The organism is Pseudomonas sp. PDM10 (assembly GCF_014852295.1).
In the GTDB taxonomy this organism is placed as follows: Bacteria; Pseudomonadota; Gammaproteobacteria; order Pseudomonadales; family Pseudomonadaceae; genus Aquipseudomonas.
This window is the reverse complement of the sequence record NZ_JACVBJ010000007.1, coordinates 224,867-282,537: the sequence shown is the minus strand read 5'-3', so window position 1 is coordinate 282,537 and position 57,671 is coordinate 224,867. Positions and strand designations below refer to the sequence as shown.

Annotated in this window: 55 protein-coding genes and 1 pseudogene (2 of these 56 running past the window's edge); 34 read left to right on the top strand and 22 right to left on the bottom strand. The window is 59.3% G+C overall.

Features of this window, described 5'->3' with window-relative positions; genetic code table 11:
* Positions 1-1,042, bottom strand: the 5' portion of a protein-coding gene (locus tag IB252_RS24495) for an ABC transporter ATP-binding protein (RefSeq protein ID WP_192410536.1). Its footprint begins 53 nt before the window's first position; the window shows 1,042 of its 1,095 coding nt (coding positions 1-1,042); its start codon is at positions 1,040-1,042; the stop codon falls past the left edge of the window.
* A 383-nt stretch (positions 1,043-1,425) separates the two neighbouring features.
* On the opposite strand from IB252_RS24495, the gene IB252_RS24490 reads away from it, so the two are divergent.
* The gene (locus IB252_RS24490) at positions 1,426-3,291 is read left to right on the top strand and encodes a sigma-54-dependent Fis family transcriptional regulator (RefSeq protein WP_192410535.1); all 1,866 of its coding nucleotides are present in this window, start codon (positions 1,426-1,428) and stop codon (positions 3,289-3,291) included.
* A 164-nt stretch (positions 3,292-3,455) separates the two neighbouring features.
* Here IB252_RS24490 and cysS read toward each other — a convergent pair whose 3' ends face one another.
* Positions 3,456-4,838, bottom strand: coding sequence for a cysteine--tRNA ligase (cysS, locus tag IB252_RS24485; RefSeq protein ID WP_192410534.1), 1,383 nt, complete (start codon positions 4,836-4,838; stop codon positions 3,456-3,458).
* A 17-nt stretch (positions 4,839-4,855) separates the two neighbouring features.
* Positions 4,856-6,553, bottom strand: a complete 1,698-nt coding sequence (locus IB252_RS24480; RefSeq protein ID WP_134099155.1) for a glutamine--tRNA ligase/YqeY domain fusion protein — start codon at positions 6,551-6,553, stop codon at positions 4,856-4,858.
* Positions 6,554-6,813: 260 nt separating this feature from the next.
* On the opposite strand from IB252_RS24480, the gene IB252_RS24475 reads away from it, so the two are divergent.
* Together IB252_RS24475 and lpxH are read left to right on the top strand one after the other, a co-directional pair.
* The gene (locus tag IB252_RS24475; RefSeq protein ID WP_111448978.1) at positions 6,814-7,317 is read left to right on the top strand and encodes a peptidylprolyl isomerase; all 504 of its coding nucleotides are present in this window, start codon (positions 6,814-6,816) and stop codon (positions 7,315-7,317) included.
* Entirely contained in the window at positions 7,314-8,066 is a 753-nt protein-coding gene (gene lpxH / locus IB252_RS24470) for a UDP-2,3-diacylglucosamine diphosphatase (RefSeq protein WP_192410533.1), read from the top strand. The genes IB252_RS24475 and lpxH overlap by 4 nt, the downstream gene beginning before the upstream one ends.
* 179 nt (positions 8,067-8,245) lie before the next feature.
* Here the strand turns inward: lpxH and IB252_RS24465 are convergent, their stop codons facing one another.
* From IB252_RS24465 to IB252_RS24435, 7 genes are all read right to left on the bottom strand, one after another.
* Positions 8,246-9,775, bottom strand: coding sequence for a DHA2 family efflux MFS transporter permease subunit (locus tag IB252_RS24465; RefSeq protein ID WP_192410532.1), 1,530 nt, complete (start codon positions 9,773-9,775; stop codon positions 8,246-8,248).
* Positions 9,776-10,078: 303 nt separating this feature from the next.
* Complete coding sequence (locus IB252_RS24460; RefSeq protein WP_192410531.1) at positions 10,079-11,281, bottom strand: efflux RND transporter periplasmic adaptor subunit; 1,203 nt, start codon at positions 11,279-11,281, stop codon at positions 10,079-10,081.
* Between the two features lie 15 nt (positions 11,282-11,296).
* Positions 11,297-12,766, bottom strand: a complete 1,470-nt coding sequence (locus tag IB252_RS24455; protein WP_192410530.1) for an efflux transporter outer membrane subunit — start codon at positions 12,764-12,766, stop codon at positions 11,297-11,299.
* Positions 12,763-13,236, bottom strand: coding sequence for a MarR family winged helix-turn-helix transcriptional regulator (locus IB252_RS24450; protein WP_008146086.1), 474 nt, complete (start codon positions 13,234-13,236; stop codon positions 12,763-12,765). Before IB252_RS24450 ends, IB252_RS24455 begins: the two co-directional genes overlap by 4 nt.
* 220 nt (positions 13,237-13,456) lie before the next feature.
* Positions 13,457-17,131 (bottom strand): translocation/assembly module TamB domain-containing protein, encoded by a 3,675-nt coding sequence (locus IB252_RS24445; RefSeq protein ID WP_192410529.1) that lies wholly within the window; start codon positions 17,129-17,131, stop codon positions 13,457-13,459.
* Positions 17,128-18,855: an autotransporter assembly complex protein TamA gene (locus IB252_RS24440; protein WP_192410528.1), complete on the bottom strand. Its 1,728-nt coding sequence runs from the start codon at positions 18,853-18,855 to the stop codon at positions 17,128-17,130. Before IB252_RS24440 ends, IB252_RS24445 begins: the two co-directional genes overlap by 4 nt.
* Positions 18,856-18,920: 65 nt before the next feature.
* On the bottom strand, positions 18,921-19,571 hold the full coding sequence (locus IB252_RS24435) for a GNAT family N-acetyltransferase (protein ID WP_046047485.1): 651 nt from the start codon (positions 19,569-19,571) through the stop codon (positions 18,921-18,923).
* Between the two features lie 296 nt (positions 19,572-19,867).
* On the opposite strand from IB252_RS24435, the gene xthA reads away from it, so the two are divergent.
* Together xthA and IB252_RS24425 are read left to right on the top strand one after the other, a co-directional pair.
* Complete coding sequence (xthA, locus tag IB252_RS24430) at positions 19,868-20,680, top strand: exodeoxyribonuclease III (RefSeq protein WP_192410527.1); 813 nt, start codon at positions 19,868-19,870, stop codon at positions 20,678-20,680.
* A gap of 200 nt (positions 20,681-20,880) precedes the next feature.
* A complete protein-coding gene (locus IB252_RS24425) occupies positions 20,881-22,221 on the top strand; it encodes a substrate-binding domain-containing protein (RefSeq protein WP_192410526.1) in 1,341 nt (446 codons plus the stop codon).
* A gap of 259 nt (positions 22,222-22,480) precedes the next feature.
* On the opposite strand, the gene IB252_RS24420 is transcribed toward IB252_RS24425, so the two are convergent.
* Complete coding sequence (locus IB252_RS24420; protein WP_056740408.1) at positions 22,481-22,999, bottom strand: ankyrin repeat domain-containing protein; 519 nt, start codon at positions 22,997-22,999, stop codon at positions 22,481-22,483.
* Positions 23,000-23,125: 126 nt separating this feature from the next.
* Complete coding sequence (locus IB252_RS24415) at positions 23,126-24,964, bottom strand: long-chain-acyl-CoA synthetase (protein WP_192410525.1); 1,839 nt, start codon at positions 24,962-24,964, stop codon at positions 23,126-23,128.
* A gap of 344 nt (positions 24,965-25,308) precedes the next feature.
* Here IB252_RS24415 and IB252_RS24410 point away from each other — a divergent pair, with 344 nt between their 5' ends.
* The gene (locus IB252_RS24410) at positions 25,309-25,587 is read left to right on the top strand and encodes a DUF3509 domain-containing protein (RefSeq protein WP_008146103.1); all 279 of its coding nucleotides are present in this window, start codon (positions 25,309-25,311) and stop codon (positions 25,585-25,587) included.
* Positions 25,588-25,796: 209 nt separating this feature from the next.
* Here the strand turns inward: IB252_RS24410 and mtnC are convergent, their stop codons facing one another.
* The 5 genes from mtnC to aroC are packed head-to-tail and all read right to left on the bottom strand — an operon-like array spanning position 25,797 to position 29,945.
* A complete protein-coding gene (mtnC, locus tag IB252_RS24405) occupies positions 25,797-26,480 on the bottom strand; it encodes an acireductone synthase (protein ID WP_192410524.1) in 684 nt (227 codons plus the stop codon).
* A 4-nt stretch (positions 26,481-26,484) separates the two neighbouring features.
* Positions 26,485-27,030, bottom strand: coding sequence for a 1,2-dihydroxy-3-keto-5-methylthiopentene dioxygenase (locus tag IB252_RS24400; protein WP_192410523.1), 546 nt, complete (start codon positions 27,028-27,030; stop codon positions 26,485-26,487).
* A gap of 20 nt (positions 27,031-27,050) precedes the next feature.
* Positions 27,051-27,677 carry a methylthioribulose 1-phosphate dehydratase gene (locus IB252_RS24395; protein ID WP_192410522.1) on the bottom strand — a complete coding sequence of 209 codons (627 nt, stop codon included), beginning with the start codon at positions 27,675-27,677 and terminating at the stop codon, positions 27,051-27,053.
* Positions 27,674-28,825: an MFS transporter gene (locus IB252_RS24390; RefSeq protein WP_192410521.1), complete on the bottom strand. Its 1,152-nt coding sequence runs from the start codon at positions 28,823-28,825 to the stop codon at positions 27,674-27,676. The genes IB252_RS24395 and IB252_RS24390 overlap by 4 nt, the downstream gene beginning before the upstream one ends.
* A gap of 28 nt (positions 28,826-28,853) precedes the next feature.
* Complete coding sequence (aroC, locus tag IB252_RS24385) at positions 28,854-29,945, bottom strand: chorismate synthase (protein WP_008146116.1); 1,092 nt, start codon at positions 29,943-29,945, stop codon at positions 28,854-28,856.
* 83 nt (positions 29,946-30,028) lie between these two features.
* Between aroC and IB252_RS24380 the strand changes: the two genes are divergently transcribed.
* Together IB252_RS24380 and IB252_RS24375 are read left to right on the top strand one after the other, a co-directional pair.
* Positions 30,029-31,027 (top strand): alpha/beta hydrolase, encoded by a 999-nt coding sequence (locus IB252_RS24380; RefSeq protein WP_192410520.1) that lies wholly within the window; start codon positions 30,029-30,031, stop codon positions 31,025-31,027.
* A 128-nt stretch (positions 31,028-31,155) separates the two neighbouring features.
* Positions 31,156-31,947 (top strand): hypothetical protein, encoded by a 792-nt coding sequence (locus IB252_RS24375; RefSeq protein ID WP_111448995.1) that lies wholly within the window; start codon positions 31,156-31,158, stop codon positions 31,945-31,947.
* A 117-nt stretch (positions 31,948-32,064) separates the two neighbouring features.
* Here the strand turns inward: IB252_RS24375 and prmB are convergent, their stop codons facing one another.
* Positions 32,065-32,973: a 50S ribosomal protein L3 N(5)-glutamine methyltransferase gene (gene prmB, locus IB252_RS24370; RefSeq protein WP_192410519.1), complete on the bottom strand. Its 909-nt coding sequence runs from the start codon at positions 32,971-32,973 to the stop codon at positions 32,065-32,067.
* A gap of 238 nt (positions 32,974-33,211) precedes the next feature.
* Here prmB and IB252_RS24365 point away from each other — a divergent pair, with 238 nt between their 5' ends.
* The 8 genes and pseudogenes from IB252_RS24365 (at position 33,212) to IB252_RS24335 (ending at position 38,094) form a co-directional block, all read left to right on the top strand.
* A complete protein-coding gene (locus IB252_RS24365) occupies positions 33,212-33,802 on the top strand; it encodes a cysteine hydrolase family protein (RefSeq protein WP_008146122.1) in 591 nt (196 codons plus the stop codon).
* 131 nt (positions 33,803-33,933) lie between these two features.
* Complete coding sequence (locus IB252_RS24360; RefSeq protein WP_192410518.1) at positions 33,934-34,254, top strand: hypothetical protein; 321 nt, start codon at positions 33,934-33,936, stop codon at positions 34,252-34,254.
* 75 nt (positions 34,255-34,329) lie between these two features.
* Positions 34,330-34,887 (top strand): Smr/MutS family protein, encoded by a 558-nt coding sequence (locus IB252_RS24355; protein WP_008146127.1) that lies wholly within the window; start codon positions 34,330-34,332, stop codon positions 34,885-34,887.
* Between the two features lie 69 nt (positions 34,888-34,956).
* Positions 34,957-35,691 carry an XRE family transcriptional regulator gene (locus IB252_RS24350; RefSeq protein ID WP_192410517.1) on the top strand — a complete coding sequence of 245 codons (735 nt, stop codon included), beginning with the start codon at positions 34,957-34,959 and terminating at the stop codon, positions 35,689-35,691.
* A gap of 312 nt (positions 35,692-36,003) precedes the next feature.
* A complete protein-coding gene (locus tag IB252_RS24345; RefSeq protein WP_192410516.1) occupies positions 36,004-36,678 on the top strand; it encodes a polysaccharide lyase family 7 protein in 675 nt (224 codons plus the stop codon).
* A gap of 93 nt (positions 36,679-36,771) precedes the next feature.
* Positions 36,772-37,053 (top strand): annotated as a pseudogene (locus tag IB252_RS30220) (site-specific integrase); the annotation flags it as partial.
* 22 nt (positions 37,054-37,075) lie between these two features.
* Entirely contained in the window at positions 37,076-37,621 is a 546-nt protein-coding gene (folE, locus tag IB252_RS24340) for a GTP cyclohydrolase I FolE (protein ID WP_218536260.1), read from the top strand.
* A gap of 101 nt (positions 37,622-37,722) precedes the next feature.
* On the top strand, positions 37,723-38,094 hold the full coding sequence (locus IB252_RS24335) for a glutathione S-transferase N-terminal domain-containing protein (protein WP_192410515.1): 372 nt from the start codon (positions 37,723-37,725) through the stop codon (positions 38,092-38,094).
* 74 nt (positions 38,095-38,168) lie between these two features.
* Here IB252_RS24335 and IB252_RS24330 read toward each other — a convergent pair whose 3' ends face one another.
* Positions 38,169-39,335, bottom strand: a complete 1,167-nt coding sequence (locus IB252_RS24330) for a PLP-dependent aminotransferase family protein (protein WP_192410514.1) — start codon at positions 39,333-39,335, stop codon at positions 38,169-38,171.
* Positions 39,336-39,416: 81 nt separating this feature from the next.
* On the opposite strand from IB252_RS24330, the gene IB252_RS24325 reads away from it, so the two are divergent.
* The 3 genes from IB252_RS24325 to IB252_RS24315 all read left to right on the top strand — a co-directional run bounded on the left by IB252_RS24325 (position 39,417) and on the right by IB252_RS24315 (position 42,243).
* Positions 39,417-39,863 carry a MarR family winged helix-turn-helix transcriptional regulator gene (locus tag IB252_RS24325; RefSeq protein WP_008146140.1) on the top strand — a complete coding sequence of 149 codons (447 nt, stop codon included), beginning with the start codon at positions 39,417-39,419 and terminating at the stop codon, positions 39,861-39,863.
* A 325-nt stretch (positions 39,864-40,188) separates the two neighbouring features.
* Positions 40,189-41,538, top strand: a complete 1,350-nt coding sequence (locus IB252_RS24320) for an NCS2 family permease (RefSeq protein ID WP_192410513.1) — start codon at positions 40,189-40,191, stop codon at positions 41,536-41,538.
* Positions 41,539-41,616: 78 nt separating this feature from the next.
* Positions 41,617-42,243: a LysE family translocator gene (locus IB252_RS24315; protein WP_192410512.1), complete on the top strand. Its 627-nt coding sequence runs from the start codon at positions 41,617-41,619 to the stop codon at positions 42,241-42,243.
* Positions 42,244-42,464: 221 nt separating this feature from the next.
* Here the strand turns inward: IB252_RS24315 and uraH are convergent, their stop codons facing one another.
* Positions 42,465-42,818: a hydroxyisourate hydrolase gene (gene uraH / locus IB252_RS24310; RefSeq protein WP_192410511.1), complete on the bottom strand. Its 354-nt coding sequence runs from the start codon at positions 42,816-42,818 to the stop codon at positions 42,465-42,467.
* A gap of 422 nt (positions 42,819-43,240) precedes the next feature.
* Between uraH and puuE the strand changes: the two genes are divergently transcribed.
* The 9 genes from puuE (at position 43,241) to IB252_RS24265 (ending at position 51,351) form a co-directional block, all read left to right on the top strand.
* A complete protein-coding gene (gene puuE / locus IB252_RS24305; protein WP_111449005.1) occupies positions 43,241-44,167 on the top strand; it encodes an allantoinase PuuE in 927 nt (308 codons plus the stop codon).
* The gene (gene uraD, locus IB252_RS24300; protein WP_111449006.1) at positions 44,164-44,679 is read left to right on the top strand and encodes a 2-oxo-4-hydroxy-4-carboxy-5-ureidoimidazoline decarboxylase; all 516 of its coding nucleotides are present in this window, start codon (positions 44,164-44,166) and stop codon (positions 44,677-44,679) included. Before puuE ends, uraD begins: the two co-directional genes overlap by 4 nt.
* A 97-nt stretch (positions 44,680-44,776) precedes the next feature.
* The gene (gene alc / locus IB252_RS24295; RefSeq protein WP_076027963.1) at positions 44,777-45,772 is read left to right on the top strand and encodes an allantoicase; all 996 of its coding nucleotides are present in this window, start codon (positions 44,777-44,779) and stop codon (positions 45,770-45,772) included.
* Positions 45,773-45,892: 120 nt separating this feature from the next.
* Entirely contained in the window at positions 45,893-46,396 is a 504-nt protein-coding gene (locus IB252_RS24290; RefSeq protein WP_007988150.1) for an ureidoglycolate lyase, read from the top strand.
* Between the two features lie 50 nt (positions 46,397-46,446).
* Entirely contained in the window at positions 46,447-47,748 is a 1,302-nt protein-coding gene (locus IB252_RS24285) for a urate hydroxylase PuuD (protein ID WP_192410510.1), read from the top strand.
* 139 nt (positions 47,749-47,887) lie between these two features.
* On the top strand, positions 47,888-49,246 hold the full coding sequence (locus tag IB252_RS24280) for a nucleobase:cation symporter-2 family protein (RefSeq protein WP_076027965.1): 1,359 nt from the start codon (positions 47,888-47,890) through the stop codon (positions 49,244-49,246).
* Between the two features lie 159 nt (positions 49,247-49,405).
* On the top strand, positions 49,406-50,191 hold the full coding sequence (locus IB252_RS24275) for an outer membrane protein OmpK (RefSeq protein WP_192410509.1): 786 nt from the start codon (positions 49,406-49,408) through the stop codon (positions 50,189-50,191).
* Positions 50,192-50,569 carry a hypothetical protein gene (locus tag IB252_RS24270; protein WP_192410508.1) on the top strand — a complete coding sequence of 126 codons (378 nt, stop codon included), beginning with the start codon at positions 50,192-50,194 and terminating at the stop codon, positions 50,567-50,569.
* The gene (locus tag IB252_RS24265; RefSeq protein ID WP_111449011.1) at positions 50,566-51,351 is read left to right on the top strand and encodes an outer membrane protein OmpK; all 786 of its coding nucleotides are present in this window, start codon (positions 50,566-50,568) and stop codon (positions 51,349-51,351) included. The genes IB252_RS24270 and IB252_RS24265 overlap by 4 nt, the downstream gene beginning before the upstream one ends.
* 131 nt (positions 51,352-51,482) lie before the next feature.
* Here the strand turns inward: IB252_RS24265 and IB252_RS24260 are convergent, their stop codons facing one another.
* Positions 51,483-52,655: a patatin-like phospholipase family protein gene (locus IB252_RS24260; RefSeq protein WP_192410507.1), complete on the bottom strand. Its 1,173-nt coding sequence runs from the start codon at positions 52,653-52,655 to the stop codon at positions 51,483-51,485.
* A gap of 34 nt (positions 52,656-52,689) precedes the next feature.
* Positions 52,690-53,622 (bottom strand): lipid A biosynthesis lauroyl acyltransferase, encoded by a 933-nt coding sequence (locus IB252_RS24255; protein ID WP_192410506.1) that lies wholly within the window; start codon positions 53,620-53,622, stop codon positions 52,690-52,692.
* A 118-nt stretch (positions 53,623-53,740) separates the two neighbouring features.
* Here IB252_RS24255 and minC point away from each other — a divergent pair, with 118 nt between their 5' ends.
* From minC to IB252_RS24225, 6 genes are all read left to right on the top strand, one after another.
* Complete coding sequence (gene minC, locus IB252_RS24250) at positions 53,741-54,478, top strand: septum site-determining protein MinC (protein ID WP_033053358.1); 738 nt, start codon at positions 53,741-53,743, stop codon at positions 54,476-54,478.
* A 201-nt stretch (positions 54,479-54,679) separates the two neighbouring features.
* Positions 54,680-55,492 carry a septum site-determining protein MinD gene (gene minD, locus IB252_RS24245; protein WP_111449014.1) on the top strand — a complete coding sequence of 271 codons (813 nt, stop codon included), beginning with the start codon at positions 54,680-54,682 and terminating at the stop codon, positions 55,490-55,492.
* Positions 55,492-55,746 carry a cell division topological specificity factor MinE gene (minE, locus tag IB252_RS24240; protein WP_095143988.1) on the top strand — a complete coding sequence of 85 codons (255 nt, stop codon included), beginning with the start codon at positions 55,492-55,494 and terminating at the stop codon, positions 55,744-55,746. Before minD ends, minE begins: the two co-directional genes overlap by 1 nt.
* A gap of 178 nt (positions 55,747-55,924) precedes the next feature.
* Positions 55,925-56,560: an RluA family pseudouridine synthase gene (locus tag IB252_RS24235; protein WP_008146175.1), complete on the top strand. Its 636-nt coding sequence runs from the start codon at positions 55,925-55,927 to the stop codon at positions 56,558-56,560.
* A gap of 148 nt (positions 56,561-56,708) precedes the next feature.
* Positions 56,709-57,551 (top strand): hypothetical protein, encoded by an 843-nt coding sequence (locus IB252_RS24230; protein ID WP_192410505.1) that lies wholly within the window; start codon positions 56,709-56,711, stop codon positions 57,549-57,551.
* Positions 57,552-57,657: 106 nt separating this feature from the next.
* Positions 57,658-57,671: the start of a M18 family aminopeptidase gene (locus IB252_RS24225; protein WP_111449016.1), read on the top strand. Its footprint extends 1,276 nt past the window's final position; 14 of the gene's 1,290 nt are visible here — the first part of the coding sequence; it begins with the start codon at positions 57,658-57,660; the stop codon falls past the right edge of the window.

The following is a 57,671-nucleotide window of genomic DNA, read 5'->3' as shown; positions in this document are numbered from 1 at the left end:
TATCGAAGACAAACAGTTTATGGGTCGGGATGTAGATACGAATCGGTGCATCGACGTCGTATTCGTGAACGCCGGGCAAGTGCAGCACCAACAGGAAATGCTCGTTGCGCACGTGCAGGAAGGTTTCCGACCCGCTGATCTCAGCCACCTCGACGGTCACCGCCAGTTCCAGGTCATCATCGTTGCTCGGCACCAACGAAATATGGCTGGGCCGAACGCCAAAGCGGAACTCACCCTCACCCACCGGCCGCAGATCGACGTTGAGCGGGAAGTGCACGAAATTGGCGAAGCTGACTTCGTTGCCGGCGATACGCCCCGGCATCAGGTTGATCGGCGGCTCGGAGAACAGCTCCGCGGCCAGCACGGTTTGCGGCTGGTGATAAACCTCGGAAGACTTGCCGCTCTGAATCACCCGGCCTTCGTGAAGAATCGTGGTGGTACCGCCCAGCGCCAGAGCTTCATTGGGTTCGGTGGTGGCGTAGATGGCGATGGTGTGGCGAGCCTTGAACAGTTCGCGCATTTCCTGACGCAGTTCTTCGCGCAGTTTGTAGTCGAGGTTCACCAGCGGCTCATCGAACAGAATCAGCTCGGCGTCCTTGACCAGCGCCCGGGCCATCGCCGTGCGCTGTTGCTGACCGCCGGAGAGTTCAAGCGGATGGCGCTGGAGAAATTTCTCGATGCGCAACATCTTCGCGGTTTCCAGCACTTTGCTCTGGATCAGCTCATTGGAAACGCCGCCCTGGCGCAAGGGCGAGGCGATGTTCTCGAACACCGTCATGGTCGGGTAGTTAATGAATTGCTGATAGACCATCGACACATTGCGCAAACGCACCGGGCGCTGGGTGACGTCGACGCCGTTCATCAGGATGCGGCCGCTGTCGGGCTTGTCCAGACCGGCCATCAGGCGCATGAGACTGGTTTTGCCGGACAGCGTGCGCCCGAGCAAAACGTTGAAGGATCCGGCTTCGAAATTAAGGCACGCATCGTCGATCCAGGTCTGGCCCTCGACGGTGCGGCTGACGTGCTCCAGGGTTAATGACATGGCTCGGCCTTTTTATTATTGGAGTCAAGCGACCGGAGCTACAGAGCGACATTCGTGCCAGAAATTGCAAGCCGTTGATCCGGCTTGAGAATCCTGCAAATGGAAGAAAAACCGCGTTCGTTGCTGAACAGAAATGAACAACCGCGACTGAACAATTGAACAATCCGGTGGTTGACAATGAACAATAGTGAACAACACTCTGTGGATGTTTTGTCTTGCCTGCAGATGCGCAAAGTCGCAGAACCTGTGGGAGCGAGCCTGCTCGCGATAGCGGTGGATCAGTCAGCATTGAAGTCGACTGACCAATCGCTATCGCGAGCAGGCTCGCTCCCACAGGGAACTACCTATAACAACAATAAAAGCTTGCTCAGAGATCGACTGCCATGGCCGCACCCGCCCTGCCGCTCTCCCACGACGCCATCATTCAGGACTCCTGGTCCCGATGCCGCGCGTTCGGCCTCAATCATCAGAGCGCCCCGGCGTTCGATCAGCTGCCGGCCGAGGGCATTGCGCAACTGCTGGAGAGCCAGCACTCACTGGTGCAAACCACTCACCAGGAAGTCCTGCCGTATTACGAGAACATCCTCAGCAACTCCAACTGCCTGATCATGCTCGCCGACAATCAGGGCCAGGTACTGACGTCCTGGGGCACCCAGCGTTTCATCGAGCCGAGCCTGACCCGCGGTTTCAGCGTCGGCGCCAGTTGGATGGAGCGTTGCAGCGGCACCAATGCGATCGGCACCGCGCTGGCCTGCGAGCAGGCGGTGCACATCGAGCACGATGAACACTTCCTCAAGGCCAACCGTTTCATGACCGGTTCCGCCGCACCGATTTTCGATGCCGAACGCAAGGTCATCGCGGTGCTGGATGTGTCCAGCGACAGCTACCTGCCGCCGTCCCACACCCTCGGCATGGTCAAGATGATGAGTCAGACCGTGGAAAACCGGCTGATCCTCAACCTGTTCCATGGCCAACATTTCCAGCTGACCTTCAACACCGGGCTGAATAACCTCGACAGCCAATGGGCCGGGCTGCTGATCTTTGATGAAACCGGCCAGGTGCTGTCGGCCAACCGCAGGGCTGACAATCTGCTGGGCATCAGTCTGTCGCGGGTCAGTGTCGAAAGCCTGTTCAAGGTCTCGCTGCTGGAGTTGTTGAACCAGCCGGACGGCCTCCCGTTTGCCTTGCAAACCTCGGGGCGCAACCGCTTTCAGTGCCTGTTGAAGCGGCCGAAACAGGCAGTGATTCAGGCGCGGCAATTTTCTGAAACAAAGAGCACAGAACCCAAGAGCGCCGAGCCCACGGTGGCGACACCGCAAGCGATCAGCCTCAATACACTGCATTTCGGTGACAGCCGCGTGGAAAAAGCCGTGCGCCAGGCCGAGCGGTTGCTGGAAAAAGACATTCCGCTGTTGATCCACGGCGAAACCGGGGTCGGCAAGGAAGTCTTCGTCAAAGCCCTGCATCAGGCCAGTTCGCGCAACAAACAACCGTTCATTGCCGTCAACTGTGCAGCCATCCCCGCCGAACTGGTGGAGTCCGAACTGTTTGGTTACGAGAAAGGCGCGTTTACCGGCGCCAACCAGAAAGGCAGCATCGGGCTGATCCGCAAGGCCGACAAAGGCACCCTGTTCCTCGATGAAATCGGCGATATGCCGTTGCCGACTCAGGCTCGACTGCTGCGAGTGTTGCAGGAGCGTTGCGTGCAACCGGTGGGCAGCAGCGAGCTGTTCCAGGTGGATATACGGATTATTTCGGCGACCAACCGCTCGCTGCGCGAACAGGTGCAGTTGGGGCGGTTTCGTGAGGATTTGTATTACCGGATTGGTGGTTTGACCCTGGAACTGCCGCCATTAAGAGAACGCAGTGATAAAGAGGCCTTGTTCAAACGTCTGTGGGAACAGCACCGCGAACCATCGCAGTGGGCCGGGCTGAGCCGAGAGGTGATGGAGTTGTTCAGCCGTCATCCGTGGCCGGGGAATTTAAGACAGGTCAGCAGCGTGATCCAGGTAGCGCTGGCCATGGCCGAGGAACAACCGGTGCGGCCGGAGCATTTGCCGGATGATTTTTTTGTCGATCTGGAGATGGAACCGGTGGATTCGCCGGAGCCGTTGGCGGTGGATTTGAATGATGCAGAGGAATTGAATCGGCAGCTGCAGGCGGCTGGGGGGAATATTTCGCACTTGGCCCGACGGCTGGGGGTTAGCCGCAATACCCTATACAAGCGGCTACGTCAGACAGGCGACTGATCGTTCCCACGCTCTGCGTGGGAATGCAGCCCGGGACGCTCTGCGTCCCATGCCGAAGCGGACGCGGAGCGTCCATTGAGGCATTCCCACGCAGAGCGTGGGAACGATCAGTGGAGCAAACAAAACCCGCACAAGGCGGGTTTTGTTTGTAGCAAACGCAGCAATCAGTCAGCCAGACGCCAGGTCGTGCCGCCCTTGCCGTCTTCCAGCACCACGCCCATCGCGGTGAGCTGGTCGCGGATACGGTCGGATTCGGCCCAGTCTTTACCAGCACGTGCCGCCAGACGCGCAGCAATCAGCGCATCAACTTCAGCCGCATCCACCCGCCCTTCAGCGCCGGCCTGCAAGAAGTCATCCGCCTCAAGCTGCAACACGCCCAGCACACTCGCCAACTCCTTCAAACGAGCCGCCAGACCGGCCGCAGCATTGAGATCGCTCTCACGCAGACGGTTGATCTCGCGAACCATCTCAAACAGTACGGCACAGGCTTCCGGCGTGCCGAAGTCGTCGTTCATCACCTGGGTGAAACGCTCGACGAAGGCTTCGCCACCAGCAGGCGCGACGTTCGGCAGACCTTTCAACGCATGGTAGAAACGCTCGAGTGCGCCCTTGGCGTCCTTGAGGTTGTCTTCCGAGTAGTTGATCGCGCTGCGGTAGTGGCTCGACACCAGCAGGTAACGCACGACTTCCGGGTGGTACTTTTCCAGCACGTCGCGAATGGTGAAGAAGTTGTTCAAGGACTTGGACATCTTCTCGCCATTGATGCGAATCATGCCGCAATGCATCCACGCGTTGGCGTAGGTCTTGCCGGTGGCCGCTTCGCTCTGGGCGATTTCGTTTTCGTGGTGCGGGAACTCGAGGTCGCTGCCGCCGCCATGAATATCGAACGTCTCACCGAGGCAGCAGGTGGACATCACCGAGCACTCGATGTGCCAGCCCGGACGACCGTCGCCCCAAGGCGATGGCCAGCTCGGTTCGCCCGGCTTGGCGCCCTTCCACAGCACGAAGTCCAGCGGGTCTTGCTTGGACTCGTCGACTTCGATCCGCGCGCCGATGCGCAGGTCTTCGATTTTCTTGCGCGACAGCTTGCCGTAGCCCATGAACTTGGCGACGCGGTAATACACGTCGCCATTGCCCGGGGCGTAGGCGTAACCCTTGTCGATCAGGGTCTGGATCATCGCGTGCATGCCGGGGATATGCCCGGTGGCGCGTGGTTCCATGTCCGGCTTCTGGATGTTCAGGCGCGCTTCGTCTTCGTGCATCGCCGCGATCATGCGCTCGGTCAACGCTTCGAACGACTCGCCGTTCTCGTTGGCCCGATTGATGATCTTGTCGTCAATGTCGGTGATATTGCGCACATAAGTCAGGTCGTAGCCGCTGAACCGCAACCAGCGGGTCACCAGGTCGAACGCGACCATGCTGCGGCCGTGGCCCAGGTGGCAATAGTCGTACACGGTCATCCCGCAGACGTACATGCGCACCTTGTTGCCATCCAAGGGTTTGAAGACTTCTTTGCTCTTGGTGAGCGTGTTGTAGATCGAAAGCACGTTAGAGGTTCCTTGAATCACTGGCCCCACGAATCACGTAAGGTCACGGTACGGTTGAATACCGGAGCGCCCGGTTTCGAGTCCTTGATATCCGCGACGAAGTAACCTTCGCGTTCGAACTGGAAACGGTCTTCCGGCTGTGCATTGCCCAGCGAAGGCTCAGCACGACAACCGGTGAGGACTTGCAGCGAGTCAGGGTTGATGTTGTCCAGGAAACTGGCGCTGTCTTCGGCCTTCTCAGGGTTGGCCGAACGGAACAGGCGATCGTACAGACGCACTTCGCATTCGACGCTGGCCGCAGCCGGCACCCAGTGAACCACGCCTTTGACCTTGCGGCCTTCAGGGTTTTTGCCCAATGTTTCCGGGTCGTAGGAGCAACGCAGTTCGACGATGTTGCCATCGGCGTCCTTGATCGCTTCGTCGGCGCGGATCACGTAGCTGCCGCGCAGACGCACTTCGCCGGCCGGTTCCAGGCGCTTGTAGCCTTTTGGCGGCTCTTCCATGAAGTCTTCACGGTCGATGTAGATCTCACGGGCGAACGGCAGGACGCGCACGCCCATGTCTTCTTTCGGATGGCACGCCAGTTCGAGGTTCTCGACCTGGCCTTCCGGGTAGTTGGTGATCACGACTTTCAGCGGACGCAGCACGCACATGGCACGCGGGGCGCTGTGGTCGAGGTCGTCACGGATGCTGAATTCGAGCATGCCGAAGTCGACCACGCCGTCGGAACGGTTGGTGCCGATCATTTCGCAGAAGTTGCGGATCGATTTCGGCGTGTAACCACGGCGGCGGAAGCCGGACAGCGTGGACATGCGCGGATCGTCCCAGCCATGAACGTGCTTTTCATCGACCAGTTGCTTGAGCTTGCGCTTGCTGGTGATGGTGTAGTTCAGGTTCAGACGGCTGAATTCGTACTGACGCGGTTGCGCCGGCACGGGCAGGTTCTCGAGGAACCACTCGTACAGCGGACGATGGCTTTCGAACTCCAGGGTGCAGATCGAGTGAGTGATGCCTTCGATGGCGTCCGACTGACCGTGGGTGAAGTCGTAGTTCGGGTAGATGCACCACTTGTCGCCAGTCTGGTGGTGATGCGCGTGACGGATGCGATACATGATCGGGTCGCGCAGGTTCATGTTCGGCGAGGCCATGTCGATCTTGGCCCGCAGTACGCGTGCGCCGTCCTTGAATTCACCGGCCTTCATGCGGGCGAACCAGTCCAGGTTCTCTTCCACGGAGCGATCGCGGAACGGGCTGTTCTTGCCCGGCTCGGTCAGCGTGCCGCGATATTCCTTGGCCTGTTCAGGGCTCAGGTCATCGACGTAGGCCTTGCCGGCCTTGATCAGTTCAACGGCCCAATCGTGCAACTGGTCGAAATACTGCGAGGCGTAGCGCACTTCACCGGACCATTCGAAGCCCAGCCACTTGACGTCGCTTTCGATCGCGTCGATGTATTCCTGGTCTTCCTTGGCCGGGTTGGTGTCGTCGAAACGCAGGTGCGTGACGCCGCCAAATTCCTGGGCCAGGCCGAAGTTCACGCAAATCGACTTGGCGTGACCGATGTGCAGGTAGCCGTTGGGCTCAGGCGGGAAACGGGTGACGATCTGCGTGTGCTTACCCGAGTCCAGGTCCGCCTGGATGATCGGGCGCAGGAAATTGACCGGCACGGCAGGGCCGGTCTTGGAATTCGAGGTAGGGTCGACAGTGGGCTTGCTCATAGGATCCTTGAACGTACAAGTGCGCGGCCAGTTGGCCAAATCAAAGCGGCGGTTAAAACAAAGGGGCTTATCATAGCCGATGCCGTCAAGTCGCTGACAGCGCAGGGCAAAAAACGGCTGCATTTAATCGGATGCAAATGAAAAACAGCCTCGAAATTCGCGCCCGGCACGCTAAACTGCGCATCTTGGCCAAAATTGGCCGGACCGGTTGAGGGCTTCAACGCCCCGAAACCCACGAATTATTTGAATGAGTACCGATCATGACCCAAGTCAAACTGACCACCAACCATGGCGACATCGTCCTGGAACTGAACGCTGAGAAAGCCCCGATCACCGTGGCCAACTTCATCGAGTACGTCAAAGCCGGTCACTACGAAAACACCGTTTTCCACCGCGTCATCGGTAACTTCATGATCCAGGGCGGCGGTTTCGAGCCAGGCATGAAAGAAAAGAAAGACAAGCGCCCAAGCATCCAGAACGAAGCCGACAACGGCCTGCCGAACGAGAAGTACAGCGTTGCCATGGCCCGCACCATGGAGCCGCATTCGGCTTCCGCCCAGTTCTTCATCAACGTCGCTGACAACAGCTTCCTGAACCACAGCGCCAAGACCACTCAGGGCTGGGGTTACGCCGTGTTCGCCAAGGTCGTTGAAGGCACCGACGTGGTCGACAAGATCAAAGGTGTTTCCACCACCATGAAGTCCGGCCACCAGGACGTACCCGCAGAAGACGTGATCATCGAGAAAGCCGAGATCATTGAGTGATACTGCTGATTTCAGACTTGCATCTGGAAGAGGAGCGCCCGGACATCAGCCGGGCGTTTCTGGATTTGCTCGCCGGACGCGCCCGCTCGGCGAGTGCGTTGTACATCCTGGGCGACTTTTTCGAGGCGTGGATTGGCGACGATGCCATGACGCCGTTCCAGCGTTCCATTTGCCAGGCCCTGCGCGAACTCAGCGACAGCGGCACGGCCATTTTTCTGATGCACGGCAATCGCGACTTCATGCTCGGCCAGGCCTTCTGTAAACAGGCCGGCTGCACATTGCTGAAAGACCCGAGTGTCGTGCAGTTTTACGGCGAGCCGGTGCTATTGATGCACGGCGACAGCCTCTGCACCCGCGACGAGGCTTATATGAAGCTGCGTCGCTATCTGCGTAATCCGGTCACCCTGTTCATCCTGCGGCACTTGCCGTTGCGGACTCGCCATAAACTGGCGCGCAAGCTGCGCAGTGAAAGCCGTGCGCAGACGCGGATGAAGGCCAATGACATTGTTGATGTCACGCCCGAAGAAGTGCCGCGGATCATGCAGGCCTATGGCGTGAAGACCTTGATCCATGGGCATACCCATCGCCCGGCCATTCACAAATTGCAGATTGGCGAGCAGGCGGCCAAGCGGATTGTGTTGGGGGATTGGGACCGTCAGGGGTGGGCGTTGCAGGTGGATGAGCAAGGGTTTGCGCTGGCGCCGTTCGACTTCGCCCCGCCGCCGCAACTGGCAGCACCCACTATCTAACCGCCAAACATAAAACCCTTGTGGGAGCGAGCCGGCTCCGGGCGGCGTTCCGACGATGGCGGACTCATATTCAACATCTATGTTGACTGATCTACCGCTATCGCGAGCAGGCTCGCCCCCACAGGGGTCAGTGTTTTTTTTTCAAGTTTTGAGCCAGTCACCTATCTGCTGCGTTTGACTTAGTGGCCAGACGCTGCAGGCCCCGCCTTCGCCGCAAACGGCGGTTTCGCCAGCCACACCAGCACAATCAAGCCCATGAACGCCCACCCCAGCAACGTGAAGTAATCCACGGTGGAGAGCATGTACGCCTGACTGGTCAGCACATGATCCAGCTGCGTATACGCCGGGTTGCTCGCCCCGCCCAGGCTGTTCAACGCCTCGCGGGTAGCCGGCTCATAGGTGCTGATGCTTTCACTCATATAGGCGTGGTGCTGATCGGCCCGGCGAATCCAGATCCAGGTCGTCAGCGAGGCCGCAAAACTACCGCCCAAGGTCCGCAGGAACGTCGCCAGGCCCGCGCCGTCGGCGATCTGGCTCGGTGGCAGGTCCGACATCAGAATGCTCAAGGTCGGCATGAAAAACAGCGCGACGCCAATCCCCATGAACAACTGCACCAGGGCGATGTGCTGGAAGTCCACTTCGTTGGTAAACCCGGCACGCATGAAGCAGCTCAGGCCGATCGCCAGGAACGCCAGGCCGGCCAGCAGCCGCAGGTCGAACTTGTGCGCGTACTTGCCGACAAACGGCGACATCAGCACCGGCAGAATCCCGATCGGCGCCACCGCCAGTCCCGCCCAGGTCGCCGTGTAACCCATCTGGGTTTGTAGCCATTGCGGCAGGATCAGGTTGATCCCGAAAAACCCGGCGTAACCCAACACCAGCACAATCGTGCCGATGCGGAAGTTGCGGTAAGCGAACAGCCGCAGGTTGACCACCGGGTGTTTGTCGGTCATTTCCCAGATCACGAACACCGCCAGTGCGATCACTGAAATAGCCGCGCCGATGAGGATGAAGTTCGACTCGAACCAATCCAGGTCGTTACCCTCGTCGAGAATCACCTGCAAGGCGCCGACGCCAATGATCAGCGTGATCAAACCAACGTAATCCATCGGCTGGTAACTGGTTTCCACTGGCCGTGCCTTAAGCTGCGAGCGCACCACCATCACCGCGAAAACACCGATCGGCACGTTGATAAAAAAGATCCACGGCCAGCTATAGCTGTCGGTAATCCAGCCGCCAAGGATGGGACCTGCAATCGGCGCCACCACCGTGACCATCGCCAGCAACGCCAGGGCCATGCCACGCCTGGCCGGCGGATAGACGGCAATCAGCAGCGTTTGAGTCATCGGGTACAACGGACCTGCCACCAGACCTTGAAGCACCCGAAAGCCAATCAGCTCCGGCATCGAGGTCGAGATACCGCACAGAAACGAAGCCAGCACGAACAGAATCGTCGCCCAGAGAAACAGCTTCACCTCGCCGAAGCGCCGGCTGAGCCAACCGGTCAGCGGCAGCGCGATGGCGTTGCTCACGGCGAACGAGGTAATCACCCAAGTGCCCTGCTCCGAACTCACGCCGAGGTTGCCGGAAATCGTCGGCAGCGCCACGTTGGCGATGGTGGTGTCGAGTACTTGCATGAAGGTCGCCAGCGACAGGCCAATGGTGCTGAGCAGCAGGCTGGGCGGCGTGAAAGACGCGTTATTGCTCATTGCGAATCCTTTGAAACCTGATTGGCGCTGCGCCTGTTACAGACGCAGCTGACCTTGTGGGAGTGAGCCTTTGTGGTGAGAGAGCTTTTGTGGCGAGGGGATTTATCCCCGTTGGGTCGCGAAGCGGCCCTGAACCTGTGACTGCGGTATCTCAGAAAAACCGCATTCACCGGTTTGCGACTGCTTCGCAGCCGAACGGGGTGGTGCGGCATTCCGATAAATCCCCTCGCCACAAAAGCTCTCTCACCAAAGAGGCTCCCTCGCCACAAAGGCTCACTCTCACAGGGTCGGTGTGATGACTGATCAGCGTTGAACGGTTTTGCTGACCGCAGCGCTGTTGTCGTGGATCAACTGAGTGATCATCGCGTCGGCCTCGGCCAACTGACGGTCGTAGACGTTGGTGCTGAACGAGGCCTTTTGCGGCGACTGTTGCGCCAGCACCGGGCCGCTCTGGTCACGCAGGTTCACATCGACCTGAGTCGACAGGCCGACCCGCAACGGGTGCTTGGCCAGTTCTTCGGCGTTGATGTGAATCCGCACCGGCACCCGCTGGACGATCTTGATCCAGTTGCCTGTGGCGTTCTGCGCCGGTAGCAAGGCAAACGCGCTACCGGTACCGGCACCGAGGCTGTCGATGGTGCCGCTGAACTTCACGTCACTGCCGTACAGGTCGGCTTCGATGTCCACAGGCTGCCCGATGCGCATGTCACGCAGCTGGGTTTCCTTGAAGTTGGCGTCGATCCACAGCTGATCCAGCGGAATCACCGCCATCAAGGCGGTGCCCGGCTGGACGCGTTGGCCCAGTTGTACCGAGCGCTTGGCCACGTAACCGGTCACCGGCGCGATCAAGGTGCTGCGGGAGTTGTTCAAGTAAGCCTGACGCAATTGCGCGGCAGCGGACATCACGTCCGGGTGCGACGACACCACCGTGTCATCGACCAGCGCGCTGGTGGTTTTCAGTTGCTGTTTGGCGTTGGCCAGGGCGTTTTGCGCCGAGGTCAGGTCATCGCGAGCGTGGGACAGTTCTTCCTGGGAAATCGCCCCGCCAGCGGCGAGGTTTTTCCGGCGATTGAAGTTGTCCTGAGCCTTTTGCACTTCGGCCTGCTGCGCATTGACTTGGGCTTTCATGCCGTCGACGTTGCTGTACAAGCCGCGAACCTGACGCACAGTGCGGGCCAGATTGGCCTGGGCACTTTGCAGACCGACTTCGGCGTCGTTCGGGTCGAAGTTGATCAGCACCTGGCCTTCATGAACCAGGTCGCCATCGTCGGCACCGATGCTGACCACGGTGCCAGTGACCAACGGAGTGATTTCCACCACGTTGCCGTTCACATAGGCGTCGTCGGTGCTTTCGTTCCAGCGCCCGTAGAATTCGTGATAACCCCAGACGCCGATACCGGCGAGGATCACCACGATTGCGAGCACTACCAGCATGACTTTGCGTTTGCGCGAATTGCGGGTGTCTTGTGCGTTGTCAGGGGTTGGTGTCGTTTCGGCAGTGGCCATGACAAATACCTCGAATTAGTTGTGCTGCGTGGCTGGGGCTGCGTTGGCTGCGGTCAGGGTCTCGCCCTGGAAGCCGCCGCCCAGCGCCTGCATCAATTGGATCGACAGGTCGATCTGCTCGGCATTCAGGTTGGCCAGCTGACGCTGGGCCTGGAGCAGTTGCTGCTCGATGCTGAGCACGTCCAGGTAATTCCCGATGCCGGAACCGTACCGCTGGACCACGGTGTTGTAAGAATCCCGGGCAATGTCGGTGGCGCGCTGCTGTGTCCCGATCTGCCGGCCGATATCGCGCAACTGGTTGATGGTGTCGCTGACATCGCCCAGGGCTTTCACCAGGCTTTTGTTGTACTGCGCCACCGCGAGGTCGTAATCGGCGTCGCGGGAATCGAGGTCGGCGCGCAGGCGGCCGCCGTCGAAAATCGGCACCGAGATCGTTGGTGCAATGTTGAAGAAGCGACTGGCTGAACCGAACATCGCATCGCCCAGCAACGACTCGGCACCGGCCGCGGCGCTCAGGTTGAGGTTGGGGTAAAAGCGGGTTTTGCCGGCGTCGATGTTCTTGCTCGCCGCCTCGACCCGCCAACGCGCGGCCACCAGGTCTGGACGTCGACCGAGCAACTCGGCCGGCAGCACCGAGGGCAACGCAACGGCGCTGGCCTGGAGGATTTTCGGCCGGGCGATTTCATTGCCGCGATCCGGGCCTTTGCCGAGCAAGACGGCCAAGGCGATTTTCGCGCTTTGCAGGCGTTTTTCGGCGTCGATCAGGCTGGCTTCAGACGTGGCTTCCAGGCTTTCGGTTTGCTGGAACTGGTACTGGCTGTCGATCCCCGAGCTCAGGCGACGCTGGCTCAGGTCGAGCATTTGTTTGGTGCGTTTGAGGTCTTCACTGGCCAGGTCGTAGACGATGTGCGCCTGACCCAGATCGCTGTAGGCGCGAGCGACGTCGGCGGACAACGTCAGCTGAGCGGCCTGTTGATCGACTTCGGCAGCACGGGCCTGACCCAATGCGGCTTCCCAGGCATCACGCTGACCGCCCCAGAGGTCGAAGTTGTAATTGAAACTGGCGCTGAGGTTGCGCACGGTGGAGTACGTGCCGCCCTGCCCGCTCGGGTCCTGATCCCGGGCCAGACGCGAACGGCTGACACCAGCGCTGGCATCAAGAGTCGGCATGCGCGCGGCATCCGCTGCATAAGCGGCAGCGCTGGCCTGGTGGGCGCGGGCGTCGGCAATTTGCATGTCGGGGCTGTCGTGCAGGGCTTCGCGGATCAAGCCGTCGAGCTGTGGGTCGCAGAGGCTTTTCCACCAATCGCTTTTCGGCCAGGCCGCGGGCGACAGGGTCACGCCGCTGAGGGATTGCCCGGCCTTGAGGGTTTTCGCATCCAGGCTTTTGCCTTCGGTGGTCAGGCCGCTGTAGCTGGCGCAACCGGCCAGGGTCATGGCCGCCAGCACCAGGCTCAGGCCGGTACGCAGGGTTTTACTGCTCATTTGTCACCTACCCGCAGCAGGGTGATCGAGTCACCGGCTGCCACCAGAATTTTCTTGAGGATCTGTTCCAGGGTTTGCAGCTCCTCTGGGGTGATCGCGCCAGCCAGTTCATTCATGGCGTCGGCACCGATCTCCGGCAGGCGATCAGTCAACTGCTGGCCTTGCTCGGTCAGCACCAGCTGAACCTGACGGCGATCCGCCTCGGAGCGTTGGCGGGCGAGGAAGCCTTTCTGTTCCAGACGATCGAGCATGCGGGTCATCGATCCGCTGTCCAGCGACAGGTGACGGCACAGCTCGGCCGGGGTATCGACGCCGAACTGGGCCATGATGATCAGCACTTTGAACTGCGCGGCGGTGATGCCGTGGGGTTCCATATGCGTGTCGATGATCCGGTCCTTGAGCAGCGCAGCGCGCCCGAGCAAGAGGCCGAGATGGCACGTGTGGAATTCGTCTGGGGTGAAATGCTTCATCTGACCACCGATTAGCTGCCTAGGCAGAGAATGTATGTCGAGATGTTACTGCCTAGGCAGCAAATGTCAACGTAATAGTTAGGTTGCTTGCTATTTAGTTGATAAATGGCAGCCGTCAGACCGCTATCGCGAGCAGGCTCGCTCCCACAGGTTCGGTGTGATCCTTGTGGGAGCGAGCCTGCTCGCGATGGGAGCGACTCGGTTTTGGAGGAGCAGGAGTCTAGAAATCCCGCTTATAGAAGATGTCCAGCGAACTGGCCACGCCGCCCGCCGCTTCGAGGTAGACCTTTTTGCTCAGCTTGTAACGCAAGGCGATGGTGTTGGCCGGCTCGAACACGCCAACCCCATAACGCAGGCTGAGCTTCTCGGAGATATTGCCGCTGGCGACCACGCTGGTGGCGTTGCCGCTACCCTCGGTATCGAGCTGGAAATCCTGAATCCCCAGGTTTTTTGCCAAGCCGCTGGTCACTCCCGAACTGCCCATCAACCCCAACCCGAGCGCCGCTTGGGCGAGCATGTTGTTGTCTTCACCGTTACTGGCCAACGGACGCCCCAGCACCAGATAGGACAAGGCCTGCTCCTGACTCATCGCCGGCTCGGAGAAGATCTGTGTGGTCGGCTGCTCCGCGCTGCCGCTCAGGCGAATGCCGGCGATCACGTCGTCGGTCTGGCGAATCGCTTCGATGTCCAGATACGGCTGATCGATCGGGCCGGCAAACAGCAAACGCGCCCGGCGCACGGTCAACCGCTGACCGTAGGCACGATAACGCCCATCGTTGAGCCAGAGCTCGCCGCGGGTGTCCATGTTGTCGCCGATGTGCACATGACCTTGCAGGTTGGCGGTCAGGCCAAACCCGGCGAAGCTGAGTTTGTCCTGACCGACCACCACATCGATGTCCATCGCCATGGCCATTGGGGGTTTGCCCTCTTCGGTCTGCTGACCAACGATCACCGTGTCATCGGACACCTTGACCGTCGATGGCGGCAACTCGCGCACGGTGATCTCGCCTTTTGGCACCAGCACCTTGCCGACGATCGCCAGTTTGTCGTCCTTCATCGAAATCTTCAGGTCCGGCGCCACTTCCAGCTTGGCGTAGGGCTCGACGGTGACGGGCAATTGCGTGCCTTTGAGCGCCAGATCCACCACCAATGCCTGACCCCAGGCGATGTTGCCGCTCAAAGTGCCCTGCCCGGTCTTGCCGCTTTTCCAGCCGCCATTCAATTGCACATTTTCACCAGCAATCACGGCTTGTAGTTGCAGCGCTTCGAGGTCCATTGGCAGTTCAGGCCCGGAAATCTCGCCATCGCTGAGCAGTAGATTGCCGTTGACCTGCGGCGCCAGCAGCGTACCGGCGAGCGTGCCGCTGCCATTCAAGCGTCCGGTCAGTTTCTCGACCATCGGCACGAATGGCCGCGCCACCGACAGATCCAGACCACTCAGGCGGAACGAGCCGGTCAGTGGTTTGTCCTTCGGCAACGGATTGATTTGCGCCTGGAGCATCAGCTCACCGAGCTTGCCGCCGACGAAGTTGAGGTCAGTGTCGATGCGCTTGGGCGTGAGTTTGCTGTTGAGTTTCAGGGTCTGGTACGGGAAGTCCAGCCACTGGTCCTTTTCCTTGATGCGCAACGTGCCGCCGCTGGCATCAACGCTGATCTGGCCGTTCGGGCCGCTGGCCGGCAGGTCCAGTTGCAGGTCGGCGTTGAGCCGGCCCTTCCAGGCGAAATCCTTGGGCAACCACTGCGCCAGGCTGTCGATCGGGAACTGTTTGAGGTGATAACGCAGCTTCGGCTCAGGCATCAGGCGCTGATCCTCGCCGCACAGGCTGGCCGGGCCGGACGTCCAGCAGTGAGCGCCAAAATTGATCTTGCCGTCCGCCAGCCGTTCAAGCTTCGCCGGACCTTGCAGTTTCCAGTCTTGACCGCCGGCCTGGATATCGCCGCTGGCCAGGCGCCCACGCCAATTGCCTTGGTCCAGATTGCCGTCGAGGCCGAGAGCGAGTTTCAGCTTCGGCCCTTGCAGGTCGAGGGTGAGTTTCTGGTTTTTGATATCGCCCTGCCCGCTGGCGGTCAGCGTGCCCAGCGACGTTTCACCGGCCTGAATGCCGCTGCCTTTGAGGTCGATTTTCGCCCGTTGCGCACTGTCGAGGGTGGCATCCAGATTCAGGCTTTGCAGGCGATTGTCTTCGAAGGCCAGTTGCGTGCCTTGCAGTCCGAGCTTGCCTTGCGGGGCCTTGAGTGTCCCGGCGACATCGACGCGACCATTGAGCTGGCCGCGCAGTTGCGGCCACAACTGAGCCAGGCGCGGCAGCTTGATATCGATCTGACCGGCGAGCTTCTGTTGCAGGCTGCCCTTGCCGTTGATGCTGTTGTCGCCGAGGCGAATTTGCAACGCGCTGAGGTTCCATTGCTCGCCACCGCCATCGGCTTTGGCCTGGATTACTGCCGGTTGGCCGCGCAGTTTGCCTTTCAAGTCGAGATCAGCGGTCAGGCTGAGTTTTTCATTCTTCATCTCGCCCTTGCTGCGCAACGGTCCGGCCAGGGTTCCCGGCAACTCCGCGACCCAGTACGCCGGGTTGATCGCCGACAAGTCCAGCGCCGTGTCCCAGGCAATGCCGTCGGCGAATTGCAGGTTCAGGTGCCCTTCGGCCTTGCCCTGCCCGGCTTCGAGTTGAATTTGTTGCAGGTAGATCTTCGTCAGGTCGCCGCTGAACGGGCTGGTCAGGCTGAACGCCCCGGCCGGGCCGTCGAGTGCGGCTTTGAAGCTGCCCAGGTATTTACCGTCGGTGTAGGAGACTTCACCGTTGAAACTGCGCAACGCCACTTCGGGCTCGTCGATCAGTGGATAGAGGCTGTGCCACGGAAAATCCAGCCAGTCGATCTTGGCATCGGCGCTCAGGCCTTTGCTCCAGTCGAGGTTGCCGGTGAGTTTCAGGCGTTGCTTGTCGTTGGCCGTGAGGTCCAATCCGGCGATCTGAGCGCCATTAGCATCGACCTTGCCTTGCAGCAGCAACGCGACCGGGCCTTTTTCACCAGGCAACGTGGCTTTGCCGAGCAACTGGTAACCGTTTTTCAGGTCACCGTCGCCGGTGAGTTCCAGTTGGTTGAGTTGCAGGGTGTCTGGCAGATCGGCACCAGGCTTGAAGCCGTCAGCGGTGATCCGCACTTTGGCCGGCAGGTTTTCCACCAGCGGTTGCAGTTCGCCGGTCAATTGTCCGTTCAGGTAACCGCTGCTGTCGGCTTTCAGGTTCAGGGTTTTCAGCAGATCGCCGTCGACCTTCAGGGCCAGTGTCCAGGGCCCGGTACCGGGAGCTGGCAAGGTCAGTTTGCCTTCGGCCTTGAGCGGCCAGTTACCGCTGGGTTGCAGCAGGCCTGAAAGATTCAGGCTCAGGTCATCCCTTTGCAAATGAACGGAATCGATCTGCAAACCGTTGGCTGTCCAGTGCGCCGCCAGTTGCAGGCCCTTGAGTTCTTCGCTGCCGTTGAACAGCAGGCTGCCGACCTGGACATCGCCCAGCTCGATGGCCAAGGGCAACTTCAGATCCGGGAGACTGATCGGCCCGCTGCTTTCTTCTTCTGTGCCTGGCGGGAATTGCAGGCTGACCTGATCGGCTTTCAATTGCTCGATGCACAGGGTCATGCGCGTCAGGCACAGCGGCGACCAGGCGAAAATCACCTTGCCCAGCTCAACCCGGCTGCTGTCCTGCTGCCACAGCACATGGTCGGCACTCCATTGCCCGCCTAAACGGCCCTGGAAGTTCTCGACGGTCAAACCCGGCACAAAGCCGAGCGCCCAACGACTGCCCGCCGCCGTGCCAAGCACCGTGGCCACGGTCAGGACGACCAGCATCAGCAGCGCCAGAATCGCCAACAGCGTTATCTTCAAACCACGATTCACAGCTCAGGCCCCATGGAAAAGTGCAGTCGAATGCCGCCCTCGTCGTCCATCGCATGGGCCAGGTCGAGGCGTATCGGGCCCACCGGCGAGACCCAGCGCACGCCGATACCGACGCCGGTCTTGAGGTTCGGCAGTTCGAGGGTATTGAAGGAGTTGCCTTGGTCGATGAAGGTCGCGACCCGCCATTTTTCGGCGATGGAATATTGATACTCGACGCTGCCGGCGATCATGTAGCGGCCACCGATGCGATCGCCCTCGGAGTTTTCCGGGGACAGGCTCTGATAGTCGTAACCGCGCACGCTCTGATCGCCACCGGCGAAGAAGCGCAGCGACGGCGGCACCGATTTGTAGCCGTTGGTGGCGCTGCCGCCGACCTGTACCCGACCGAGGAAGCGGTGTTTGTCGAAGACCGTGGTCAAGCCTTTCACCAACGCGGTGCCGTAAATCAGGTTGGTGTCGGAGCCCAAACCTTCCTTGGCCACTTTGGTCTCGAATCCCAGGCGATAACCGTTGTGCGGGTCGATGCGGTTATCACTTTTAAGGTAGGAATAGCTGACGCCAGGCATCAGCAACGTGCTGAGCCCCGAGTCGTCGCCGAGCCTGTATTCCTCGCGCTGCCACTTGAGCGATACCACTCGCTGCCAACCGCTGGGCAGCTTGCTGTGCCACTCGGGGCCGAGGGTCAGCAGTTTGCTGAGGGAGTCCTTGTCGGCAATTTCTTCATTCTGATAGCCACCGGCGAACCGCAGCTTGTCGGTCAGCGGTGGGTCCAGGGGAATGTCGTAGAACACACCGACGTTCTGCCGAGGCGCCGAAACTTCGGTCTCCCAGCCATAGCTGTGCCCCTGAGGGTTGACCCAGTGCCGGGTCCAGTTGGCCTTGATCCGTGGGCCGACGTCGGTGGAAAAACCCAGCCCGAGGCCCATGGTCCGTGGTTTGCGGGTTTCGAGTTTGACGTCCACCGGGATCACGTCGTTCTTGGACGCCGTCGGCGCCGCATCCACCCGCACGCTTTCGAAATAGCCGCTCGATTGCATGGCCTGATTGAGTTCGGCGATCAGTTCGGAGTCATAAGGCGCGCCGGCCTTGAACGGCACCATGCGTTGCAGCAGGTCTTCGTCGAACGGCGTATCACCCTCGAAACTGACCTTACCCAGTGAATAACGCGGGCCGCTGTTGTAGATCAGTTCGATGTCGGCAACGCCGGCTCGCGGGTCGACCAACAATTTCTGGCTGCTGAAATAACCACTGAAATAACCGTAGCGCGAGGCCTGATTCTGAATCAGGCGCTTGGCGTCTTCGTAATGGCCATGGTTGAGCACTGCGCCGGTTTTCAGCGCATTGCTTTTGGGTACACGAAATGATTTGAGGGAGGCGGCCGGGCCGTCGATGCGAATAGTGACGTTGCGCAAATGCACCGGCTCGCCGGGATCGATGTTCAGCACCAGGCGCGGCGTCTTGCCGCCCTTCACATCCGAGTCGATCTGCGGCTGGTAATAACCCAAGGCCTGGGCGGCCTTGCGCGCCTGTTCTTCGGCGCCCCGACTGAAGCGCAGCAAGGCTTCTTCGTCTCGATCGCCGAGGCTGCCGATATAGCCCTCTATATTGGCTTTCAGTTCATCGTTGGACGGTTTGATCCGCACATCCAATTCACTTTGCGCCAGCGCCGCGCAGCTGGTAATCAGCATCAGCACACCGCTGGTAATTCTTCCTGGAAACTTCATAGGCGCGGATGCTATCACGAGCTTGGGAGCGTGATAGAGCCTGGCGTGCGGTGAAAGTTCTACCTTTATGCCGTTGCTGTTTGTAACACCTGCGGATTGGCGTGGAAAAACACGTGTTCGCGAATCGGTCCTACGGCGACCTCACCAATTTCCTCATAGCCCTGGCGCTTATAGAACTCCAGGTAACGAGGATTCCCGGTATCGAGGATGACGCCCTCGGAGTGCTCATCCACCGCGCACCAGTTGTGCACCGCTTGCAGCAACTGTTCGCCAAAGTGTTTGCCCTGGAATTGCGGATGAACCCCCAGCAATGGCAGCAGGTGCACCGAATCGGACGGCACGCAAGCCATCACGGCATCGTGATACTCGAGATAGCGTCGGGTGCAGCGGAACCCGGTGCTGAGCACCATGCGCAGACGCCAGGCCCAACTTTCGGTGATGCCCAGGCGACGTTGCGGCGGCGCGATCAGCGCGATGCCGATCAACCGGTCGTTGACCAGCAGGCCGATGGCCGGCAAGTCCTGAAGGAAATGTTGCTTGACCAGTTCGCGCACGGTGGCCCGGACCCGTTGCTCATAACCGGGACGCTCCGCTTCGAACAGGTAGCCGAACGTCGGCTCATGCCGGTAAGCCTGGTACAACAGCGAACGCGCTTCGCGGGAATAGCCGCTGTCGAGCATGTGAATATCGGCGATGACGGTCGAGGTTTCGGGCATAACGGTTGATCTCCCCTGGCACAGGTCAAATGACTGCGCTCTTCTGGTTACGAGCCTATAGCGCTGGCACAGTTCCTTGCTGATCCGAATCAGTGTTGGCTGTGATGCCGCCATCGCGAGCAGGCTCGCTCCCACAAGGTATAGACCAGACTCACCCCCTGTGGGAGCGAGCCTGCTCGCGATGGGGCCCTAACTGCCAATTTAGATCTGACAGAACACAGTGAATCCCCTCACCCCAACACTGGCCCCATTCCTACATGTCAGCTAGCATCGCCCTTTTGCCAGGACTGCCGACCATGAAGATCGTCTCCTTCAACATCAACGGGCTGCGCGCTCGCCCCCATCAGCTGGCGGCGCTGATCGAAAAGCATCAGCCCGATGTGATCGGACTGCAGGAAACCAAGGTTCACGACGACCAGTTCCCGCTGGCCGAGGTTCAGGCGCTGGGCTATCACGTATATTTCCACGGTCAAAAAGGTCACTACGGCGTGGCCCTGCTCTCGCGTCAGGAACCTATCGCGCTGCACAAAGGTTTCGTCACCGATGAAGAAGATGCTCAGCGCCGCTTCATCTGGGGCACGTTCGCCGATGCCAATGGCGTGCCGGTGACCATCATGAACGGCTATTTCCCACAGGGCGAAAGCCGCGATCACCCCACCAAGTTCCCGGCCAAGGAACGCTTTTACAGCGATCTGCAACAATTGCTGGAAAGCCAGTTCAGCAACGATCAGCCGCTGGTGGTGATGGGCGACGTGAACATTTCCCCAGAAGACTGCGACATCGGTATCGGCCCGGACAACATGAAACGCTGGCTGAAAACCGGCAAATGCAGTTTCCTGCCGGAAGAACGCGAGTGGATGGCCCGTTTGAAGAACTGGGGCCTGGTGGACAGCTTCCGTCACTTGAACCCGGAGGTGGTCGACCGTTTCAGCTGGTTCGACTACCGTAGCCGCGGTTTTGAGGATGAGCCCAAGCGTGGGCTGCGGATTGACTTGATCATGGCGTCCCACGGGTTGTTGCCACGGGTGAAGGATGCGGGCGTGGATTACGAATTGCGCGGGATGGAAAAGCCGTCGGATCATGCGCCGATCTGGCTTGAATTGAGCTGATCCGGTTTCGCTGATCGTTCCCACGCTCTGCGTGGGAATGCCGCCAGGGACGCTCCGCGTTCCGCCTCTGGAAGTGACGCAGAGCGTCACAGGATGCATTCCCACGCAGAGCGTGGGAACGATCTGTCACACCCTGTCATCTTTCAGAAACCTTACTGACTTATTCTCCCGGCACTTCCTTTGGCTTGTAAGGTGCTGGCATGACGCTGCGCGTGTTGTTCCTGTTGATGCTGTGTGCCTGGCTGCCGCTGGCGGCGTCGGCTGGCGCGTTGCCGACGCCCGAGGCTGACCCGGTGCTGCGCATCCAGGGTTCCAACACCATCGGCGCGGCATTGGGCCCGGCGCTGGTTGAGGGGTTGATGCGCGAACAGGGCCTGCTGAAGATTCACAGCGAAGCCCCGGACACAGCCAACGAGCTGCGCGTCATCGGCGAAACCGTTCAGGGCCGCCGGGTCGCGGTGGACATTGCGGCCCACGGTTCCAGCACCGGTTTCACCGCCCTGAAAACCGCCACCGCCGACCTCGCCGCCTCCTCGCGCCCGATCAAGGACAGCGAACGGGCAGACCTTGCACGCTTGGGCGACTTTAAAAGCGTCGGCGCCGAGCAGGTCATCGCCATCGATGGCCTGGCGATCATTCTTCATCCGCAAAATCCATTGCATGAACTGAACACCGAACAATTGGCGCGAATCTTCAGCGGCGAGGCAAAAACCTGGGAAGAACTCGGCGGCAGCGGTGGGACGATTCATCTCTATGCGCGGGATGACCAATCGGGCACCTACGACACGTTCAAGGAATTGGTCCTCAGCCGTCGTGGGAAAACCCTGAGCAGCGCTGCAAAACGGTTCGAATCCAGCGAGCAATTGTCCGACGCGGTCAGCCTGGACCCGCAAGGTATCGGCTTCATCGGCCTGCCTTACGTGCGTCAGGCCAAAGCCGTGGCGATTGCCGATGGCCAATCCCAAGCCATGCTGCCGCTCAACAGCCTGATTGCCACGGAAGACTATCCGCTGTCCCGTCGGCTGTTCTTTTACCTGCCGCCCAACGGGAAAAATCCCTGGGCCGACGCATTGGTGGCGTTCGCCCAAAGCAGCAAGGGCCAGGCGATTGTCGCGGCCAATGGTTTTATCGCCCAGACCGTCCAGGCCATGACGGTCACGCCGAATGCATTGATGCCGGAGGGTTATCAGGCGCTCAGCCGTCACGCCCAGCGCCTGACCGTGAATTTCCGTTTCGAAGAAGGCAGTGCGACGCTGGACAACAAGGCCCGGCAGGACCTGTCGCGGGTGCTCGACTATATAAAGCAGCGTGACAAGACCAATCGGCAGGTGACGTTGGTGGGGTTTGGCGACGCCAAAAGTGATCCGGCGCGGGCCAATTTGCTGTCGAAACTGCGCGCCATGGCGGTGCGGCGGGAACTGGTGAAAAGCGGCGTGGTGTTTCGCGAGATTCGTGGTTTTGGCGCCGAGATGCCGGTGGCGGCCAATAGCGCGGATGAGGGGCGAATCAAGAATCGGCGGGTTGAGGTGTGGGTGTATTGAGACCCGCCCGATTCAGGCCGACCACACTGTGATCAGTGGATTGACCAGTGTGCAGGGGGATTTATCTGTGACTGGGGGATTTATCTGTGGCGAGGGGATTTATCCCCGTTGGGTGGCGCAGCCACCCCATTCCAGTCACCGATGCTTCTCAGGAAGACCGCGTCAACCGGATTGACGACTGCTTCGCAGCCGAACGGGGTGGTGCGGCATTCCGATAAATCCCCTCACCACAGGTTTTTAGTTGCCTCAGGATTTGCAATCAGCCAAGCAGTTTCTGCAACTGCGCCGTGGTGTCCACTGCGCCCATGGTCTTGGCGGCATCCAGCGCAGAGACGCCATTGGCGTCCTTGGCTTTCGGGTCGGCGCCTTTGCTGATCAGGTAGTCGACGATTTCCACGCGATTGAACATCGCCGCCATCATCAGCGCAGTGCGACCGTCGAAGGACGAACCTTCCACTTGCGCGCCGCCTTCAACCAGTGCCTTGACCACCGCCAGATCACCCTTGAACGCCGCGCCGGCAATCGGGCTCTGGCCATTGTCGTTGCGGATTTCCGGGTCGGCCTTGTGCTCGAGCAGGACTTTTACCGTCTCCACGTGGCCGTGGTAAGCGGCCAGCATCAGCAAGGTGTCACCCTTGTGGTTACGCAGGTTCGGCGGCAGGCCCTTGGTCAACAGCGCGGCCATCATGGCCGCATCGCCCTCACGCGCTTTGTTGAATACCTGTTCGGCAAATTCAGCGGCTTCTTCGGGGGACATCTGGCGGCTTTGGTCTGACATTGGGCACTCCACGTTCTGTTATTCGCAAAGCCGACAGTTTCCCGAGCAGCCCCGAGGCTGTCACTTCTTTTTTCTCATGGACAGCCATAGCCACATTCAATAGCGCTGCATTCAATAACGCTGCATTCAATAACGAAAAGCGCCGCCGTGAATATCCGCCAGCAACTGCGCAGTGACCTGCACGTAAGTCTGGGTCCCTGGCAGCCAGGCATAGATCGGATCGTCGCCGGTTTTGCCGGGGTCGAAGGCTTCATCCTTAAGCCGGGTCTTCTGATATTTGAAGGTGCCCGTGGTCTCCATTTTCACCTTCACCCGCAGGAACAACGGCACCGCATAGGCGGGCATTTGCTCACGGGCGAACGCCAGCAGCTCACTGAAATCCAGGGTCGCCAGGGACTCGGCTGGCGTAATCGCCGCCATCCCGGCACGCCCGTTGGTGTTGCGGATTTCCACGCCGTAGGCCACGGCTTCGGAAATATTCGGGTGTTGCAAAAGGATGTTCTCGACCTCGGTGGTCGAGACGTTTTCGCCCTTCCAGCGGTAGGTATCGCCCAAACGGTCAACAAACTGCGCGTGACCGAAACCGATGTTGCGCAGCAGGTCACCGGTATTGAAATAACGGTCGCCCTTCTCGAACACGTCGTGCAGCACAACCTTTTCGGTCTTCTGCGGATCGGTGTAGCCATCCAGCGGTGCCTTGTCGTCGATCTTCGCCAGCAACAGCCCCTGCTCGCCTTTGGCGACTTTGCGCATGAAGCCCTTGGCATCCCGAATCGGCGCGCCGCTGTCGTGGTCGTACGCCGCCAACTCCCATGACATCAGGGAAAACCCGACGGTGTTATCAAAGTTGAGGATGTTGGTGAAGCCGATGTTGCCGTCGCTGGCGGCGTACAGCTCACAGATATGATTCACCCCGAATCGCGTCTTGAACTCGCCCCACGCGCCGGGGCGCAGGCCATTGCCGATCATCTTCGTCACCCGGTGCTGGCTGTCGTCGAGGCTGGGCGGTTGATCCACCAGGTAGCGGCACAGTTCGCCGACGTATCCGAGGGTGGTCGCGCGGTACTTGCGCACATCGTTCCAGAATTGGCTGGCGCTGAACTTGCGGCGAATCGCAAAGCCCGAGGCGCCACTGATCGCCGAGCCCCAGCACACGCACAGCCCGGTGGCGTGATAGAGCGGCAAGGTGCAATAGACGACATCCTCCGGGTGCATATCCAGAGCGATCAGCCCGAAGCTCGCGGAGCTGCGCATCCAGCGGCCGTGCTTGAACACCCCGGCCTTGGGCAAGCCGGTGGTGCCCGAGGTGTAGATATAGAAACAAGGGTCGTCGAAAAAAACCTGCTGACTGCTCGCGGGGTTGGCGCTGGAGCTGTCGGCACTGGCGGTCATCAGGTTGATGAACCCCTCGGGCGCAATGCCCGGATGGCTGAAGGTGTCTCGATCAGCGACGAACCAGGTGCGCGCCGCGTCGATCGACACCCGTTCGCGAACCGCCGAAAACGCCGGTACCAACTCTTCTCCGACGATGATCGCCGCAGGTGCCACCAGGTTCAGGCTGTGAGCCAGGGTATCGCGGGTCTGCGAAGTATTGAGCAACGCACTGATCGCGCCGACCTTGGCCACCGCCAGGATCGTCACCAGCAGTTCCGGGCGATTCTCGATAAAGACCGCTACCACATCGCCCTTGCGGATGCCTTGGGCAATCAAATGATGGGCAATGCGATTCGCCCACTGGTTGACCTGAAAATACGTCAGCGCCATCTCGCCCTGCAGCAATGCCGGGCCATCGGGATTGCGCAATGTCGCTTGCTCAAAGCTCCAGCCCAGGCCGCACGGTTGGGTCGGGTCCTTGACGTTGGCGGCGTTCATGCCTTTCACCACGCGAGGAATGGCTTTGGCAATGGAAGGCAGCTTGCGGAGCATCATGCCCCAGGTAATCGTGTCGTTCGGCGTGCGGCTCATGGTTGCTCCCGGTCGATCTTTTTATTGTTCGGGCGGCGTTGATTGAGGCCGAAAATACGTCAGCGGTTCCTGAGCTGTACACGCGGTTTTTGAAATGATTTGTATCCACGTCTGCGGCATTCGAAAGCGTGAGCTTACGCGGGGCAATTGGTTCCATCGAATCGATGTCGACCACGCAAAATGCAGGATGCACGATGGCCATTCATGCAGATTGCACGAAAGCGTAAAAACGCTGAGAAGACAACTAATTGATATATAAGGATTTTTAAAAAATCAGGTGCTGGCACAATCACTGCAACTACCTCTGCATGCTTGCCATTCAAGAGCTAACGGAGCTGATAGACATGAACCTGATCCAAGAAAAATTTTCGTCCCTGTTCTCCAACTTCGAAGTGACCACCCAGCCACGTCCTGATGGTGGCATTCTGCTGACCTTGAGCAGCACCGACGGCAAAGTCTTCAAACGCTCGATTTCCTACCAGCAATTGCATGCAGGTGATCAGCTGTCCTGGGTGATCAGTGCCATACGCCGTGACATCGCCGAACAGGCCAGCGAACTGCCGCAGATTTCCATGCTGCAAAGCCAACAGCGGTTTGCCCTGCCGACGTATCACTCGGTTTAAACCGTTCCAGAGCTGTAAACAAACAGGCCGTGAGCGCTTTCGCTTCACGGCCTGAGTTGTTTCTGACGTTGTGCAATCCTTGCTGATCCCTGTAGGAGCTGAGCTTGCTCGCGATGGCGGTGTATCAGGAGTCATTAGTGCTGACTGATACACCGCCATCGCGAGCAAGCTCAGCTCCTACAAGGTTATGCGGGTATGTGGGTATATGGTTATAGGGCGGAAGGGTTGATCCGCGCAAAACTGTCCACCGTCACATGCCCCGCCAGCTCCCCGCCCTCTCGGGCCAGCCCGCACGTCGCCATTCCCGCCGTGCGTGCCGCGTCCAGTTCCTCGACGATGTCGGACAGAAACAGGATCTGCGAAGCGTCCAGGCCGATGGCCTGGGTAATGCGCTCGTAGGACTTCGCTTCACGCTTGGGCCCCGAGGTGGTGTCGAAATAGCCACTGAACAGGGGTGACAGATCCCCCGCTTGCGAGCAGCCAAAGATCAGCTTTTGGGCCTGGATCGAACCGGACGAATAAACAAACAGTTTGAAGCCGTCCTGATGCCAGCGCTTGAGCGCTTCAACGGCGTCCGGGTAAACGTGGCCTTTCAACTCTGCGGCCTGATAACCCTGCTCCCAGACCATGCCTTGCAACGCTTTCAGCGGCGTGGCTTTGCGGTCTTCGGCGATCCAGCCCAGAAGAATGTCGATCACCCGCTCGACGTCGGCGTTCGGCTCGTTGGTATCCCGGCGAACGGCATCCAGTTGCTCGGCAACATCCGCACGCGCGGCATGCTGGCGAACAAAATCCGGCAAGTGTCTGGCGGCGTAGGGAAACAGCACGTCGAACACAAAACTCACCGCGCTGGTAGTGCCTTCGATGTCGGTGAGAATCGCTTTGATCGGCATCGCCTCAGTCCTCAAGACCCGGGAACCGGCTGGCGATGTCTTCGCCGGTGAAATTGGCCACCCAGCCTTCAGGGTTGTTGAACAGACGGATCGCGACGAAATGCGGGTGCTCGCCCATGTCGAACCAGTGCGGGGTGCCGGCCGGTACCGAGATCAGGTCGTTTTTCTCACAAAGCACCGCGTAGACGTAATCGCCGATGTGCAGGGAGAACAAGCCACGGCCGGCGACGAAAAATCGTACTTCGTCTTCGCCATGGCGATGTTCGTCGAGAAACCTGGCGCGCAATTCGGCTTTTTGCGGGTGGTCGCTGTTCAGGCTGATGACGTCGACGGTGATGTAACCGCGTTCGGTCATCAGCTTGTCGATTTGCTCCTGATACGCGGCGATCACTTCTTCCTGACTGGCGCCGGGCTGGATTTTCGCCGTGGCTTGCCAGCGGTCGAAACGCACGCCCTGCTCAGCCAGGGTCGAGGCGATGTCTTCGAAATGCGTCAGCACCTTGTTAGGTAAATCAGGGCTTGAGACGTGGTAAACGGACAGGCTGCTCATCAGGGCAACTCCTTAACGGTTCATGCTTTACAGTTCAAGAGCGAGCGCATCTTCAACTCGCACTCGAACAAAAATTCAAAGGCCTCGATCTGCCGCAGTGCATCGCTCATGCGCGCGCCCCAGGTGTAGAGACCGTGGCCGCGGATCAGATAGCCGACGCAATCGGGATGGGCGTCCAGCCAAGGCTGCACCTTGGCGGCGAGGCGCGCAATGTCTTGATCGTTATCGAAAATCGGCACACGCACCCGGGATTCGTGGGTCGACACACCACTGAAAGCCTTTTGCAGTTCGTAGTCTTCGAAATCGATGAAGTCTTGCGGCGTCAGGCGCGACAGCACCGTGGCGTTCACCGAATGGGTGTGCAGCACCGCGCCGATCTCCGGGCGCCAGCGGTAGAGCTGGGTGTGCAGCAGGGTTTCGGCGGACGGTTTTTTGCCCGGTTCCAGGCTGTTGCCGGACAGATCGGTCGCCAGCACATCGTCGGGGCCGAGTTGGCCTTTGTGCTTGCCGGACACCGTCAGCAGCGCTTCAGTCGGCGACAGGCGCGTCGAGTAGTTGCTGCTGGTGGCCGGCGACCAGCCGCGGCCATACAGAAAACGCCCGGCATCGATGATTTCCTGGGCGAGGTGCTCACGGGTGAGGCTCATGGCCTGTCCTCTTGCATTCGTGTGGCAATGATAACGGCTGCCGCGAAGGCTGCGAGGCTGGCAATACTAAAGGTCAATGTTGGGCCGAGGGCATTCCAGCTGTAGCCGGAATACAACGCGCCCAGTGCGCCGCCGGTGCCGGCCAGTGCGGCGTATAACGCCTGGCCCTGCCCTTGTTGGCGCGCGCCGAAGCTACGTTGCACGAACTGGATGGCAGCCGCGTGAAAGCTGCCGAAGGTCGCCGCGTGCAGCACTTGGGCAAACAACAGCACCCAAAGAAATTCAGCGAACGAACCGAGCAACAACCAACGCAACGCCGCCAGCAGAAAACTCGCCAGCAACACCCGTCGCACGGAGAAGCGCGCAAGGATCTTGCTCATGGCCAGAAACATCAAGACTTCGGCGACCACACCGACCGCCCAGAGCATACCGATCAGCCCTCGGCTGTACCCGAGTCGCTCCAGGTGCAAGGTCAGAAAGGTGTAATAAGGACCGTGGCTCATCTGCATCAGCGCCACGCAACCGTAAAACGCCAATACCCCGGGACTGCGCAACTGCTTGACAAAACCGTCCCCCGCCAACCGTTCGCTCTGAATCGGTTGAGCGTTGGGCACCCATAGGCTGCTGACCACGATCCCGGCCAGGATCAGCACCAGCGCCACCGGGTAGATATCGAGGCTGAGCCATTCGAACAATCGGCCAAGGGCAACCACGGTAATGATGAAACCGATGGAACCCCACAGGCGGATCTGACTGTAGCGGTTAGTCTGGCCCTGCAAGTGTGCCAAGGTGATGACTTCGAACTGCGGCAACACCGCGTGCCAGAAAAACGCGTGCAAGGCCATGACCATCGCCAGCCAGGCATAGGTCTTGCTGACGAAGATCAGCGAGAATGTCAGCAACGTGCAGACCGCACCGAAGCGCACGATGGCCAGGCGTCGGCCGGTGTAATCACCGAGCCAGCCCCAGATGTTCGGCGCCACGCAGCGCATCAGCATCGGGATCGCCACCAGCTCGCCGATGCGCGCGCTGGAAAAGCCCAGGTGATCGAAGTACAGCGCCAGAAACGGCGCTGTCGAACCGAGCAAGGCGAAATAGAACAGATAGAAACTGGAGAGCCGCCAGTACGGGAGCGCCGCCACAGCCATCAGACCGCAGCGGCTGTGAGATCAGCCATTAAAGCTGACCCAACACCGGCGTGCTCACGCGCACGTCCAGGTTCTGCCCACGGTGACGCAACAGGTGATCCATCAGCACGATGGCCATCATCGCTTCGGCGATCGGTGTGGCGCGGATGCCGACGCACGGGTCGTGGCGACCCTTGGTGACGACTTCCACCGGGTTGCCATGGATGTCGATGGAACGGCCCGGCGTGGTAATGCTCGAGGTTGGCTTGAGCGCCAGGTGCGCGACGATCGGCTGACCCGACGAAATGCCCCCTAAAATGCCGCCCGCGTTGTTGCTGAGGAAACCTTGCGGGGTCATTTCATCACGGTGCTCGGTGCCGCGTTGGGCAACGCTGGCGAAACCGGCGCCGATTTCCACGCCTTTGACCGCATTGATGCTCATCAGCGCGTGAGCGAGTTCGGCATCGAGACGGTCGAAGATCGGCTCGCCGAGGCCCGGCATTACGCCTTCAGCGACTACGGTGATCTTCGCGCCAACCGAATCCTGGTCGCGACGCAACTGGTCCATATAGGCCTCCAGTTCCGGGACCTTGTCCGGATCAGGGCTGAAGAAGGCGTTCTCTTCCACCGAATCCCAGGTCTTGAACGGGATTTCGATCGGGCCGAGCTGGCTCATGTAGCCACGAATGACGATGCCCTGAGTGGCCAGGTATTTTTTCGCAATCGCACCGGCCGCCACGCGCATGGCCGTTTCACGGGCCGAGCTGCGACCGCCGCCACGGTAATCGCGCTCGCCATATTTGTGGTGATAGGTGTAGTCGGCGTGGGCCGGACGGAACAGGTCCTTGATCGCCGAGTAATCCTTGGACTTCTGGTCGGTGTTGCGGATCAACAGGCCGATGGAGCAACCGGTGGTGCGTCCTTCGAACACGCCGGAGAGGATTTCGACTTCGTCGGCTTCCTGGCGCTGGGTGGTGTGGCGGCTGGTGCCGGGCTTGCGGCGATCCAGGTCACGCTGCAGATCTTCCAGAGAGATCTCCAGGCCCGGCGGGCAGCCGTCGACAATGGCGACCAACGCCGGACCATGGCTTTCGCCCGCGGTGGTGACAGTGAACAGCTTGCCGTAGGTATTGCCGGACATGCAGGACGCTCCGTGAATTCGAACCAAATACGTAATGCGCGCCAGTATACGCAGGCTACCCGACTAGTTCATCCTCGAACCTTATGGGTGCCTGCGAGTCCAACCGGCATCTTGTTCATGATGGCGTGATGATGCTGCGAGTTATAGCCTTGAGCCTTACCCTCTTTACCGGCTTTGTACAGGCCACAGTCCTGCAACGCCCGATCACCTTGGACACCGGCACCGGCGAGCTTTTCGGCTCGTTATTGCTGCCCAAGTCCGACACACCAGTACCGGTTGTCCTGATCATTTCCGGCTCCGGTCCTACAGATCGTGACGGAAACAACCCCGACGGCGGACGCAACGACAGCCTCAAGCGTCTCGCTTGGGTGTTGGCCAAACACAACATCGCCAGCGTGCGTTATGACAAACGCGGCGTGGCGGCGAGCCTTGCGGCGACCCCGGATGAACGCAATCTGTCGGTTGAAGCCTATGTGGCCGACGCCGAGGCCTGGGGCCGCAAGCTCAAAACCGACCCGCGATTTGGCCAGTTGATCCTGCTGGGCCACAGCGAAGGCGCCCTGATCGCCAGCCTCGCGGCGCCGAGCCTGGACGCCGCCGCGGTCATTTCCATGTCCGGCAGCGCCCGGCCGATCGATCAGGTGCTGCGCCAGCAATTGAGCAATCGCCTGCCGCCAGCATTGATGCTGCGCAGCAATGAACTGCTCGACAGCCTCAAGGCCGGCCGCACCGACGACAACGTACCGCCGCAATTGCAGGTGATTTTCCGCCCGAGCGTGCAGCCGTATCTGATTTCATTGTTCCGCCAGGAACCGGCAGCGGCGTTCGCCAAATTGAAGATGCCGGCGCTGATCATCCAGGGCAGCAACGACATCCAGGTCGGTGTCGGTGACGCCAGGCTATTGAAGGCCGCCAAACCGGACGCCGAGCTGGCGCTGATCGAAGGCATGAACCACGTGATGCGCATCGTGCCCAACGATGTAAAACGGCAATTGGCCTCTTATAAGGATCCGCAATTGCCGCTGGCGGCAGAACTCGGCACGCGAATCCTCGGGTTTATTGACGGACTTCGCGCCAGTTAGCGGCGTTAGGGGCGTAAAAACTGGTTTAGAACGCCCTAACCCTCCAGTCCTGAAAAAAACGGCCGATAAGCCTTTGTCGCCAGCGCTATGACTGGCGGCAAGCAGAGCTTGGACAGGATCTCGCCGTTATGACTGATACCCAGACTTCACCCGACACCACTGCTGAAAAAGACGCACCACCAGTGGTCGAGCTGCCGTGGGCGGACGTCCACGCCGAGCACCACAAGATGCTCCGTCTGGCCCCATTGAAAACCGACCGCAACACCGGTGGACGGCCGCTGCGCTTTGTTGAATTCGGTTACGCCGAGCGCAACAACAAGGAACACAGCCTGATGCGCATGAGCATTGCGCTGCCCGGCCAGCGTGTGCGCAAGGAACAGAATCATCTGGACGTGTGGGTCGATCACGCCACCAAGCGCGTGCATTTCGGGCCTGACAGCGGTTTGCAGATCGAACCGATGAACCGTGGGATCGGTCGTTTCATGGCCGCTCAGGGCATTACCTGGGCGAAAAAGAGATGGCCCGGCTACACCGTCGACGGCACCGACCTGAACAACAAGGATGCGCTGAACGAAGACACTCGCCTGCGCCGCGATCACTTTTTGCGGATGCACGGTTTCGACGTGATCTACGCCGACGCCCAGCATTTGAAGGGCAGCGTCAAAGAAGTGCAGGTCGGCGACCTGTTGAGTGACTGGAGTACGGAAAAACTGCAGGTCGTGGAAATTCTTGAGGCGGCGCAGATGCTTCAGCAAGCCGAGCAAAATCTCGCCGAGCAGGAAGTCAAACTCAAGAAACACGAAGAAAAAGTCAGCAAGTACAAGCGCGAAGACACCGGACTGCGCTTTACCATTACCTGCCTGGTGGCGTTTGCGGTGTTTCAGGCGGGGTTGTTGATCTGGATTGCCACGCACCGGTAGCTGATCGTTCCCACGCTCCGCGTGGGAATGCAGCCCGGGACGCTCCGCGTCCCAAAGCGGACGCAGAGCGTCCATTGAGGCATTCCCACGCAGAGCGTGGGAACGATCATTGCGGGGTCAGACGCGGGAAGCGAACAGCGCCTGATGGTTGCGGCACTGTTCCGCCGTCAGCATGAACACGCCATGCCCACCGCGCTCGAAATCGAGCCAGGCGAAGTCGACTTCCGGGTACAGCGCCGAGACGTGAACCTGGCTGTTGCCCACCTCGACAATCAGCAAGCCCTTCTCGGTCAGGTGATCCGCCGCTTCGGCGAGCATGCGACGCACCAGGTTCAAACCATCATCACCGCAGGCCAGGCCCAGCTCCGGTTCGTGCTGGTATTCGTCCGGCATGTCGGCGAAATCTTCCGCATCGACATAAGGCGGGTTCGACACGATCAGGTCAAAACGCTGACCCGGCAAACCATCAAATCCGTCGCCCTGCACCGTGTACACCCGCTCATCGACGCCATGGCGCTCGATGTTCTGGTTGGCCACTTCCAGTGCTTCGAACGATAGTTCGGCCAACACCACTTCGGCGTTCTGGAACTCGTAGGCACAGGCGATACCGATGCAGCCGGAACCGGTGCACAAGTCGAGAATCCGCGCAGGTTCGGCGCCCAGCCACGGCTCGAAACGTTTTTCAATCAGCTCGCCAATCGGCGAACGCGGGATCAATACGCGCTCATCGACAATGAACGACATGCCGCAAAACCACGCTTCACCCAACAGGTAGGCGGTAGGAATACGTTCTTCGATACGGCGCTTGAGCAAGCGTTGCAGCTTGACCAGCTCGTCTTCTTCAAGATTGCAGTCGAGGTAGCTGTCGGCGATTTCCCACGGCAAGTGCAAGGCACCCAACACCAACTGGCGCGCTTCGTCCCAGGCGTTGTCGGTCCCATGGCCGAAAAACAGATCCTCCCCATGGAAGCGGCTGACGGCCCAACGGATATGGTCACGCAGGGTACGAAGTCGGGAAGTGATCACGGGGCAAACTCCAAAAAAAACGACTGGCGATTCTAACAGCCAAAACGCGTCTCGACGACGCGGGAAAACTACCGGGGCGAATGTAGGACTAATCTGTTTTTTCGACCGCCTATTGAACAAAACGGCCCTATTGACAAGGCTGCGAGCCAGCAAAGACGGCGCCTACGATGGTAGCGATTCACAGAAGCGCTCAGCCAGAGGACAATGTCGCAAAAGCCCCACCCGAAGGAGCCCCAGAATGTCCGTTCCAAAAACGATGTTTCAACTCAGCGGCCGCGGTTATGCAGCTGCCGTTCTGAGCCATGCGACCCTTGTCATCATCGATGCCCAGAAAGAATACCTCAGCGGCCCGTTGGCCTTGAGCGGCATGGATGCTGCCGTCGCGAACATCAAGCAACTGGTGGCCGCTGCCCGTGCAGCCGGCCGGCCGATCGTCCATGTCCGCCACCTCGGTACTGTCGGTGGGCTGTTCGATCCACAAGGTGAGCGCGGTGAATTCATCCCGGGCCTGGAACCACAGGGCGACGAAACCATCATCGGTAAATTGCTGCCGAGTGCGTTCCACGGCACCGAACTGCTGGAACGCCTGCAGAATCTCGGTTCACTGGACCTGATCGTGTGCGGTTTCATGAGCCACTCCAGCGTCAGCACCACGGTGCGCGCCGCGAAGAACCTGGGCTTTCGTTGTACGCTGGTAGAAGACGCCTGCGCGACTCGCGACCTGCCTTACAAGGGCGGCGTATTGAGCGCAGACCACGTTCAGCAGACCGAAATGGCGATCATGGCGGACAACTTCGCCACCCTCGCATTGACTCATGAACTGATCTGATCGACGCTCGATGAGCGGTCCATGCCGCCGCTCATCCGCAAAAGTCTATCATTTGCTGTAATTGTCTTAGCCTCAGGAACATCCCGGTCAACTCCCGGTCGAAGGGCCGATACCCATTGAGGAAGGTCGGAATGAAGTTATCCGATGGTTTTGACGCTCGCCGCTTGCGGCCCAAAGGTCAACGCAACTGGCGTTTTCGAATCGGCGCGGCATTGGCTGCCTTGCTGTCGATGAGCGGTGTGTTGCTGTCGATGGCAGGCATAGCCAGCCTGCTCGGCCACGCACCCGCCCTGGGCGAGTTGAATACCAACCGGGTCGGTTCGGCAGTGATTCTGGCGATTGGCCTGTTCGTGCTGTACCTCGGCGTGTGGCTGTGGCGTCGCTGCCGTCGCCGCTCGCGGCAGTCGCAAGAGCTGAACATCTCCCCGCATTTGATGAAAAAGCACGACTGAGCCGAGTGCTGTGCGTTTTCTCGCGCCCCATTCCCCTCGAGTTGGGTAAACTGGCCGCCCTTCGCGGAGGCTGACATGCAAGACGACGATTTTTCCCTGTTCAAAAGCGCGATCCAAGGCGTCAAGCCGATCAAACACGATCGCGCCGAAACCGGCAAACCCAAAGCTGACCGCGCGCAAATCGCCAAGTTGCGTCAGGCCGCCACTGTGCGCACCGATGCCACCACTGTTGACGGGCTGTCCGATCAGTTCGTCATCGATGTTGGCCCGGAAGACGAGCTGATGTGGGCGCGTGACGGTGTTCAGGAAAGCCAGATGCGCAAGCTCAAGATCGGACAGATCCCGTTCGAAGGCAGCCTCGACCTCCATGGCATGAGCGTGGAAAAGGCCCGGGAAACCCTCTGGGCGTTTCTGGCCGAAGCAACCAAATTCGAAATCCGCTGCGTGCGCGTCACCCACGGCAAGGCTGTGCGCCTGGACGGCAAGCGGCCGATGATCAAAAGCCACGTCAACACCTGGCTGCGCCAACACTCACAAGTGCTCGGCTTCACCTCGTGCCAGGCGAAACACGGCGGCGCCGGAGCGGTTTATGTGATGCTCAAACGGACCATGATGGAAGGTCGCGACGAATAAAGCTGTCGCCTGGCACATTATCGGGATAACGATTTGCAATGATATAGGCGCTCCCGTAATACTCCGCAGATGGAATTCAAAGAACGACTCAAAGCAGCCCGCCAACACGCCAAGCTCAATCAGACCGAGCTTGCCGAACGCGCAGGCCTGACCCAAACCTCAATCTCCGACCTCGAGCGCGGGAAGTCGAAGGCAACCGCCTTTACTGCCCAGATCGCTTCAGTGTGTGGCGTTTCACCGATGTGGCTGGCTGAAGGTGTCGGTGACATGCTCAAAGGGGTGTCCGATGCTGCTCCGTTGAATCGCCCCCCTCCAAGCGTTTCAATGTCAGACATCCAGCCTTGGGACGACAGCACGCCCCTGGATGACGACGAGGTTTATGTCCCCTTCCTGCGTGAAGTTGAGCTGGCGGCTGGTTCAGGCCGTTTCGTGATCTCGGAAAGCGACAGCGCCAGGCTGCGCTTCTTCAAGAAAGACCTGCGTCACAACAACGTGCAGTTCAGCAACGCCAGGTGCGTGGTGGTGAGCGGAAACAGCATGCTCCCGGTACTGCGCGACGGCGCTACCGTTGGCATGAACGTCGGAAAGAACTCGCTGGGCGACATCGTCGACGGCGACATGTACGCGATCAACCACAACGGCCAGCTCCGCGTGAAACAGGTCTACCGACTGCCCAGTGGGATCCGCCTACGCAGTTTCAACCGTGACGAGCATCCGGACGAGGACTACACCTTCGCCGAAATCCAGGAGCAGCAGATTGCGATCCTGGGCCATGTCTTTTGGTGGGCGATGTATTCACGGTGAACTGAGTTGCGGTGATTCGGGAGCGTCCAGTGCCCTGACGTGCAATACGGCAAGTCGACACCCACCCAAGAGAAGCCCGCCAAGCGCGGGCTTTTTTGCACCTGGAATATAGGTACGGAATAAAATATGGGAATACCCATTGACACCAAATATGGGAGCGCCCATATTCGTATTCAAGCCAACGGGAAATCGCTCGGAAGCTGCCAAGTATCACCTCTGTCCATTCACCGAGTGGGCAGTGGGATGCAGGCCTGCATCAAACGCAAGGCTCACCAGAGCAAAAAGCGACATCAATGGACTGAGGTAAAAACCATGACTGTAGACATCAGCAACTTCACCATCGCTACCCCGCTTCCAATCTCCGACACCAACCCGATTGCGCTTGAGCTCATCGGCTGGCGCGCACTGATCGAATGCCCCGAAGTCATCTCAATGCTTGACGATGGTTCGCTGCAGATGACGGCGCCGACACTTGGAGCCTCGAGCAAGAGTACGCTACGAACCCGCTGCGAGTGGAAGGAGCCAGGTTACTGGCTGTTCTCCAGTGCAACGGACCACTGGAACCGCCAGGAAATGCGACTGACCAAAGTCAACTCGCTGCAGAAAGTCGTGATCGGTCAGATTCATGTGCAGGGCTCAGAACGACCTCCGGTAAAGGTGTTCTGGAACAAAGGAAAAATCACCATGGGGTTCCGAACCAGTTACCTCCAGGATGATCCAGTCAACTCGACGATTTTGGATAACGTACCGCTCGGTGCACTTTTCAAAATCAACATTCACGCCAACTCGAGCGGCGCCGTCTCTGTATCGGCTAGTTGTAACGGCGTCCAATCCACTTCCGCAATCATGCGTCTGGACAACACCTGGGACACGAAAACACTCGCCTTCCACGGCGGCGTGTACAACCAGATCGATTACTCCGACACCACCGACCCGCTAGACGGTTCTGTCTGCATCATCAGCGATCTGTCGATCACTCACGCCTGATACGACCTGCTCGGCCTGATGAGCAAAACAGGCTTCAGGAAAGCATCACTGCTGCACCTTGGCGACAGGGTGTAGCGGGATGCGGATAAAACCCGGCAGGCCAGCGTGATCGACAAACACTTCCCGGCCGCAATGACCGATTTGGGGCTTCGCGCCCGCCGGCAATACAACTGCCGGCACACATACGCTACCATGTGCCCCATGTCGGGGATGAACCCTGCGTTTATTGCCACTCAGCTCGGTCATAGCGTTCAGATATTGCTATCGACCTACGCCCGATGGATCAACGCCAGCACTGACTGGGGCGAGCTCGGGAAGCTTGAAAAGAGCTTGATTGGCACACAATTGGTACAGACAGAAACAGTACCCCTCTGAAACCCGTATGGAATCAGCCTCTGTGACACTGGAACAGAACTACACCGCGATTCTCGGCCAACTGGGCGAGGACGCCACCCGCGAGGGCCTGCTCGACACGCCAAAACGTGCCGCCAAAGCCATGCAGTACCTCTGCCGCGGTTATGAACAGACACTGGAAGAGGTCACCAACGGTGCCTTGTTCAGCTCCGACAACAGCGAAATGGTGCTGGTGAAGGACATCGAGCTCTACTCGTTGTGCGAACACCACCTGCTGCCGTTTATCGGCAAGGCTCACGTCGCCTACATCCCGAGCGGCAAGGTATTGGGCCTGTCGAAAGTCGCGCGGATCGTCGATATGTACGCCCGCCGCCTGCAGATCCAGGAAAACCTCAGCCGCCAGATCGCCGATGCGGTCCAGCAAGTCACCGGCGCCCTCGGCGTTGCAGTGGTGATCGAGGCCAAGCACATGTGCATGATGATGCGCGGTGTGGAGAAACAGAATTCGTCGATGATCACGTCGGTGATGCTCGGTGAGTTCCGTGAAAACGCGGCCACCCGCAGCGAGTTTCTCAGCCTGATCAAGTAATTCGCAGCACGAAGAAGACCGGCATTCATCGCCGGTTTTTTTTCGCCTGCGAAAATCAGGTAAGCTGCGCGCCTTCTGTTTGCCCCTGTGAGGCTTATACCGTGTTCGTTAAAGCGCTTCGTGTCGGCCTTGGCCAACTGATCATCTTCATCGACTTCATCACCCGTCCGGGCAAAAAACAGCGCCCTGCCGAGGTCCAGGCTCAGGTCAACACGGCGGCCAAGGACCTGACCCTGTATCAGTTCCACGCCTGCCCGTTCTGCGTGAAAACCCGCCGCACCCTGCGCCGCTTGAACGTGCCGGTGGCGTTGCGCGACGCGAAGAACAACGAACAGGATCGCCAGGCCTTGCTGGAGCAAGGCGGCAAGATCAAGGTTCCGTGCCTGCGCATCGAAGAGAACGGCCAGACCACCTGGATGTATGAGTCCAAGGTGATCATCGATTATCTGGACAAGCGGTTTGCCGCGGCCTGAAGCCGTACAAATTTCAGATAAAAATAAACCGGCCCATTGGCCGGTTTTTTTTGCACCCTCTCACACCAGCAGCCTCAAGCCGCTTCCGCCGCCTGGGCCTGACGCACCACCGCTGCCAACCGCTTGAGCCCTTCGTCCAGCCGTGCCGGGTCGATGTGGCTGAAGTTCAGGCGCAAATGCCCCGGATTGCTGTCCGGTTCGGGGAAGAACGGCTCGCCCGGCATGAACGCCACATCCGCTGCCAGTGCAGCCTTGAGCAACGTACGCGTGTCCAGCGGCTGCTTGAGTGTCAGCCAGAAAAACAGCCCACCCTGCGGCACATTCCAGTCCGCCAAATCCGCAAAATGCGTTTCCAGGGCTGACTGGAAAGCGTCCCGACGGACCCGATAGAAGTCCCGCAGCTCGCTCAAGTGATGCTGGAATTTCTCTGTGCCGATCCACTGCAGCGCTTGCCACTGGCCCACGCGATTGGTGTGCAGGTCGGCTGATTGCTTGAGTTTCAGCAAGTGCGGGAAGAGATCCGGACTGGCGATCAGATAGCCGACTCGCAGCCCGGGCAACAGGGTTTTCGACACGGTGCCGGTGTAGATCCAGCTGGCCTTTTTCAAGCGGCTGACAATTGGCGTGGCGCTGCCACCGTCGAAGGTCAGCTCGCGGTAAGGCTCGTCTTCGATCAAGGTCACGCCGAACTCATCCAGCAAGGCTGCTATGGCATCGCGCTTGGCTTCGCTGTAGCGCACGGCCGAAGGATTCTGAAAAGTCGGGATCAGGTAGATGAACGCCGGACGGTGTTTTTCCAGACGAGTACGCAGTTGCGCCAGGCTCGGACCATCAGCCTCCAGCGGGACCGTGATGCAGTCGGCGCCGAACAGCTGAAAAATCTGCAAGGCCGCCAGATAAGTCGGCGCTTCGAGCAAAATCTCGGTGCCGTTGTCGATGTACAGCTTGGCCGCCAGATCGAGGGTTTGCTGGGAGCCGCTGACCACCAACACCTGACTCGCCTCGCAGGGTACGCCCAGCGCCCGCGCCTCTGCTGCCAGCGCTTCACGCAGCGCCGGCTCACCTTCGCTCATGCCGTATTGGCCCATGGACAGCGGCATGTCGGCCCACTCGACTTTCGGCAGCATGGCTTCGGCGGGCAAGCCGCCAGCGAACGACATCACTTCCGGGCGCTGGGCGGCGGCGAGGATTTCACGGATCAAAGAACTTTTAAGGCGCGAGACACGTTCGGAAAATGCCATGGGGTCACCGGTAGCGAGGCCTGAGGAAAATGAGTCAAACTGGTTGACCGAAATTACGACAGACCGAACGGATACGTCAATATGCTTGACCTTAAAAACCCCGCTACTCAGCAACAGGCGATGGAAGCGTTTTTCTTCGGTTATCAGGCGTTCACCGCGAAAGCCGACGAAATGCTCGAGCGTCGTGGCTTGAGCCGGGTGCATCAACGCATAGTGTTTTTCATCGCGCGCTACCCAAACTTGAGCGTCAAGGAGTTACTGGCGTTGCTCGGGGTGACGAAGCAGGCGCTGAACATTCCGCTGCGTCAGTTGGTGGAGATGCATTTGGTGAACAGTGTCGCGTCCGAAACCGACAAGCGTAAGCGGTTGCTGGAACTCACCGACGATGGCGCGCGGTTTGAGCAGTCGTTGCGGCGCGAGCAGGTGAAATTGCTCGAGCGGGTGTTTGCCGAAGCAGGGGAGACGGCGGTGAATGGTTGGTTGGCGGTGAATCTCGCGCTGGGTAAAGCCCAAGCGCCAGCCGAGTAGCCGATCGTTCCCACGCTCTGCGTGGGAATGCAGCCCGGGACGCTCCGCGTCCCAAAGCGGACGCAGAGCGTCCATTGAGGCATTCCCACGCAGAGCGTGGGAACGATCATCCAGCGCACCTCTGCGGCGATATATCCCGATCAACAAACTTTTCGTCTACAAAATCAAAAACATTATTTGCATTATTTGTATACAAAAGCATAATCCACTTCGTGCGAGTTCCTGACCAAGCGGTCAACAAATTCGCAAGTACCTCAAAGGGTCGCTGCCACCCTCATGGGTCCGGCCCTGGAAATAACAATAAAACTCTTGAGGAGTACTCGCTGTGGAAAGCCGCAAATCCGAAGCCTCGACGCTGGAACTCTCGCCGCCGTTACGCAATGGCTGGCTGGAGCGCATCTTCAAACTCAGCTTGCATGGCACCACGGTGAAGACCGAGTTGATTGCCGGTCTGACAACCTTCATCACCATGGCCTACATCATCTTCGTCAACCCCAACATCATGGCCGACGCCGGGATCGATCACGGTGCCGCGTTCGTCGCCACCTGCATCGCCGCCGCGCTGGGTTGCCTGTTGATGGGTCTGTACGCCAACTGGCCGGTCGGGCTCGCACCGGGTATGGGCCTCAACGCCTTCTTCACTTACACCGTGGTCGGCACCATGGGCTACAACTGGGAAACCGCCCTTGGCGCGGTGTTTGTTTCCGGTGTGCTGTTCATGTTCCTGACCTTTTCGCGGATCCGCGAATGGCTGCTCAATAGCATCCCGGTGAGTTTGCGCTTTGCCATGGGCGCCGGTGTGGGCTTGTTTCTGGGGCTGATTGGCTTGAAAACCGCGGGCATCGTGGTCGACAGCCCGGCCACCCTGATCAAGCTCGGCTCCCTGCGCGAACCTGGTCCGCTGCTGGCCGCCATCTGCTTCCTGATGATCGCCGTACTCAGCTACCACAAAGTGTTCGGCGCGATTCTCATCAGCATCATCACCGTCACCCTGGCGGGTTGGGGCCTGGGCCTGGTGCACTACGAGGGCCTCATGTCCGCTCCGCCGAGCCTGGCGCCGACCTGGATGGCCATGAACATCGCCGGCGTATTCAACGTCAGCATGATCAGCGTGGTGCTGGCCTTCCTTTTTGTGCACATGTTCGACACCGCCGGCACCCTGATGGGCGTCGCCCAGCGCGCCGGCCTGGTGAACGCGGATGGCAAGATCGAAAACCTCTCCCGCGCCCTGAAAGCCGACAGTGCTTCCAGCGTATTCGGCGCGATGGTCGGTGTTCCGCCGGTCACCAGCTACGTGGAAAGTGCCGCGGGTGTAGCCGCTGGTGGTCGGACTGGTCTTACCGCCGTGACCGTAGGTGTGCTATTTATTGCGGCAATGTTTTTCGCACCGCTGGCGGGAATGATCCCCGCTTACGCAACCGCCGGTGCGCTGATTTATGTGGCAATGCTGATGATGGGCGGCATGAAGCACATCGAATGGGACGAAGCGACCGACAGCATTCCGGCGATCGTCACCGCGATCATGATGCCCCTGACCTTCTCGGTCGCCGACGGTATTGCGCTGGGCTTTATCACTTACGTGGTACTGAAAGCCTGTACCGGTAAGCACAAGGAAATTTCCATCAGTCTGTGGGTGCTCTGCGCGATCTTCATCGCCAAGTTCATTTTCTTGTAAACCGTTTACGATTCAAAAGCAGGTTTCAAAACAGCCTCACCCCGTCGGGTGAGGCTTTTGTGCAAATGGAGGAAAGTGATGAGTCTGGAAACCTGGCTGCTGTTCAGCGGCGCTGCGCTGGTGGTCATCCTGATCCCGGGGCCACTGTCTTTGCTGATGATCAGCAACAGTCTGAATTACGGTTTGCGTCGTTCTTACCCGGCGTTTCTGGGTGGCGTGATTGCCTCGATCTGCTTGCTCAGTGCGTCGGCGCTGGGTTTGGGCGCCTTGCTGCTGGCGTCGGAACAGTTGTTCAGCGCCCTGAAGATCGTCGGGGCGCTGTACCTGTTCTACCTGGCCTGGCAGAGCTGGCAGCAATCGCGCCTGCCCTCCCACGGCGCTGAAGTGCCCCAGGCTGCGCCAGTGCCACGCTTTCGCGCACTGTTCGGGCGCGCGTTCATGCTGGGCGCCAGTAACCCGAAAGACATTCTGTTCTTCGCCGCTTTCCTCCCGCAGTTCCTCAGTGCCGAGCAGCCGTTCCTGCCGCAGTTGCTGATGATGATTGCGACCTGGACCGTGCTGGATTTGCTGTGCAAGTTGGCTTATGGGTTGGGTGCTCATGGTGCGGCGCGGTATTTACGCAGTGGCAAGGGGCAGAGCTGGTTTAACCGGGTGAGTGCGGGGTTGTTTAGTGGTGCGGGGGCTGCGTCTCTGTTGAGCCGCTAAACAGCAAAAGCATCGCGAGCAAGCTCTGCTCCTACGGGTTTTGCTTCGTCCACATTGCAGGCGAGCGACACAAAACCTGTAGGAGCAAAGCTTGCTCGCGATGGCGTCAGCACAAGCGACACCTTTCCAACAGGCAAAAAAAAGCCCGCAGTGTGAGCGGGCGAAAGACCAAAGAAGCTATATGCGCAGTCGCTTCTCGGAGGAGGCAGCTGCTTGGGGGATCAACTGCCTCGATACGTCGAATAGCTGTACGGCGAAATCAGCAATGGCACGTGATAGTGATCCTGTTCCGCAGAGATGCCAAAACGCAGCACCACCACATCCAGGAACGCCGGTTCTGGCAGCTGAACGCCACGGGTGCGGTAGTAATCGCCCGCATGAAACTGAACCTGATAGACCCCGGAACGGTAGTCATCGCCTTGCAGCAGCGGTGCATCGACCCGGCCGTCGCTGTTAGTGACGGCTGTAGCCACCAGTTCCAGCTGCGAACCTTCTACGCGATACAACTCGACCTTGATCGAGCTGCCCGGGCAACCATGTGCAGCGTCTAAAACGTGAGTAGTCAAACGTCCCATTGATTCTGCGCGCCTGCCTGCGCGGAGCAGTCAGACCTCGCGCCTCCCGAAGTCAGTTGAAAAGGAGACCGCACCGATTCGGAGCACGAAACGCTGCGGCGAGCGACTGATTAAGACACTTTTCAAAAAAATTGTACACAATAAAAACAACATATTTACCGCTATACCCGTCATTCCGGGATTCCCGCCGAATCTGCCGCCGAGCCATAGGGCCAAAGGACCTTCTATCCATTAGCTGACCAATCAGGCAGGTTTCTTGCAATAACATGTGAAGATGACAGTCAGTGAAAAATGCAAAAAAACAGGCTTACAAAGTTGATATAAAGTTGTATACAATCAGCCCATCGCTGTGACGCCAGCCTGTCATCACACTGCAGGCCGCCTCACACAACCTGTTACCACGAACAAGAAGGAAGACTGCAGTGAGCGCTGACTACCCACGCGACCTGATCGGTTACGGCAGTAACCCTCCTCACCCACACTGGCCGGGCAATGCCCGCATCGCCTTGTCCTTCGTGCTCAATTACGAAGAAGGCGGCGAGCGCAATATCCTGCACGGCGATAAAGAATCCGAAGCCTTCCTTTCGGAAATGGTCTCGGCGCAGCCGCTGCAAGGCGCGCGCAACATGAGCATGGAATCCCTTTACGAGTATGGCAGCCGTGCCGGCGTCTGGCGGGTTCTGAAACTGTTCAAGGAATTCGACATTCCGCTGACCATCTTCGCCGTGGCCATGGCCGCCCAGCGTCACCCGGATGTGATCCGCGCAATGGTCGATGCCGGCCACGAGATCTGCAGCCACGGCTATCGCTGGATCGACTACCAGTACATGGACGAAGCGCAAGAACGCGAGCACATGCTCGAAGCGATCCGCGTCCTCACCGAAATCACCGGCGAGCGCCCACTGGGCTGGTACACCGGCCGCACCGGTCCGAACACCCGTCGACTGGTGATGGAAGAAGGCGGTTTCCTCTACGACTGCGACACCTACGACGACGACCTGCCCTACTGGGAACCGAACAACCCGACCGGCAAGCCGCACCTGGTGATCCCGTACACGCTGGACACCAACGACATGCGCTTCACCCAGGTCCAGGGTTTCAACAAGGGCGACGACTTCTTTGAATACCTCAAAGACGCATTCGATGTGCTGTACGCCGAAGGTGCCGAAGCGCCGAAGATGCTGTCGATCGGTTTGCACTGCCGCCTGATTGGTCGTCCAGCGCGTCTGGCCTCGCTCAAACGCTTTATCGAATACGCTAAAAGTCATGAACAGGTGTGGTTCAGCCGTCGCGTCGACATCGCTCGCCACTGGCACGAAACCCACCCGTATCAAGGGGCCACGAAATGAGCCACTTCCAAACCCTGAAGCCGTCGACCCTGAGCCGCGATGCGTTTGTCGCCGCTTTCGCCGACATCTACGAACATTCGCCATGGGTGGCCGAAAAGGCCTTTGACCTGGGCCAGGACGCTTCGATCGACCAGATCGAAACCCTGCACCAGCGCATGAGCGACATCCTGTTGAGCGCCGATCACGCCAGTCAGCTTGAGCTGGTCGTCGCTCACCCGGACCTGGCCGGCAAAGCCGCCGTCCAGGGCCAGTTGACCGAAGCCAGCACGAATGAACAGGCTGGCGCCGGTATTCACCAATGCACGGCCGAAGAGTTTCAACGCTTCACCGAGCTGAACGACGCCTACAAGGCCAAGTTCAAGTTTCCCTTCATCATGGCGGTAAAAGGCAGCAACCGGCATCAGATCCTCGCGGCGTTCGAAACGCGCATTCACAACTCGGCCGACACCGAATTCAAATGCGCGCTGGCGGAGATTAACAAGATCGCCCTGTTCCGATTACTGACCCTATAGCGAGCTGCCCTTGTAAAAAGTACCCGGGTGTTAAAAACGCGAAGACACCCAGGGCAGCGAGCATCCCAAGCCAACTAATTAAAGGCAGACAAGAAGAATGAAAGCTTACGCCGTACCTTTCGAGAAGTTCGTCAACCTGGCCGACGCCCGCCTGGGCACCAAAATCATCTCGGTCACCGATGACTGGTTCGCTGATGCCAACCGCCTGTTCCAACCAACCCCGGCTGTGTGGAAGGAGGGCGTGTTCGATGATAACGGCAAGTGGATGGACGGCTGGGAGTCGCGCCGCAAGCGCTTCGAAGGCTACGACAGCGCCGTGATCCGCCTGGGCGTTCCGGGTTCGATCAAGGGCGTGGACATCGACACTTCATTCTTCACCGGCAACTTCCCGCCGTCGGCCTCACTGGAAGCATGCTTCCTGGCCTCGGGCGAGCCGGACGACAACACCCAGTGGACTGAAGTGCTGTCCGCCGTCGAGCTGCAAGGCAACAGCCACCACTACCACGAAATCAGCAATGACAAGGCGTTCAGCCACCTGCGTTTCAACATCTACCCGGATGGTGGCGTGGCCCGTCTGCGTGTTTACGGTATTCCGTTCCGCGACTGGTCCGCTGTGGGCGACAACGAGCAAGTTGACCTGGCCGCAGCCCTGAACGGTGGCCGCGCCCTCGCCTGCTCCGACGAACACTTCGGCCGCATGAGCAACATCCTCAACCCGGGCCGTGGCATCAACATGGGCGATGGCTGGGAAACCGCACGTCGTCGTACGCCAGGCAATGACTGGGTCATCGTCGCGCTGGGTCATGCCGGCGAGATCGAGAAAGTCATCGTCGACACCCTGCACTTCAAGGGCAACTACCCGGACACGTGCTCGATCCAGGGCGCCTTCGTGAAGGGCGGCACCGACAGCCAGATCGAAACTCAATCGCTGTTCTGGCGCGAATTGCTGCCGGCGCAGAAACTGGAAATGCACGCCGAACACACCTTCGCCGAGCAGATCAAGGCGCTGGGCCCGATCACCCACATCCGCCTGAACGTGTTCCCGGATGGTGGTGTGAGCCGCCTGCGCGTATTGGGCAAGGTCGCTAAATAAGCGCTGAACCCAATCGCCAGCAGGCTGGCTCCCACAGGGAAATGCATTCCAAATGTGGGAGCTAGCCTGCTAGCGATAGCAACAGAACCAACAACACAGAATTCGGATAAGAAGACCAGCATGCGCACATTGACGATTGAACCGCTGACCAAAGAAGCCTTCGCCCCTTTCGGTGACGTGATCGAAACCGACGGCAGCGATCACTTCATGATCAACAACGGTTCGACCATGCGCTTTCACAAACTGGCGACGGTGGAAACCGCCACGCCAGAGGACAAGGCGATCATCAGCATCTTCCGCGCCGACGCGCAGGATATGCCGCTGACCGTCAGCATGCTGGAGCGTCACCCGCTGGGCAGCCAGGCTTTCATTCCGCTGCTCGGCAACCCTTTTCTGATCGTGGTCGCGCCACTTGGCGATGAACCTGTATCAGGCTTGGTCCGCGCCTTCGTCACCAACGGCAGGCAGGGCATTAATTACCATCGCGGCGTTTGGCACCATCCGGTGCTGACGATCGAAAAGCGGGATGACTTCCTGGTGGTTGATCGCAGTGGCACAGGCAATAACTGCGATGAGCATTTTTTCAAAGAGGATGAGCGTTTGATCCTTGCCCCCCACCAATAAGAGAAGGTCTGATCACTCGACAACAGAGTGACAGGCGAGAGGTAAAGACTGTGGAAGCACATCTGTTGGAATGGCTGAACCTGAGCGTGCGCTGGGTTCACATGATTACTGGCGTGGCCTGGATCGGTGCGTCGTTCTATTTCGTCTGGCTGGAAAACAACCTCAATCGGGTCAACCCGAAAAGTGGTCTGGCGGGCGATTTGTGGGCGATCCACGGCGGCGGTATCTACCACCTGGAAAAATACAAACTGGCCCCACCGACCATGCCGGACAACCTGCACTGGTTCAAATGGGAAGCCTATTTCACCTGGCTGTCGGGGATCGCGCTGCTGTGCGTGGTGTTCTACTCCAACCCGACGCTGTACCTGTTGGCACCGGGCAGCAGCCTGACCGGCCCTGAAGGGGTCGCACTGGGCATTGCCTCGTTGCTCGTCGGCTGGTTCGTCTACTCCTTCCTCTGCGACTCGGCCCTGGGCAAACGCCCTGCCCTGCTCGGCGTCATCCTGTTCGTGCTGATCATTGGCGCCGCTTACGGCTTCAGCAAAGTGTTCAGCGGTCGTGGTGCGTACCTGCACGTCGGCGCGATCATCGGCACCATCATGGTCGGCAACGTGTTCCGCATCATCATGCCGGCGCAGCGCGCACTGGTTGCCGCGATTGCCGAAAACCGCACACCGGATCCGGCGCTGCCGGCCAAAGGCTTGCTGCGTTCGCGTCACAACAACTACTTCACCTTGCCGGTGCTGTTCATCATGATCAGCAACCACTTCCCGAGCACCTACGGCAGCCAATACAACTGGCTGATCCTGGCCGGGATCGCGGTGTTGGCGGTGTTGGTGCGTCACTACTTCAACACCCGTCATGACAGCCACAAATTTGCCTGGACCCTGCCCGTCGCAGCAGTGGGCATGATCTGCCTGGCTTACGTGACTGGCCCGGCGCAAATGCCTAGCGCCCCTGAAGTGGCCAAGGCGCCTGGCACCATCGAGTACCAGCCGCTGCCGGAAACTGCCCTCGGTGGTGGTGCCAAACCTGAAGCGGCGAAACCTGCTGCACCTGCCGCAGCACCGGCTCAGGCGTCCAACGCCGGCCCCGGTTTCGATAAGGTACACAGTGTGATCCAGGAGCGTTGCGCGGTTTGCCATTCGGCCAAACCGACCAGCCCGCTGTTCAGTGCGGCACCGGCCGGCGTGATGTTCGATACCCCCGAGCAGATCCGCCAGAACGCGGCACGCATCCAGGCACAAGCCGTCACCAGCCAGATCATGCCACTGGGCAACATCACCCAGATGACCCAGCAGGAGCGGGACCTGATCGGCGCGTGGATTGTTCAGGGAGCTCCCACCAACTAATCGTTGAAAAGCATCGCGAGCAGGCTCGCTCCCACAGGATTCGCGTTGCCTATGTGGGAGCGAGCCTGCTCGCGATTGGCCGCACTGCGGTCAACCTGATGCGCAAAATCACAAGAATAAAAAAGATCCGAGGTGTTGCATGTCCGAGCTATCCAAAGCCCGCATCCCCGACGCACCCGCCATTCAGCGCTTGCCCCTTTTGCAACTGATCCTGGTCGGCTTGCAACACGTTCTGCTGATGTATGGCGGAGCCATCGCGGTGCCGTTGATCATCGGACAGGCCGCGGGCCTGAGTCGTGAAGAAATCGCCTTCCTGATCAATGCCGACCTGCTGGTAGCCGGGATCGCTACCATCGTGCAGTCGCTGGGCATCGGTCCCATGGGCATCCGTATGCCAGTGATGATGGGCGCCAGTTTCGCCGCGGTCGGCAGCATGGTCGCCATGGCCGGCATGCCGGGCATCGGCCTGCAAGGGATCTTCGGCGCGACCATTGCCGCCGGATTCTTCGGCATGATCATCGCGCCATTCATGTCCAAAGTCGTACGCTTCTTCCCGCCTCTGGTGACCGGCACGGTCATCACCTCGATCGGTCTGTCGCTGTTCCCCGTGGCCGTGAACTGGGCCGGCGGTGGTGCGGGCGCCGCTCAATTCGGCTCGCCGATTTACCTGGCCATCGCCGCGCTGGTGCTGGCCACCATTCTGCTGGTCCACCGCTTCATGCGCGGTTTCTGGGTCAACATTTCCGTGCTGATCGGCATGTGCCTGGGTTACGTGCTCTGCGGCCTGATCGGCATGGTCGACCTGAGCGGCATGGCCCAGGCACCGTGGCTGCAATTCGTGACCCCGCTGCATTTCGGCATGCCGAAGTTCGAACTCGCACCGATCCTGTCCATGTGCCTGGTGGTGGTGATCATCTTCGTCGAGTCCACCGGGATGTTCCTGGCACTGGGCAAAATCACCGGTCAGGACGTCTGCCCACGGATGCTGCGTCGCGGTTTGTTGTGTGATGCCGGCGCCTCGTTCTTCGCCGGTTTCTTCAACACGTTCACCCACTCCTCTTTCGCGCAGAACATCGGCCTGGTGCAGATGACCGGCGTGCGTTGCCGCTCGGTGACCATCGTCGCCGGCGGTTTGCTGGTGGTGTTGAGTTTGTTGCCGAAAGCGGCGTTTCTGGTGGCCTCGATTCCACCCGCCGTACTGGGCGGCGCGGCGATTGCGATGTTCGGCATGGTCGCCGCCACCGGCATCAAGATTCTTCAGGAAGCCGACATCGGTGACCGTCGCAACCAGTTGCTGGTGGCGGTGAGCATCGGCATGGGGCTGATCCCGGTGGTCCGTCCGGAATTCTTCGCCCACCTTCCGCTGTGGATGAGCCCGATTACCCACAGTGGAATCGCCATGGCCACGCTGAGTGCGCTGTCGCTGAACCTGCTGTTCAACATCCTCGGCGGCGCCGAACGCGCGGCCATCAACGACTGCCACGCGCACCCGCACTGATCCACCAACGCCACAAGCCCCCTGTGGGAGTGAGCCTGCTCGCGATAGCGATATCACATTCAACATCAATGTTGACTGAACCGACGCCATCGCGAGCAGGCTCGCTCCCACAGAGGAAACTCCTGCGCCTTGAAAAATAAGAACAAGAGGGAGCAACAGATGATTCGGACACAGACAAACATGCTGTTAGGCGGTGGTCTATTGGCCGCCAGTCAGGCCATGGCCGGTGATCTGCTGCTGTGGCAGACCAACAGCCTGAGCTATCTGTATGGCAAGGATTTCGCGGTCAACCCGTCGATCCAGCAGACAATAACCTTTGAACACGCCGACCGCTGGAAGTACGGCGACAACTTCCTGTTCGTCGACAGCACTTACTACAACGGCGAGAAAGACCGGAACAAAGGCGTTCACGCCTATTACGGCGAGTTCAGTCCGCGCTTGTCTTTCGGCAAAATCCTCGATCGTCGTTTCGAATTCGGCCCGATCAAGGATGTGTTGCTGGCCATGACCTACGAGAATGGCGAAGACGACACCGAGGCCTATCTGATCGGTCCCGGTTTCGACCTCGCAGTACCGGGCTTCAACTTTTTCACCTTGAACTTCTACTATCGCCAGACCGAAGGCTCGCGTCCCGGCGACGATGTCTGGCAGATCACGCCGGCCTGGTCCTACACCCTGCCATTGGGCAACTCGAACCTGTTGATCGACGGCTACATCGACTGGGTCGTGGATAACGACCAGAACTCACAGGGCACTTATCACGCCAACCTGCACTTCAACCCGCAGATCAAGTACGACCTGGGCAAGACCATGGGCTGGCGGGAGAAACAGGTGTACGTCGGCGTCGAATACAGCTACTGGAAAGACAAATACGGCATCGAAAACAGCGCCAACTTCGACACCAATGAAAACACCACCAGCCTGCTGGTGAAGGTGCATTTCTAGATGATCCGCAACCGTGCTCCAAACCTGTCGTCGGTGCGCTGTTGCGGGGCACTTGAGACCTGGCCAAGGAGTCAGTATTCTCCGCGGCCGCCCGAATCTGGTCTAAAAAAAAGCCCGGATTTAATTCCTGACCAGAAAGCCAACTTATCCCGGCACTGGACGGTACCAAGGCACTCCAAAACCACTCTCAATCGACTGCTCTTGAGCCGCCGAGCGGGAGATTTTTGGCTTTTCAAAAGCCTTGGCTCAGCTCTTGCTAACAGCACTGAAGCTGACCGATTGGATGATTTTTTACAGCTACAGAAAAAGGCGCCACACCAGAGCGCCGACCTTAAAAAAATAACGTGGAACACCTACTTTTTGGGAGCAACCGAATGAAACGTACGTGCACTAGCCTGATGCTGGCGGGATCATTGCTGGCCGGGGGCCAGGCCATGGCCGGCGACTTGCTGCAATGGCAGAACAACAGCCTGACCTACCTGTATGGCAAGGACTTCCAGGTCAACCCGCGCATTCAGCAGACGGTGACCTTCGAACACGCCGATGGCTGGAAATACGGCGACAACTTCATGTTCGTCGACAAGATCTTCTACAACGGCAAGGAAGATTCCTTCGCCGGTGAGAACACCTACTACGGTGAAATCAGCCCGCGCCTGTCGTTCGGCAAGATCTTCGATCAGAAACTCGAGTTCGGCCCGATCAAAGACGTGTTGCTGGCCATGACGTACGAGTTCGGTGAAGACGACACCGAGTCGTACCTGATCGGCCCTGGTTTCGACCTGGCCATCCCCGGCTTCGACTACTTCCAGCTGAACTTCTACAACCGTCATACCGAAGGCGACCGCCCGGGGGACAATATCTGGCAGGTCACACCGGTCTGGTCCTACACCATCCCGGTGGGCGATTCGAACATCCTGGTCGATGGTTTCATGGACTGGGTGGTCGATAACGACGTCAACAAAAAAGGCGAATACCACGCCAACCTGCACTTCAATCCACAGGTCAAATACGACTTGGGCAAGGCGCTGAACCTGGGCGAGAAGCAGTTGTACGTGGGTGTCGAGTATGACTACTGGAAAAACAAGTACGGCATCGAAGACAGCCAGGGTTTCAAAACTGATCAGAGCGTGACCAGCTTCCTGGTCAAGGTGCACTTCTGATCCGGCGGCGTCTGTAAGGACGCCATCGCGGGCAAGCCCGGCTCCCACAGATTCTGTTTAGTTCACATCATCGGCGAACGACACAAAACCTGTGGGAGCCGGGCTTGCCCGCGATGGCCGCACCGCAAATCTCAAGCAGTGACCGCTGCCTCGGCTATCCCGAGAAACCGGCACAACTCCTCGCGTTTGGCCAACGCATCCCTGCGCCCCAAATCAATCAATTCGCTGCAATACCCCGACTCGAACAGCAGATAACTCAGCACCCCCGCCCCGCTCGTCTTGGTCGCCCCCGGCCCGCGCAGAAACAGACGCAGCGCCGCCGGCAACTCCTGTCGATGCCGCGCCGCAATCTCATCGATCGGCTGACTCGGCGAAATCACCAGCACCTCTACCGGCGCCACACCCAACGCGCGCGTCGGCGTGCCATCGGGCAGCAGATGACTGAACTGATTGAGCCGCTGCAGCAACTCGATGTCACTTTCCAGGCTGTCAATGAACGTGCTGTTGAGCATGTGCCCACCGATCTGCGCCAGGCTCGGCTGCTGGCCGGTGTAAGCGCGTTGCAGCGGTTGTTCCGGGTCGACACCGCGGGGGTTGCCGCTGACGCCCACTACCAGCACTCGGCTGGCGCCCAGGTGCAGCGCCGGGCTGATCGGTGCCGACTGACGTACCGCGCCGTCGCCGAAATACTCTTCACCGATTTTCACTGGCGCAAATAACAGCGGAATGGCCGAACTGGCCAGCAAGTGATCGACGGTCAATTGAGTGGGGACGCCGATTCGCCGATGGCGCAACCAGGCATTGATGGTGCCGCCGCCCTGATAAAAGGTCACCGCCTGACCGGACTCGTAGCCGAACGCGGTCACCGCAACCGCCTGCAACTGTTTCTGTGCAATAGCCTCGGCAATCCCGCTCATCTGCAGTTTGTCGTCGAGCAATCTGCGCAGCGGCGAACTGTTGAGCAAGGCCACCGGCACCTGAGCGCCAATCCCGAGCAAACTGTGGGTGACAAAACGGCTGGCCTGATGGATCACACCCGGCCAGTCGCTGCGCAGCACCAAATGACTGCGAAAGCCCTGCCAGAAGGCTGTCAGACGTTGAATTGCACCACGGAAATCCATCGCCCCACTGGCGAGGCTGACCGCGTTGATTGCGCCGGCCGAGGTGCCGACGATCACCGGAAACGGATTGCTCGCGCCGACCGGTAACAGCTCGGCAATCGCCGCCAGCACACCCACCTGATAGGCCGCCCGAGCCCCGCCGCCGGAAAGAATCAACCCTGTAACCGGTTCAGCAGGACTCATCGCAACACTCCATGGTGCTCATAAGGACGGTGGTTCAACCGCGTTTTGCGTACAGCTTCGGCTCGCCCGGTGGGCGACTCTTGAAACGGCGATGAGCCCAAAGGTATTGCTCTGGACATTCGCGCAAGACGCCTTCGACCCATTGGTTGATCCGCAGGCAATCGGCCTCTTCGGTTTCGCCGGGGAAACCCTCGAGCGGTGCATGAATCACCAGTCGATAACCGCTGCCGTCCGCCAGACGCTCCTGAGTGAACGGCACCACCAGCGCCTTGCCCAACCGTGCAAACTTGCTGGTGGCGGTGACGGTAGCAGCCTGAATCCCGAACAGCGGCACGAAGATACTTTGCTTGGCGCCATAGTCCTGATCCGGTGCGTACCAGATTGCCCGGCCTGCGCGCAGCAATTTGAGCATGCCGCGCACGTCGTCACGCTCCACCGCCAGCGAATCGACGTTGTGCCGCTCGCGCCCCATGCGCTGGACGTAGTCGAACAGTGGATTTTTGTGTTCGCGGTACATGCCATCGATGGTGTGCTGCTGGCCGAGCAACGCCGCGCCGATTTCCAGCGTGGTGAAATGAACGGCCATCAGGATCACGCCTTTGCCGTCGCGCTGGGCTTTTTTCAGATGCTCCAACCCTTCGACATGGGCCAGCTTCGCCAGACGCTCGCGCGACCACCACCAGCTCATGGCCATTTCGAAAAACGCGATGCCCGTTGAGCCGAAGTTTTCCTTGAGCAGGCGCTTGCGCTCGGCAGCGGTTTTTTCAGGGAAACACAGTTCCAGATTGCGCTTGGCAATGCGCCGTCTGTCGCCCGCTACTCGATACATCAATGCACCCAGGGCGCGACCGATCGACAGCAACGCCGGATACGGCAGCTGGACAATCAGCCACAACAGCCCCAAGCCACACCACAGCGGCCAGAAACGTGGAGATAGAAATGCTGTTCGAAAACGCGGGCGTTCCATTAAAGGTTCCGGAAAGACAATGGCCGCGCATTCTACATCGTTCGACCCGGCTTGCGGCTCGCGGGCGTTCTCGTTATAAGTCTCGGCACTTTTAGTGACAAGTCGTTGTATGCCGACCATGAGCCAAACCGAACCGCTAGACCAAGATCCCGTGTTCCAGCTGAAGGGCAGCATGCTCGCCATTACGGTGCTGGAACTGGCTCGTAACGACCTCGAGAACCTCGATCGTCAACTGGCCGCCAAGGTCGCCCAGGCGCCTAACTTCTTCAGTAACGCGCCACTGGTGCTGGCCCTGGACAAACTCCCGGCCGGCGAAGGCGCAGTCGATCTGCCGGGCCTGATGCGCGTCTGCCGCCAGCATGGCCTGCGCACCCTGGCGATCCGTGCCAGCCGCATCGAAGACATTGCCGCGGCCATCGCGGTCGACCTGCCGGTGCTGCCACCGTCCGGCGCCCGTGAGCGTCCGCTGGACCCGCTCGAAGGCCAAGTCCAGAAAAAACCGGAAAAACCGCCGGAGCCGACGATCAAGCCAACGAAAATCATCACCTCGCCCGTACGCGGTGGGCAGCAGATTTATGCCCAGGGCTGCGATCTGGTGGTGATCTCCTCGGTCAGTCCGGGGGCGGAACTTCTCGCCGATGGCAACATCCATGTATACGGCCCGATGCGTGGTCGAGTGTTGGCCGGCGTCAAAGGCGACACGAAAGCCAGGATTTTCTGTCAGCAAATGAGCGCTGAACTGGTCTCCATCGCAGGCCACTACAAGGTTTCGGAGGATCTGCGTCGCGACCCTTTGTGGGGCGCGGGCGTACAGGTCAGCCTGTCGGGCGATGTGTTGAACATCATTCGGCTTTAACGGATACTGCCGCATTTTCCAAACATCTCTAAAACGTAGCGAAAACGGCTCAAACGAAGTAGGAAAAAGGCCATAAGCAGTGTTTACCCGAGGTAAGCGCCGTTCTGGACCGAATTCCAGCCAAGGCTGTCCGACTGCAGTAGTTTTTCTAGAGATGTTTTTCAGGGGCTAAATGTCCTTTTTCCTTAGGGGTGAAACACCTTGGCCAAGATTCTCGTGGTTACATCCGGCAAGGGTGGTGTGGGTAAGACCACCACCAGTGCTGCTATCGGTACCGGCCTCGCACTGCGCGGCCACAAAACAGTTATCGTCGACTTCGACGTCGGTTTGCGTAATCTCGACCTGATCATGGGTTGCGAGCGCCGCGTGGTGTACGACTTCGTCAACGTGGTAAACGGCGAAGCCAACCTGCAACAAGCCCTGATCAAAGACAAACGCCTGGAAAACCTCTACGTACTGGCCGCCAGTCAGACCCGCGACAAAGACGCGCTGACCGTCGAAGGCGTGGAAAAAGTGTTGATGGCGCTGAAAGAAGACTTCGAATACGTGGTCTGCGACTCTCCGGCCGGCATCGAAAAAGGCGCCCACCTGGCCATGTACTTCGCAGACGAAGCGATTATCGTGACCAACCCGGAAGTGTCCTCGGTTCGTGACTCAGACCGCATGCTCGGCCTGCTGGCCAGCAAATCGCGCCGCGCTGAAAAGGGCGAAGAGGCGATCAAGGAACACCTGCTGCTGACCCGCTACAACCCGCAACGGGTCAGTGACGGCGAGATGCTCGGTGTCGAAGACGTCAAAGAGATTCTGGCGGTCGCCCTGCTGGGTGTCATTCCGGAATCCCAAGCGGTACTCAAAGCTTCCAACTCGGGCGTGCCAGTCATTCTCGACGACCAGAGCGATGCCGGTCAGGCATACAGCGATGCGGTCGATCGTCTGCTGGGCAAAGCCGTGGAGCATCGTTTTCTCGATGTAACGAAGAAGGGATTCTTCGAGCGCCTGTTTGGAGGTAGATAATGAATCTTTTTGACTTCTTTCGTGCCAGCAAAAAGGTCAACACCGCGTCGGTAGCGAAAGAGCGTCTGCAGATCATCGTGGCGCACGAACGCGGCCAGCGCAGTACACCGGACTACCTGCCAGCCTTGCAGAAGGAATTGGTCGAGGTCATCCGCAAGTACGTCAATATCGGGTCCGATGACGTGCACGTCGCTCTGGAAAACCAGGGCAGCTGCTCGATTCTGGAACTCAATATCACCCTGCCAGATCGCTAGTCGATCAGACAGGAGCCACGGCGGTTCAGGCTTGCGCTCCTGTGGGAGCCGAGCTTGCTCGCGATAGCATCACCTCGGTTTATCAGATAGACCGAGTTGCCTGCATCGCGAGCAAGCTCGGCTCCTACAGAGTGTGGAGGCCTGAGCCGCCGTTGGCGTTTGTTACGAGGCTGTTTTAATGCCGCTGTCCAACATCCGCATCATCCATCAGGACGCCGCCGTACTGGTGGTGAACAAACCGACCCTGCTGCTCTCCGTCCCTGGCCGGGCTGATGACAACAAGGATTGCCTGATTACCCGCCTGCAAGAAAACGGTTACCCGGAAGCACGAATCGTCCATCGTCTGGACTGGGAAACCTCGGGCATTATTCTGTTGGCCCGTGATCCGGACACCCATCGCGAGCTGTCTCGGCAATTTCACGACCGCGAAACCGAAAAGGCCTACACCGCCCTGTGCTGGGGACAACCGGAACTGGACAGTGGCAGCATCGATCTGCCCTTACGCTACGATCCGCCGACCAAGCCACGCCATGTGGTGGACCATGAATTCGGCAAACATGCCCTGACCTTCTGGCGGGTATTGGAGCGTTGCGGCGACTGGTGTCGTGTCGAATTGACGCCAATCACCGGCCGCTCCCATCAGTTGCGCGTGCACATGCTTTCCATCGGCCACCCACTGCTGGGTGACGGACTGTATGCCCACGAGCAAGCGCTGGCGGCCTGGCCACGACTCTGTTTGCACGCGAGCATGCTGAGCTTCACTCACCCGCAAAGCGGCGAACGCTTGCGCTTCGAGTGCCCTGCTCCTTTTTAAGCAACCGCCGAACCAAAAACCGCCCTTCCATTGAAGGGCGTTTTTTATTTCTTGTTACAAATCGCCGTGAAAATGACGTGAAATTATTGTCATGAATTTGTAATGAAACGTAAAATGCCAGCACTTTGATATCAGGCAGGAAGCCCTCGTGCTCAGCAACAAGACATTCCAAGACGACTACCCGTTCACCTTCTGCCTGTTCAACACCACGCTACACCTTAGCGAGCAACCTTCAGCCGAAGCACAACAGGCGCTTGAACAGCTCATACACAAACGACGCGCCCACAAACTCACCCGTGCAAGTGCGCCGCTTGCCTCCGGCGATACGCCACTGTTTGCCAAGGTCCAGCCGCTGGATACCCTGAAGGCAAAAGTGCGCGTGACCTTTGGCAAACCACAGCGCAATGGTCGATTCGACTGGCCGCTGGAAGAATTGATCAATACGCTCGAAGCGCAGCGCCGTGGCGTACAAATGCCGCCTCTGCAAGGGTTCGGTTACACCAAGGACCGACTGGGGCTGACCCAGGAATACTTCATTATCACGCGCCTGCTCGACGATCATATCGACGGCGTGCAATGGCTTAAACGCAACCCGGACAGCGTCGAAACATTCGTTCTCGACGCCTTCGAATTGCTGAGTTCCTTGTCGCGCAAAAACATCACGCACATGGATTTCTGGGCTGGCAACATCATGATCCCGCAAACACCACAGACTCCGCTCAAAGCCATCGACTTTGAAAACTGCTTTGCCGGCCAGACAAACCATCAAAGCGAAACCCTGGGTTTTCAACTGGGCTTCTTCTATCACCGGGATATCTACAAGCTCATCACCGAAGCCGCCTATGACCGACTGGTGGACGAGTACATTCGACAGATCCCGGGGATATCGAAGGAAAAATTCAACGAGGTATACCTCGCGAGCAAACATGAATATGTGGGCCGCAAGCAACGCCGCGAAGTGTTCCTCAATGGCAACCTGATCACCGGTTGACTCGCCCTCTTCGCCAATCGGCAGCTGGCGCACGTTGAACGGCATTGTCGCTGCAATGCCGTGAGCCAATACGTTAAACTCGCGCCATTGCTGTCTGGAGCTACTTATGCGCGAAGAGTT

Coding starts and splice junctions, on each gene's coding strand:
- IB252_RS24490 (WP_192410535.1), top strand. CDS start 1,426: ATGGCCGCACCCGCCCTGCCGCTCTCCCACGACGCCATCATTCAGGAC.
- IB252_RS24480 (WP_134099155.1), bottom strand. CDS start 6,553: ATGAGCAAGCCCACTGTCGACCCTACCTCGAATTCCAAGACCGGCCCT.
- IB252_RS24475 (WP_111448978.1), top strand. CDS start 6,814: ATGACCCAAGTCAAACTGACCACCAACCATGGCGACATCGTCCTGGAA.
- IB252_RS24465 (WP_192410532.1), bottom strand. CDS start 9,775: ATGAGCAATAACGCGTCTTTCACGCCGCCCAGCCTGCTGCTCAGCACC.
- IB252_RS24460 (WP_192410531.1), bottom strand. CDS start 11,281: ATGGCCACTGCCGAAACGACACCAACCCCTGACAACGCACAAGACACC.
- IB252_RS24455 (WP_192410530.1), bottom strand. CDS start 12,766: ATGAGCAGTAAAACCCTGCGTACCGGCCTGAGCCTGGTGCTGGCGGCC.
- IB252_RS24450 (WP_008146086.1), bottom strand. CDS start 13,236: ATGAAGCATTTCACCCCAGACGAATTCCACACGTGCCATCTCGGCCTC.
- IB252_RS24440 (WP_192410528.1), bottom strand. CDS start 18,855: ATGAAGTTTCCAGGAAGAATTACCAGCGGTGTGCTGATGCTGATTACC.
- IB252_RS24435 (WP_046047485.1), bottom strand. CDS start 19,571: ATGCCCGAAACCTCGACCGTCATCGCCGATATTCACATGCTCGACAGC.
- xthA (WP_192410527.1), top strand. CDS start 19,868: ATGAAGATCGTCTCCTTCAACATCAACGGGCTGCGCGCTCGCCCCCAT.
- IB252_RS24425 (WP_192410526.1), top strand. CDS start 20,881: ATGACGCTGCGCGTGTTGTTCCTGTTGATGCTGTGTGCCTGGCTGCCG.
- IB252_RS24420 (WP_056740408.1), bottom strand. CDS start 22,999: ATGTCAGACCAAAGCCGCCAGATGTCCCCCGAAGAAGCCGCTGAATTT.
- IB252_RS24415 (WP_192410525.1), bottom strand. CDS start 24,964: ATGAGCCGCACGCCGAACGACACGATTACCTGGGGCATGATGCTCCGC.
- IB252_RS24410 (WP_008146103.1), top strand. CDS start 25,309: ATGAACCTGATCCAAGAAAAATTTTCGTCCCTGTTCTCCAACTTCGAA.
- mtnC (WP_192410524.1), bottom strand. CDS start 26,480: ATGCCGATCAAAGCGATTCTCACCGACATCGAAGGCACTACCAGCGCG.
- IB252_RS24400 (WP_192410523.1), bottom strand. CDS start 27,030: ATGAGCAGCCTGTCCGTTTACCACGTCTCAAGCCCTGATTTACCTAAC.
- IB252_RS24395 (WP_192410522.1), bottom strand. CDS start 27,677: ATGAGCCTCACCCGTGAGCACCTCGCCCAGGAAATCATCGATGCCGGG.
- IB252_RS24390 (WP_192410521.1), bottom strand. CDS start 28,825: ATGGCTGTGGCGGCGCTCCCGTACTGGCGGCTCTCCAGTTTCTATCTG.
- aroC (WP_008146116.1), bottom strand. CDS start 29,945: ATGTCCGGCAATACCTACGGCAAGCTGTTCACTGTCACCACCGCGGGC.
- IB252_RS24380 (WP_192410520.1), top strand. CDS start 30,029: ATGGGTGCCTGCGAGTCCAACCGGCATCTTGTTCATGATGGCGTGATG.
- IB252_RS24375 (WP_111448995.1), top strand. CDS start 31,156: ATGACTGATACCCAGACTTCACCCGACACCACTGCTGAAAAAGACGCA.
- IB252_RS24365 (WP_008146122.1), top strand. CDS start 33,212: ATGTCCGTTCCAAAAACGATGTTTCAACTCAGCGGCCGCGGTTATGCA.
- IB252_RS24360 (WP_192410518.1), top strand. CDS start 33,934: ATGAAGTTATCCGATGGTTTTGACGCTCGCCGCTTGCGGCCCAAAGGT.
- IB252_RS24355 (WP_008146127.1), top strand. CDS start 34,330: ATGCAAGACGACGATTTTTCCCTGTTCAAAAGCGCGATCCAAGGCGTC.
- IB252_RS24350 (WP_192410517.1), top strand. CDS start 34,957: ATGGAATTCAAAGAACGACTCAAAGCAGCCCGCCAACACGCCAAGCTC.
- IB252_RS24345 (WP_192410516.1), top strand. CDS start 36,004: ATGACTGTAGACATCAGCAACTTCACCATCGCTACCCCGCTTCCAATC.
- IB252_RS24330 (WP_192410514.1), bottom strand. CDS start 39,335: ATGGCATTTTCCGAACGTGTCTCGCGCCTTAAAAGTTCTTTGATCCGT.
- IB252_RS24325 (WP_008146140.1), top strand. CDS start 39,417: ATGCTTGACCTTAAAAACCCCGCTACTCAGCAACAGGCGATGGAAGCG.
- IB252_RS24315 (WP_192410512.1), top strand. CDS start 41,617: ATGAGTCTGGAAACCTGGCTGCTGTTCAGCGGCGCTGCGCTGGTGGTC.
- uraH (WP_192410511.1), bottom strand. CDS start 42,818: ATGGGACGTTTGACTACTCACGTTTTAGACGCTGCACATGGTTGCCCG.
- uraD (WP_111449006.1), top strand. CDS start 44,164: ATGAGCCACTTCCAAACCCTGAAGCCGTCGACCCTGAGCCGCGATGCG.
- alc (WP_076027963.1), top strand. CDS start 44,777: ATGAAAGCTTACGCCGTACCTTTCGAGAAGTTCGTCAACCTGGCCGAC.
- IB252_RS24290 (WP_007988150.1), top strand. CDS start 45,893: ATGCGCACATTGACGATTGAACCGCTGACCAAAGAAGCCTTCGCCCCT.
- IB252_RS24280 (WP_076027965.1), top strand. CDS start 47,888: ATGTCCGAGCTATCCAAAGCCCGCATCCCCGACGCACCCGCCATTCAG.
- IB252_RS24275 (WP_192410509.1), top strand. CDS start 49,406: ATGATTCGGACACAGACAAACATGCTGTTAGGCGGTGGTCTATTGGCC.
- IB252_RS24270 (WP_192410508.1), top strand. CDS start 50,192: ATGATCCGCAACCGTGCTCCAAACCTGTCGTCGGTGCGCTGTTGCGGG.
- IB252_RS24265 (WP_111449011.1), top strand. CDS start 50,566: ATGAAACGTACGTGCACTAGCCTGATGCTGGCGGGATCATTGCTGGCC.
- IB252_RS24260 (WP_192410507.1), bottom strand. CDS start 52,655: ATGAGTCCTGCTGAACCGGTTACAGGGTTGATTCTTTCCGGCGGCGGG.
- IB252_RS24255 (WP_192410506.1), bottom strand. CDS start 53,622: ATGGAACGCCCGCGTTTTCGAACAGCATTTCTATCTCCACGTTTCTGG.
- minC (WP_033053358.1), top strand. CDS start 53,741: ATGAGCCAAACCGAACCGCTAGACCAAGATCCCGTGTTCCAGCTGAAG.
- minE (WP_095143988.1), top strand. CDS start 55,492: ATGAATCTTTTTGACTTCTTTCGTGCCAGCAAAAAGGTCAACACCGCG.
- IB252_RS24235 (WP_008146175.1), top strand. CDS start 55,925: ATGCCGCTGTCCAACATCCGCATCATCCATCAGGACGCCGCCGTACTG.